Consider the following 56,387-nt stretch of genomic DNA (forward strand, 5'->3'; position numbering starts at 1 on the left):
TACCCCCTTTCAGCAATCAACCTGACCAGCAGATCAAACGCCGCGAATCCGCAACCACTCCGGAACCGCACCCCATTTCAAACACTTAACTCATTGATTTTCAAGGAGTTTTCGTTGTCCGCCGTGGGAGTGGTGCGTATTATAGAGACCTCAGCCACGGCGTCAACACCTATTTTAAAAATTCATTCTGCTTTCAGCGAGATGCGTGCAAACGCTTTTTTCCCCGCCTGGCATACATGACTCTTGCCTAGCTCGAAGACAAACGAACGATCAACCACTTCCCCATCAACACGCACACTGCCTGCTGCCAGAAGATCACGCGCCGCCGCAGCATTCTTGACCAGCCCTGCCTTATTAAGGACAGACGAGATCGGCATAGCCTCAGGCGCAAGCAACTCCACTTCCAGCAAGTCGTCCGGCAGCTCGCCATCCTTCATGCGGTTGCCTGCCGAGCGATGAGCACTGGCTGCTGCCTCTTCCCCATGGAACCGGGCAACAATCTCTTCGGCCAACTTGATCTTGATGTCACGAGGATTAGCGCCCGCCTCGACGTCTCGCTTGAACTGATGGACCTCATCCATGGACCGGAAGCTGAGCAACTCGAAGTAGCGCCACATCAAACTGTCTGGCATCGACACCAGCTTGTTGTACATGACGCCCGGCGCCTCCTGGATACCCACATAGTTACCAAGGGACTTGGACATCTTCTTGACACCATCGAGCCCCTCGAGCAGCGGCATGGTGACGATGCACTGGGATGCCTGCCCGTAGGCACGCTGCAACTCACGCCCCATTAGCAGGTTGAATTTCTGATCGGTACCACCCAACTCGACATCAGCACGGAGCGCAACGGAGTCATAGCCCTGAACCAGCGGATAAAGGAACTCATGGATGGCGATAGGCTGATTGGTAGCATAGCGCTTACTGAAGTCATCCCGCTCAAGCATTCGCGCCACGGTGTACTGAGAAGACAAACGAATGAAATCGGCCGGTGACAGCTGGTCCATCCAGGTGGAATTGAACGCCACTTCGGTGCGTTCAGGGTCCAGGATCTTGAAGACCTGAGCCTTGTAGGTCTCGGCATTCTCCAACACCTGCTCACGGGTCAGTGGAGGACGGGTAGCACTCTTCCCACTAGGGTCCCCAATCATCCCGGTGAAGTCTCCGATCAGGAAGACCACCTGATGCCCCAGCTCCTGGAACTGACGCAGCTTGTTAATCAGAACGGTATGCCCCAAGTGCAGATCAGGCGCCGTCGGATCGAAGCCAGCCTTGATGCGCAGCGGCCGCCCCGTCTTGAGCTTCTCGATCAGCTCCGCTTCGACCAGTACTTCTTCCGCGCCGCGCTTGATAAGCGCCAGCTGCTCCTCAACCGACTTCATGTAAGGCCCCGTGCCACGTAGATACAAAAGGGAACCAAACATACAAGATCGCTGACTAATTACAAGTTTTGCGCCCGCGGCCAGACCGACCGCCGAAAGGTCGGTTCTCAAGGTTGCCTGAGGGCCTATTTGATTATATTTTAGGCAGTTAGATCACTTTCTTAATAACACCACACGCCATGACGCATAACGTTCCCAAAGCGCCGCGCTATCCGAAGAGCCACCTGCTGGCCGCAAGCGGTGTAGCTGCGCTTCTGAGCCTGGCCTTGCTGGTGTTCCCGTCTCGGGAAGTCGAGGCGAAGAAGACCTACATCAATCTGGACATGGACAACAGTGCCGAAGCACTGATTCAGGAGAAGGACGATCTCCGACAGGGCCTATCCAGCGAAGGCGAGGCGATCACTCCCTTTGCCACCATCGCGCCGTCCGCAGATGCCAAGGACAGCGCTGATAACGATTCCAGCACGGACAAGCAGGATGCTTCCACTTCAGCCTCCTTATCGAACGCACCTGTCGACCCTGGTCTGAAGACCGTCAAGGTCGAAAGTGGCGATACACTGTCCACACTGTTCGCCAAAGTCGGCCTGTCCGCGAGCGTGCTGCACGAGATTCTCGACAGCAGCAAGGATGCCAAGACGCTCACCCGCCTCAAGGTCGGTCAGCCCTTCGAGTTCCGGCTGACCCCGGAAGGCGAGCTCCAGAGCCTTCATTCCCGGCTTAGCGATCTGGAATCAGTAACGCTCACCAAGACCGAAAAAGGCTACGACTTCAAGCGCGACATCGCCAAACCCGACATTCATTCCGCTTACGCGCACGGCGTGATCGACAGCTCTCTGTTCCTTTCCGCCAAACGCGCCGGTCTCTCACACAACCTGACGATGGACCTGGCAAACATCTTCGACTACGACATCGACTTTGCCCTTGATATCCGTGAAGGCGACGAGTTCGAAGTCATCTATGAGAAAAAGACCGTCAACGGCAAGGAAGTAGGCTCGGGCGCTATCCTCGCGGCGCGGTTCACCAATCGTGGCAAAACGTACACCGCTGTCCGCTTTGCCAATGCCCAGGGTATCGCCAGCTATTTCCGTGATGACGGCACAGCGATGCGCAAAGCCTTCATCCGCACTCCCGTGGATTTCGCTCGAATCAGTTCTCGCTTCTCGTTGGGCCGCAAGCACCCCATCCTGAACAAGATCCGCGCGCACAAGGGCGTTGACTACGCCGCCCCACGCGGAACACCGATCAAGGCAACGGGTGATGGCAAGGTCATGCTCGCCGGGCGTCGTGGTGGTTACGGCAATGCCGTGATCATCCAGCACAGCGGCAAATACCGCACCCTCTATGGCCACATGCAGGGCTTTGCCAAAGGGATCAAGACCGGCGTAAGTGTCAAACAGGGACAGATCATCGGCTATATCGGCACTACCGGGCTCTCCACTGGCCCACACCTCCACTACGAGTTCCAGGTCAACGGCCAGCACGTCGACCCGCTCAGCGTGAAGCTTCCAATGGCCGACCCACTCATCGCCAGTGAGAAGAAGCGTTTCCTGCAACTGAGCAAACCGCTGATGGCACGCATGGACCAGGAAAAGGCCACCATGCTCGCTCAGAACAAGCAGCAGTAACTGCCGCATGCCGCACTACATCGGGGTCATGTCCGGCACTAGTCTGGACGGGCTGGACATCGCCCTGATCGTGCAGGAAAGCCGCACGCGGCTCCTCGCTTCCCATTACATCCCCATGCCTGCCGACTTGAAGGAGGATCTCCTCAAGCTCTGCACCCCCGGCAATGACGAACTCGCCCGCGCAGCCCTTACCGAGCAGCGCTGGGTCCGGCTCGCTGCACAGGGCATCCAAAAACTCCTGCAACAGACGGGACTCACCCCTGATTCCATTCGAGCCATTGGGAGCCACGGCCAGACGGTACGCCACGAACCCGCCCTCGGCTTCACGATCCAGATCGGCAACTGCGCACTCCTTGCAGAGCTGACCGGCATCACCGCGGTCGGCGACTTCCGTCGTCGGGACATGGCGGCGGGTGGACAAGGTGCGCCCCTGGTGCCCGCCTTCCACGAAGCCCTTTTCGGCAACGATGCCCATCGAGCCGTCCTGAACGTCGGTGGTTTCAGCAACCTCTCGCTGTTGCAGCCGGATCGCCCGGTCTTCGGTTTCGACTGCGGCCCCGGCAATGTCCTGCTGGATGCCTGGATAGCCCGCCATCAAGGCAAACCCTACGATGCGGATGGCGAATGGGCCGCCAGCGGCAAGATCGACGCCGCCTTGCTCCAGGCACTGATGGCAGACGACTTCTTCTCGACTCAAGGCCCCAAAAGCACGGGGAGGGAGCACTTCAACCTGCCGTGGCTGGACCACAAACTGGCACGAATGAGCACACAGCCCGCTGCCAAAGATGTCCAAGCCACTCTGTTGGAGTTCACCGCACGTACCGCCATCGACGCCCTGCTGGTGGCACAAGCGCATACCGACGAACTACTGGTCTGCGGTGGTGGCGCCCGCAATCACACGCTGATGAAGCGATTGGCCGAGTTGCTCCCCTCTTCCCGGGTTTGCAGCACCGATGAGGCGGGCGTACCTGCGGACTGGATGGAAGCCATGGCCTTTGGCTGGCTCGCCCACTGCTGCCTGGAAGGTATTCCTGCCAATCGCCCAAGCGTGACCGGCGCCAAAGGCCCCCGCATCCTCGGCGCGATTTACCCCGCCTGAAACGAAAACGCCGTGCATGAGCACGGCGTTCGACAAACGAGATCCAATCAGATCGAGAAGGATTGCCCGCAACCACAGGTGGTGGCCGCATTCGGATTCTTGATCACGAAGCGCGAGCCCTCCAGGCCTTCCTGGTAATCCACCTCGGCGCCTGCCAGATACTGGAAGCTCATGGGGTCGACTACAAGACTCACGCCGTCACGCTCGACGATGGTGTCGTCGTCGGCCACCTCTTCATCGAAGGTGAAGCCGTACTGGAACCCGGAGCAGCCGCCACCGGTGACGAAAACGCGGAGCTTCAGGCGCGGATTGCCCTCTTCATCGATCAGGTTCTTCACCTTGCTTGCGGCTCCCTGGGTGAACATCAGGGCGGTGGGGGTGAAGGATTCGACACTCATGATGCAACTCTCCCGGCTTGACGCCGCCATACTGCGCTATGGCGGCGCATTATCCGCTTACCCTAGAAAACTGGTCAACTATTAAGCATCGGTCTCATCGACCCGCGACGGCAGCTCAAGCGGCTTGGCCGACTCCTTGATCTGGCCCAGGCGCCCGTCTATCTGCGCTCCCATCGCCATCTCCATCAACCCATACAACACCGTACCCTTGACCCGCGCCCGCGCGCCCAGTTCCAGGTGCTCGCTCGCGTACACATCACCCTGCACTTCCCCATCGATGATTACGTGGGGCGCACGGATCTCACCCTGGACCAGCCCGTCCACGCTGATGCGCACCATGCCCTCAACGGCAGACAGATTGCCCGTAAGGCGCCCATCAACCTGAACCGCGCCCTGGAAGCGCAGGTCGCCCACCAGTTCAGCACCGGTCGCGATGATGCTGGTCTTGCCGCTGTAGCGCTGCAGGTCTGCCTTGGGTTTCTGCTTGTTCCACATAGATTCATGACTCCTCGTCGGTCCAGTCGAACGTGCGCAACAGCGGCTCACGCTGCCCCTCCACCCGCGCACTCACCTCGATGCGACGTGGAACGAAGCCTTCCGGCAACTCCAGTTCGATGAAGCGCCCGGCATCGGGAATGGCCTGGAAATACTTGAATGAAAAAGGCACGCCGCCCTTGGGCAGGTCCTTCGCCAGATCAGCCAGGAGCAAGGCCGTCTCCTTGTTCCCCTGGCGACCCAGGATGCGAATCGATAAAGCCCCAGCGAGGGCACGCTCGTCCTTGCCCACCCGGCTCAGCATCAGGCGCATACGGTAGCGGGACGGCATGTCCGTGCCGTGCACCTCCAGGGCGCGAATACGCAACCCATCCGCCTGGCGGTCGGGAGCCAGCACGCCCTTGTAGACCGCCAGCTCCTGCTGCAAGGCAAAAACCTGCTCCTCCATCATCTTGATAGCCTGCCGACTCTGCTCATTGGCCTGCTGGCCCAAGCGCTCGCCGCTCTCCAGCACCGCCTGGCGCTGACGCAGTTGCTCCAGTTCGCGAGCCTGCTGCTGATTCTCTTGCAACAACTGGTCCCGCTGCTCGACCACGTCGCGGGAACGCTCAGCCTGCTGCCAGCCACCGGCAAAGAAGGAGGCCGGCAACGCCAGAACCAGTGCGCACAGCACCAGCCTCAACAGACGTTCGCGACGCGGATCACTGACACGAACTTCCCAACTGGCCATCAGCGAGCGCAGTCCGCGGATCGAAGCAGGAAGGATGAGAAAAGAGCCATGCGAAACCACCTAGCCAGAGCGGCCCATTGCAAAGGCGCCGATGATAAAGCCCGATCCGCCATGGGCCAACCGTCAGGGTGACGCGCTGCCACCTGTGCCTCTACTATCGGACCGATCTCACACAACGGACATTTTCCATGCTCTACCTCTGGCTAAAGGCCCTGCACATCATCGCCGTCGTCTGCTGGTTCGCCGGCCTCTTCTATCTGCCGCGCCTGTTCGTCTATCACGCTGCGGCGGAAGACCAACCCAGCCGAGAGCGCTTCTGCATCATGGAGCGCAAGCTCTACCGCGGCATCATGGGCCCCTCGATGATTGCCACCCTCCTGCTGGGCGGCGCGATGCTCTACCTCAACCCTGGTTGGTTCAGCCAGGGCTGGCTGCACGCCAAACTCACTCTCGTGGTGCTGCTGATCGGTTACCACCATGCCTGTGGCGCGATGCTCAAGCGCTTCGCCCGTGGCGAGAACGCCCGCAGCCATGTCTTCTACCGCTGGTTCAACGAAGTCCCTGTGCTGTTCCTGCTGGCCATCGTCATTCTGGTCGTGGTCAAGCCCTTCTGATCCCATCCAAGAGGACCGTCGGATGTCACTGCCCGCCCTGCTCGAGAATCGCCTGCGTCTGCCCCTCGTCACCGCTCCGATGTTCCTGGTCTCGGCACCGCCCATGGTCCTGGCCAGTTGCAACGCCGGTGTCGTCGGCAGCTTCCCCGCCCTGAACCAGCGCGAGAGTGCCGGCTTCGCCGCCTGGCTTGATGAAATCGCCGCTGGGCTGGCAGCCGATGCAGCCCCCTACGCCGTCAACCTGATCGTCCACGGCAGCAACCCCCGCCTGCAGGCCGACCTGGCCATCTGTGTGGAAAAAAAGGTCCCCATCGTCATCACCAGCCTTGGCGCCGTGAAGGAAGTGGTGGACGCCGTGCACGACTACGGCGGCCTGGTATTCCATGACGTCACCACCCGGCGCCATGCCGAAAAGGCTGCAGAAGCGGGTGTAGACGGGCTGATCGCCGTCGCAGCAGGCGCCGGTGGGCACGCCGGAACCTGGAGCCCCTTCGCCCTGGTCGCCGAGATCCGCCAGTTCTTCGACAAGACCCTGCTCCTGGCCGGCTGCCTCAACCACGGCCACGAAATCCTAGCAGCCCAGCTCCTCGGGGCGGACCTCGCCTACCTGGGCACTCGCTTCATTGCCACCCGGGAGAGCCAGGCCAGCAACGCCTACAAGCAAATGCTGCTGGACGCACGCGCTGCCGATATCGTCCACACCCCCGCCGTCTCGGGCGTTCCGGCCAGCTTCATGCGCCAGAGCCTGGAGGCCGCCGGATACGACCTCACCCGCCTCAACGACAAGGGGGACGTCAACTACGGTGAAAAACTCAAACCCGTGAGCGACGAAGCCAAGGCCTGGAAGACAGTCTGGTCAGCGGGCCAGGGCGTCGGAGGCATCCACGACCTCCCCTCCATCGATGAGTTGGTGCAGCGCCTCGACAGCGAGTACCGTGCTGCTGTCCAACGCATCTCCCACCTGGCACAGCCTTACCAGGGATGAAGCGTCGCCGTCTGCTCGCCGGCCTCGGAGCGCTGGGCACACTGGGGCTGTGGGCGGCCCGCCCCACCGACCGGGGCGCGCCTCATGCGCCTTACTTCGCCCAGTTGCAGGCCCTGCTGCACCAGCAGGGTGGCGGCGTGCCCCAGCTGGTGATCGACCTTGATCGCCTGGACGCCAACGCGGACCTGTTGAACAGCCGTCTAGGCAGCATGAAACTGCGTCTGGTGAGCAAATCGCTCGCCTCAACGGCTCTGCTCGACTACCTCGCCAAGCGCCTAGGCACTCGGCGTTTCATGGTCTTCCATCAACCCCAGGTTAACCAACTGGCCGAGGCGTTCCCCGACAGCGACCTACTGCTCGGCAAGCCCCTACCGGTCGCCGCAGCCCTGGCCTTCTACCAACAACTTCCCGCGGCTGCAGCATTCAACCCCGACCGGCAGCTCACCTGGTTGATGGACAGCCCGGAGCGCCTGGTGCAGTACCGCGACATGGCACTCGCCCTACAGCGCCCGCTGTCCATTGCCCTGGAAATCGATGTCGGCTTGCGTCGCGGCGGTCACACCTCACCCGAGCAGTTTGCTGCCAGCCTCTCACTGATCGAACATCATCCCGACGTGTTCACGCTGCGTGGGCTGATGGGCTATGACGCCCAGGTCGCCCATGCGCCCTTCTGGAGCAGGGGCGCCCTCGTGCAGGCCAACACCTGCTACCGAGCCTTCCTGGAACAGGCCATGCGCGCAGGCAAGGTCTGGCCAGAAACACCTTTGTTGAATGGCGCCGGCAGCCTCACCTGCATGCAACACCTGTCTGGAGCCAGCCCACTAAACGAAATCGCCGTGGGTTCGGCGCTACTCAAACCTTCGGACTTCGATACCGAAAGCCTCAGCGCCTACCAGGCAGCCTGCTGGATCGCCGCTCCCGTGCTCAAAACGGTCAACGGCGACCTGCCCTACCTTGAGAGCGCCCATGGCCTCATGAGCAGTTGGGACCCGAACCGCGAACAGGCCTTCTATTTATATGGCGGTGGCTGGCAAGCCATCCCGGCCTCACCAGCCGGACTCGCCTACGACCCGCTCTATGGCCGCAGCGCCAATCAGGAGCGGCTGATCGGCTCCGCAGCCAATCGACTGCAACCCGATGACTGGGTGTTTCTCCGTCCACACACAGCCGAAGGACTCCCGGCACGATTCGGCTCCATGAGCCTGTTGCGGCGCGGCCGTCTCGTCGGGCGCTGGAAACCCTTGCCTACACCGTGAAGCCCCCCGCTTTTTCCGGCCTCCACGGCTTGTAAGCCAGGCGCTGCCACCAGTACGCTTGGCCATCCTCAACCCTACAGCCGACAAGGATGCCCGCATGTCCGACGCTCGCTACAAGATCGTATTCGAAGGTGAACTGATGCCCGGTGCGGCACTGGACTCGGTCAAGGAGAACCTCGCCCGCCTGTTCAAGAGCGACGCCGACAAGATCGAAGCCCTGTTCAATGGCCGTCCCGTTGCCCTGAAGCGCGACCTCGAGGACGGCGAAGCGGACAAGTACCTGGCGGCCCTGCAGCGCGCCGGTGCCAACGTCCGCAAGGAGCCCGACATCGCCGCCGGACTGAGCCTGGTGGAGACCGAGGACCACCCCACCCCGGATGCCTCGCCCCAGGCCGAAGAAGACCAACCCAACATGACCTGTCCCAAGTGCGGCCATGAACAGCCCAAGGCAATCGAGTGCAACGCCTGCGGCATCGTCATAGAGAAATTCCTGGCCCGCCAGGCCCAAAAAGCCGAAAGCGCGCCGGCCGTGATGGCGCCGGCAACCGGTGCAGCATCGCCCTATGCCACGCCCCAAGCGCAGGTAGGTGAAGCCCTGCCGGAGTTCGGCGAACTGCGCCCCTTCGGTGTCACCGGTCGAATCGGCAGGATGCGCTACCTCGCCTGGTCGATGGTCCTGATCCTGGCAGCCCTGCCGATCGTGGGCCTCACCGCACTGCTGATGTCCGAGTTCCCGGTGATCGGCGGTATTCTTTTCGCACTCGAAATTATCGCTCTGGTGGTGGTCAACGTTCAGTTCGGTGTCCAGCGCCTGCATGACATCGGCTGGTCGGGCTGGTTGTACCTGCTGAACTTCGTCCCCTTCGTCGGCTCGGTCTTCCCGATTCTGATGATGGTGATTCCCGGCACCCAGGGCCCCAACCGTTATGGCCAGATCCAACCGCCGAACAGCACCTCGGTGCTGGTCATGGCCTGGATTTCCATCGGCAGCGGCATCCTCGCCGTCCTGGCCATCATCGGCGTGCTGATGTTCGCCGGCGCCGGTGCCCTTAGTGCCCTGGACTCCGACTTCTCCGGCAGCAGCTACGAGATGCCGGCCGACGTGGACAGCAGCGATTACGCCGCCCCCCCCGCCGACGAAGCGGAGTACTCGGATGACCAGGGCATGGAAGCCGAAGCACCGGCCGAACAGGACGACTACGAGTCGAACTGAGCAACCTCCCGGGGCCGGCGCTGTCCAACCCGGCCCCACCAGGAGATTAACGATGCCCCGCTATGCCCTCATCACCGGCGCCTCCAGCGGCCTGGGACTGGCCCTCGCAGAGGCCCTGGCTCGCCGGGGTCGCCACCTGATCCTGGTGGCTCGCCAGCGTGATGCGCTCGAGAGCATCGCCTATGAGCTGACCCAACGCTTTGGCGTCGAGGTCCTCTACCGCACCTGTGACCTCGCCGAACCCCTCCAGCTATCCGGCCTGCTGCATGAGCTCAACCAGGGCGGTCGCCAGATCGACCTGCTGGTCAACAACGCCAGCATCGGCAGTGCCGGCCTCTATGTCCAGCAACCGTGGAGCCGTGAACAGGAGCTGATCGAGTTGAACATCCTCGCCCTGGCACGGCTCTGCCATGAGCTCGGTGGCGCCATGGCCGGGCGGGGCGAAGGGCAGATCCTCAATGTCGCCTCCGTTGCCGGGTTCCAGCCCGGCGGCTGGATGAGCAACTACTACGCCAGCAAAGCCTACGTGCTGCACTTCTCCGAAGGCTTGCGCGAAGAGCTGAAGCGCCATGGTGTGAAGGTTTCCGTCCTCTGCCCCGGGCCCGTGCGCACCGCCTTCTTCCGCCATGCCCGCATGGTCGGGGAGAAGCTGGAGAGATCGCCCCTGCTGATGAGTGCGGAAGAGGTGGCGCTGTACACCGTACGCGCCCTGGAAAAGAACCGCGCCATCATCATCCCAGGCTGGCGCAACCGCCTGGCGGCAATGGCATCACGCTTCATGCCGCGCTGGCTGACACGTCGACTCACTGCCCGCATCAACCGCCGATTCGTGGCCGGCTGAACGCGCCCGCTCAGTCCGCGCGCACGCAGCGGCTGGCTGCCCAGCTGCGCAGGGCCGCCAACTCTTCCGACATGATCACCGACAACGGCGCCGTCCCATGCAATTGCTGCAGGAGCAGCGCCTGGCTGACATCGCTTTGCGCTGCCTGGGCGGCGTAGTACATGCCCACGACGGCCTGCTCGATCTCGGCACCGGAAAATCCATCGGACGCCGACGCCAGTGCCGACAGATCGAACAGAGCAAGGTCCATGCCCCGGCGGGACAGGTGGATACGGAAGATCTCCGCGCGGGTCGCCGGGTCCGGCAGGTCGACGAAGAACAGCTCGTCGAAACGCCCCTTGCGCACCAGCTCCGGCGGCAGGCGATGAATGGCGTTGGCGGTGGCGATCATGAAGACCGGCGCCTTGCGCTCGGACATCCAGGTCAGCAGCGTCCCGAGCACACGCTGGCTCACACCCCCGTCATGGTCGCCGCTGGCCAAGCCCTTTTCGATCTCGTCCATCCACAGCACGCACGGCGCCATCTGCTCGGCGAGGCGAAGCGCCTCCCGCAGGTTGCGCTCGGTCTCACCGAAGAACTTGTTGTACAAGCAGGCGAAGTCCAGGCGCAGCAGGGGCAGTCCCCAAAGGCCGGCGACCGCCTTGGCGGCCAGGCTCTTGCCGCCGCCCTGTACCCCCACCAGCAGCATGCCCTTGGGACGGTCCTCGGCCTTGCCATCGATGAAGGCCCCCTGGCGCTCACCGAGCCAGCGCTTGAGGTTGGCCAGGCCACCCACCTCGGCAAAACGTGCCGTGTCGTATTCGAAGCTGAGCACGCCCTCCAGGTCCAGCAGTTGGAACTTGGTCTTGTTCAGTTCCGGCAGGTCTTCCTGGGTGATGGCGCCGTCATCACAGATCACATTGCGGGCCAGGGAGCGCGCCTCACCATGGCTGAGCCCCCGCAGGTTCTTCACAACCTGCAGGAGGGTACGGTTGTCGGTACGCACCCGGGCGCCACGGTTGCGCTCGCTCCAGCGGGTCGCTTCCTCCCGGACGATGGCCAGCAACTCATCCTCGCTGGGCAACGCCAGGGCGAAGCGGGCGCTGTAGCGTTGCACTTCCGGCGGCAGGCGCAGGGCATGGGACACCAGCACCAGGGTCGGGCGCTGGGGCGAGTCGGCCATCGCCACTTCCTTCAGCAAGCGCACCAGCCGGGGGTTGTCCTCCAGGAACGGGTGCAGGTCACACATCACGTACAGGCTGGATTGGAGGTCGCCCTTGATCAGGCGCAGGGCCTTCTCCGGGTCGACCGTCTCCTCGCCCCCCAGAGGCTCGCCGCCGAAGCCGAGACGCTGCAGTCCCTCGGTCACCGACCAGGTGAACAGGCTCATGCCCCGCTTGACCGCAAGGGTAGTAAGGGTCTCCAGCACGCGCTGCTCATCCCAGGACTCGATGACGATGAGCTTGACCTTGGAATCGAGCACCAGGCCCAGGTCGTGGATGTCGTTCTTCACACAGGCTCCTTGTGGGTTTCGCTGCTGGCCGGAGTCGATGGTCCGCCGCTAGACTCGGGCGATTCTTATATCAGCCCGGAGAACCCAGGTGGACTGTCTGTTCTGCAAAATAGTCGCTGCGCAGATCCCGGCACGTACGCTGTACGAAGACGATCACATTGTCGCGCCCCATGGCATCGCCCCACAGGCGCCGGTGCACTTCCTAGTCATCCCCAAGCGACACATCGAGACCCTAAACCACCTAAACCGAGGACGACCGTGAACTGGCCGGGCAGACGGTCTACCACCACATCCACATGCACCTGCTCGGGCAGCGCCAGTTGGACTGGCCCGCAGGCTGGGCCTCGTGTCAGCGACCACAGCGCCGGAATGCGACTGATCCCGATCAAGCCCGGCGGGGAGCAATGGAGTAAACTCTCCGCCAGTTTTCGCCTGTCGAGGTGCCCCATGGCTACCGAACGTCACTACTCTCCCGCCGACCGCCTGCTGCTGCAGGCCGATGCCGCCCTCAAGACCCTCCTGCCGTTCAAAGGCCAGCCTTACCGCCCGTCGCCCGCCAACCTGCAGGACGACGCGCCGATGAGCGAGGACGACACACGCCACGTGGCCGGCCTGATGCGCATCAACCACACCGGCGAGGTCTGTGCCCAGGCGCTTTACCAGGGCCAGGCGCTGACCGCCAAGCTGCCCGAGGTGCGCCAGGCAATGGAACACGCCGCCGAGGAGGAGATCGACCACCTGGTCTGGTGCGAGCAACGCATCCGTGAACTGGGCAGCCGCCCCAGCGTGCTCAACCCGCTGTTCTATGGTTTGTCGTTCGGCGTGGGCGCAATGGCCGGTCTGATCAGCGACCGCGTCAGCCTGGGCTTCGTCGCGGCCACCGAGGACCAGGTCTGCAAGCATCTGGACGAGCACCTGCACCAGATCCCGCCGCAGGATGCCAAAAGCCGAGCCATCCTCGAACAGATGCGGGTCGACGAGGAACACCACTCCACCACCGCCTTGGAAGCCGGCGGCCTGCGCTTCCCCGCCCCGGTGAAGTTCGGCATGACGCTGCTGTCCAAGGTCATGACCAAGAGCACCTACCGGATCTGACCCGGGCACAGCACGTTAAAACAAAAGGGCGCCGTTCGGCGCCCTTTGTCATTCCAGCTCGCAGCCCTCAGCGGGGCATGTTGCGGGCATAGAAGATTTCCAGCATCTCGTGGCGCACGCGCTCTTCCACCTGCTGACGCTGTTCGGCGGTCAGGTTGGAGGCGGCATCGCCGAACAGGTAGTTGTCCAGTTCGAAGTCCTTGAGCAGCATCTTCGTGTGGAACAGGTTCTCCTGGTACACATTCACGTCGGTCATCTGGTACGCGTCGCGGGTGTCGTCGGAGAGGTAGTTCTGGATCGAGTTGATCTCGTGGTCGATGAAGTGCTTGCGCCCTTCCACGTCACGGGTGAAACCACGCACACGGTAGTCGACGGTGACGATGTCGGAGTCGAACTGGTGGATGAGGTAGTTCAGGGCCTTGAGCGGCGAAATCACGCCGCAGGTGGACACGTCAATGTCCACACGGAAGGTCGCAATGCCTTCCACCGGATGGATTTCCGGGTAGGTGTGAACGGTGATGTGGCTCTTGTCCAGGTGAGCCAGGATCGTCTCGGGCAACGGGCCGGGGGATTCCTCGATCTGGCTGTCGGTAGGCGTCACCGGCTGCTCGGAAATGAGGATGGTGACGCTCGCTCCCTGAGGATCGTAATCCTGCCGGGCGATGTTGAGGATATTGGCACCGATGATGTCGACCACGTCGGTGAGGATCTGGGTCAGGCGTTCGGCATCGTACTCTTCGTCGATGTACTGGACGTAGGCCTGCTGGTCCTCGGGGGTTTCCGCGTAGCAGATGTCATAGATGTTGAAGCTCAAGGTCTTTGTCAGGTTATTGAACCCGTGGAGCTTGAGTTTGCTTTTCACCGTTTGTGAACTCTCGTCGTGTGCGGCTCTGCCGCGTGGTTGAGCATGCCCGTCAGAAGCGCACGACACTTCTGCGTAGGACGGTTTACACCTCTTCGCGATGGCGATTGTGGTTATCGGTTCTGGGGCAGAAGACCCCTGGAATTCGAGGGGGCGCATTATGCAGATGACGAAAGCCATCTACCAGAGTTTGCGCCCCCAATATGATGATCGGATGTCGAAGGCTCAGCCGAGTTCAACGATCTCGTAGTCGTGGGTGATCTCGACGCCCGCACGCCCCAGCATGATGGAGGCGGAGCAGTACTTCTCGGCAGACAACTCGACGGCACGCTTGACCTGGGTTTCCTTGAGGCCCCGGCCTTTCACCACGAAATGCACATGGATCTTGGTGAACACCTTCGGGTCCTCTTCAGCGCGCTCGGCTTCGAGGAACGCCTCGCAGCTCTCCACCGGCTGGCGCGACTTCTTGAGGATGCTCACCACGTCGAAGTTGGTGCAGCCCCCCAGCCCCAGCAGGAGCATCTCCATCGGCCGCACGCCGAGGTTGCGGCCACCGCTTTCCGGCGGGCCGTCCATCACCACAGCATGGCCGCTGCCGGACTCGCCGAGGAACAGGGCCTCGCCCGCCCACTGGATACGCGCTTTCATCACCAGACTCCAGGCTCTGAGAAAAAGGGGCGCCAGCTTATCACAGCGCCTGGCGACACCCCGGCGTCACATACGCTGGTCGAATAGTTACCCGGCAGTTGTTATCTGTGTCTCAAAATCGGCTCACCGGTCACGGTGCGTCTGTTAAGCTGACGTCGGATAACTGGCACACTTAGCCAGATAACTAATAAGAATGTGCCTGTTGGACAAGGGCTTATCTATTTATATTTCGGGACTCGGGCATGGTAGCTATTACCCTCACTCCAAAGATCAAGAACCTAGACAAGCTTCTCGCGCATTGTCATCGCCGTCGTTACACCGCCAAGAGCACCATCATCTATGCGGGCGACCGCTGTGAAACGCTCTTCTTCATCATCAAAGGCTCCGTCACCATCCTGATCGAAGACGACGATGGTCGTGAAATGATCATCGCCTACCTCAATGCCGGGGACTTCTTCGGTGAGATGGGCCTGTTCGAAAAGGAAGGCGCCGAGAAAGAGCGCAGCGCCTGGGTCCGTGCCAAGACCGAATGCGAAGTGGCCGAGCTCAGCTATGCCAAGTTCCGTGAACTGACCCAGCAGGACCCGGAAATCCTCTACGCACTGGGCAGTCAGATGGCCGACCGACTGCGTAACACCACCCGCAAGGTGGGCGACCTGGCCTTCCTCGACGTGACCGGCCGTGTTGCCCGTACCCTGCTGGACCTGTGCAAGCAGCCCGATGCCATGACCCACCCCGATGGCATGCAGATCAAGATCACCCGCCAGGAAATCGGCCGGATTGTCGGCTGCTCCCGCGAAATGGTCGGTCGCGTGCTCAAGAGCCTGGAGGAACAGGGCCTGGTGCACGTCAAGGGCAAGACCATGGTGGTCTTCGGGACACGCTGAGACGCGCATATGAAAAAGCCGGCAGGACGCCGGCTTTTCCATGTGCACATCGATCAGTTCGGGTCGGCGCTCAGCTTGACCCGCCCACGCTCCGGGAAGAACAACCGACGCAGTTCGGTCCCAGGCTCCTCGGCACGCATGAACGCCTCGCCAACCAGGAAGGCGTAGACCTCACTCACTTCCATCAGCTCGACATCCGCCCGGTTGAGAATGCCGCTCTCGGTGATGACGATGCGGTCGCGCGGGATGCGCGGCAGCAGGTCCAGTGTGGTCTCCAGACTGACATCGAAGGTGTGCAGGTTGCGGTTGTTGATGCCCACCAGCGGCGTATCGAGGGTCTTCAGTGCCCGCTCCAGCTCATCGCCATCGTGCACTTCCACCAGCACATCCAGCCCCACGTCCTTCGCCGTGGCAGCCAGCTCCGCCATCTGCAGGTCGGACAGCGCCGCAACGATCAGCAGGACACAATCGGCGCCCAATGCACGGGCCTCCACAACCTGATAGGGATCGATGAGGAAGTCCTTGCGGATCACCGGCAGGGAGCAGGCCGCCCGGGCTTCCTTCAGGTACTCATCGGCACCCAGGAAGAAATCCACATCGGTGAGCACCGACAGGCAGGTGGCGCCACCGTCCTGGTAGCTGCGGGCGATCTGTGCGGGCACGAAGTTCTCGCGGATGACGCCCTTGCTCGGGGACGCCTTCTTCACCTCGGCGATGACCGCCGGTTCGCGCAGCGCGACCTTGTCCTGCAAGGCCTGGGCAAACCCGCGTGGTGCATCGGCCGAACGGGCCAGCGCTTCCAGTTGGCTCAGCGACGTGCGAGCACGTCGCTCGGCGACTTCCTCGGCCTTGCGGGCGAGGATCTTTTCTAGGACGGTCGGGACGCTCACGCTTCGTTCTCCACTCGGAACACCGCGGTGAAGGAGGCCAGTTCCTCCAGCTTCTCGCGGGCAAGGCCGGTGTGCAGGGCATCGTGGGCCAATTGCACACCCTCTTTGAAGGTGCTCGCGTGGTCCGCTGCATAAAGCGCAGCGCCGGCGTTGAGCACGATCATCTCTGCGGCCTTCTGGCCGTTCTCGGTCTTGCGACGCCCCAGGGCATCGCGGATCAGTTCAAGGGACTGCTGCGGGCTGTCCACGGTCAGGCCGATCAGGCTCTGGCTCTTGATGCCGAAGTCCTCCGGCTGCACCTGATATTCAGTGACCACACCGTCCTTCAGCTCGGCCACATGGGTCGGTGCCGCCAGGCTCAGCTCGTCGAGGCCATCCTTCGAATGCACCACCAGGATGTGCTGGCTACCCAGTCGCTTGAGCACCTCGGCCAGTGGCCGGCAAAGTGCCTGGCTGAACACCCCCACCACCTGGTGCTTCACACCGGCCGGATTCGTAAGCGGGCCGAGCATGTTGAACAGTGTGCGCAGCCCCAGCTCGCGACGCGGGCCGGCGGCGTACTTCATCGCCTTGTGGTGGACCTGGGCGAACATGAAGCCGACGCCGACATGCTCGATGCAGCGGGCCACCTGCTCGGGTTTCAGGTCCAGGTAGATGCCGGCGGCCTCCAGCACGTCGGCGCTACCGGTCTTGCCGGACACCGCGCGGTTGCCGTGCTTGGCCACCTTGCCCCCTGCGGCCGCGACCACGAAGGTCGCCGCCGAGGACACATTGAAGATGTTGGCGCCATCGCCGCCGGTGCCAACCACGTCCACCACGCGATCCAGGCTCGACAGCTCCACACGGCTGGCCAGCTCGCGCATCACCGACACGGCCCCGACGATCTCGTCGATGGTCTCGCTCTTCATGCGCATACCCATCAGGAAGGCACCGATCTGCGCGTCGGTGCACTGCCCGGTCATGATCTGGCGCATCACCGCCTGCATTTCCTCGGTGGTCAGGTCCAGTTGGTTGACCACGCGGCCGAGGGCTTCCTTGATGTCCATGTCAGCGTACCCCGCCCTGTTGCTTGAGGAAGTTGGCGAACAGCTCGTGCCCCTGCTCGGTGAGTATGGACTCCGGATGGAACTGTACACCCTCGATGTTCAGGGTCTTGTGGCGCAGCCCCATGATCTCGTCCACCGAACCGTCTTCGTGCTGGGTCCAGGCAGTCACCTCCAGGCACTCCGGCAGGGTTTCGCGCTTGACCACCAGCGAGTGGTAGCGGGTCACCGTGAGCGGGTTGTTCAGGCCCTGGAACACACCCTGGTCATGGTGGAAGACCGGGCTGGTCTTGCCGTGCATCGCCTGGCGCGCCCGCACCACATCGCCGCCGAAGGCCTGGCCGATGCTCTGGTGGCCCAGGCACACGCCCAGGATCGGCAGCTTGCCGGCGAAATGCAGGATGGCCTCCAGCGACACCCCCGCCTCGGTGGGGGTGCACGGCCCCGGGGAGACGACGATGCGCTCGGGCTTGAGCGCCTCGATCTGGGCGATGCTCAGCTCGTCATTGCGGATCACATGGACATCGGCACCCAGCTCACCCAGGTACTGCACCACGTTGTAGGTAAAGGAGTCGTAGTTATCGATCATCAGCAACATGGCAGGGTCCTCAGGCGTCAGTCTTGGTGGTCTGCTCGGCGAGCGCCACGGCACGGAACATGGCGCGGCGCTTGTTCAGCGTCTCCTCCCATTCCAGTGCGGGGACCGAGTCGGCAACGATGCCGGCGCCAGCCTGCACGTGCAGTTGCCCATCCTTGATGACCGCCGTGCGGATCGCGATGGCGGTGTCCATGTTGCCGTTCCACGCCAGGTAGCCCACGGCACCGCCGTAGACCCCGCGCTTAACCGGCTCCAGTTGGTCGATGATTTCCATCGCACGGATCTTCGGCGCCCCCGACAGGGTGCCCGCCGGCAGGATCGCCCGCAGCGCATCCATCGCGGAGACGCCGTCCTTCAACTGGCCGGTGACGTTGGAAACGATGTGCATCACGTTGGAATAGCGCTCGATCACCATCTTCTCGGTGACCTTCACCGAACCGGTGGCGGACACGCGCCCCACGTCATTGCGGCCCAGGTCGATCAGCATCAGGTGCTCGGCCAGCTCCTTGGCGTCGGACAGCAGGTCCTCTTCCAAAGCCAGGTCGGCATCCTCGGTGGCGCCACGGGGACGGGTGCCGGCAATGGGGCGCACGGTGACCAGGCCATCCTCGACCCGCACCAGCACCTCCGGCGAACTGCCCACCACATGGAAGTCGCCGAAGTTGAAGAAGTACATGTAGGGGGTCGGGTTGAAGCAGCGCAGCGCCCGGTAGAGGTCGATCGGCGCTGCCTCGAAGGGCACCGACATGCGCTGGGAAATCACCACCTGCATGCAGTCGCCCGCGAGGATGTATTCCTTGATCTCGCCCACTGCCCGCTCGTAGTCCTCGCGGGTGAAGCTGGAGCGGAAGTCGCTCTGCAACTCCACCGGCAGGCTCGGGTCGACACCCAGGCGCGGCACCACCGGCTGGCGGAGTGTCTGCCGCAGCGCATCGAGGCGGGCCTGGCCCTGCTCGAAAGCGTCTGGCTGGCTCGGGTCCACCAGCACGATGGCGTGCAGCTTGCCTGCCAGGTTGTCGAACACGATCACCGCATCCGACACCATCAGCAGGATGTCCGGCGTGCCCAGGGGGTCAGGGTTCGGGCAGTTGGCCAGGCGCTTCTCGACATAGCGCACGCAGTCGTAGCCGAAGTAGCCCACCAGGCCGCCATTGAAGCGCGGCAGGCCGTCGATGGGCGCGACCTGGTAACGCTCCTTGAATGCCTCGACGAAGGCCAGCGGGTCTTCGCTGTCCACGGCCTCCACCACCTGGTCATCGACGCTGACGCTGACCCTCGCGCCATGGGCACGCAGCACCGTGCGACTGGCCAGGCCGATGATGGAGTAACGCCCCCACTTCTCGCCGCCCTGGACCGACTCCAGCAGGTAGGAGTACGGCGCATCGGCCAGCTTCAGGTAGAGGGAAAGCGGGGTGTCGAAGTCCGCCAGGGTTTCGAAGGCGAGCGGGATGCGGTTGTAGCCTTGGGCGGCCAAACGCAGGAATTCATCGCGGGTCATGATCTGCCTCGTGGGGCGAGGAGCCCGGGTGGGCTCCTGGATAAAAGACGTCGGTGTGCAAGCGCGCCGGACCGGTCCGGCCAGAATGGAATCAGGCGCGCCAGCGCCAACGGGCCACGGCCTTGATGATTCGCATGGAGGCTCGTTCGAGCCAGAGCTTGCAGGGAACCAGCACGTTTCTATCTCTTCTATGAGGCAGATGATCTGGGGAGTCGGGCGACATTAGCGCAGCGCCGTGTGCGGCGCAACCGCCAGGCAGCAGCTCGCGCAGGTCGTCCACCACCAGCGCCGGCTCCTCCTCGTCGATGGGCCGACCGTGGTTGTAGCCGTAGCTCAGCGCCACGCACTTGACCCCCGCCGCCTTGGCGGCCAGCACATCGTTGCGCGAGTCGCCGATGAACAGCGCCTCGTTGCGACTGACCCCGGTCATGTGCATCACATGCAGCAGCGCAGCCGGGTCCGGCTTCTGCTGGGGCAGGGTGTCGCCGGCGATGATCAGCGGGAAGTAGCGCCCCAGCTTCATCTGGTCCAGCAACGGCGCCACGAAACGCTCGGGCTTGTTGGTGATCAGCGCCAGCTCGATCTTGCGCTTGCGCAACCACTTCAGGGTTTCCGCCACGCCCGGGTAGACCTCGGTCAGCGCATGGCTGTCGGCATAGGCCTCCAGGAAGATCTCCAGGGCTTTCTCCGCGTCCTCGTCATGCACGGCGCTGTGGTCGATGCCACCAGCCAGGGCCCGGCGCACCAGCACCCGCGCACCGTTGCCGACCCAGTCGCGCACGCGCTCGACCCCGGCGGGTGGACGCCCGAGGCTGACCAGCATGCGGTCCACTGCGGCGGCCAGGTCCGGCACCGAGTCGATCAGGGTGCCGTCCAGGTCGAACATCACCAGACGCGGCAGGCGGCCGTCGAACAGCCGTTGCAGCGCGTTCATCAGGCCTGGGCCAGCTCGGCGCGCATGGCGGCGATGACTTCGGCGTAGTCCGGCGCATTGAAGATGGCCGAGCCGGCGACGAAGGTGTCGGCACCTGCGGCGGCGATCTCGCGGATGTTCTTCACGTTCACCCCACCGTCGATCTCCAGGCGGATGTCGCGGCCCGAGGCCTCGATCAGCGCACGGGCTTCGCGCAGCTTGTCCAGGGTACCGGGGATGAACTTCTGCCCGCCGAAACCGGGGTTCACGCTCATCAGGAGGATCATGTCCACCTTGTCCATCACGTACTTCAGGCTGTCCAGCGGAGTGGCCGGGTTGAACACCAGGCCGGACTTGCAGCCACCGTCGCGGATCAGTTGCAGGGAGCGGTCGATGTGCTGGGTCGCTTCCGGGTGGAAGGTGATGTAGGTGGCGCCGGCTTCGATGAAATCGCCGATGATGCGGTCCACCGGGGAGACCATCAGGTGCACGTCGATGGGCGCGGTCACGCCGTACTTGCGCAGCGCCGAACACACCATCGGGCCGATGGTCAGGTTGGGCACGTAGTGGTTGTCCATCACGTCGAAGTGGACGATGTCGGCGCCGGCAGCGAGCACCTTGTCCACATCCTCGCCCAGGCGTGCGAAATCGGCGGACAGGATCGACGGGGCGATGGCGAAGGGTTGCATGAGAGACCTCGGTGCAGAATCACGGTGGCGCGGATTGTAGCCGCATTCGTTTTTCACCGGTGACAATCGCGACATTCAGTCCTGAATGCGACAGACAGAGGAGCGAAGAATGGGTGCCTATACAACGGTGGCTGGCTGGATCGAACTGGATTACTCACTCACGACTGAAGAAATCGCAGGGTGTATTGAGACCACAGGGGAAGACGTTGCGAGACTGCTGAATGACGACCAGAAAGCGCTTTATCGAGGCGGCTGGATGATTCAACCCGAAGCGATCAACGGCTCTCGATTCGTGTTCTTTGGTGCGCCGATCAGAACGGCAGCCATTCCCTACATCCGATCCCAAGTGATGGCGCTTTCACGTTTGGTAGCGTGCGGCGATGACTACACCATCCACCCAAGCGGCCATTTTCTTCTGACTGAGGACGGCACTCACGGCATCCCGGATATGGAGTGGATCATCGAAGAGGGGCACATCAGCGACAGGCTGAAGTGAGTGCGCGCCTGGGAGCGCGCATGAACGCAGGGCCACGCCCTCGTTGTGAACGAGCACAACGAGGGAGTCGCCCTATATGGAAGTCACTCCGGCATGGAGGTACGCATCTTCTCGCTGCGGCCGCGCAGCCACTCCAGGGTCAGCAGCAGCACCACCGAGAAGCCGATCAGCAGGGTTGCCGCCGCGGCGATGGTGGGGCTGAGGTTCTCGCGGATGCCGCTGAACATCTGCCGGGGCAGGGTCGCCTGCTCGGGGCCGGCGAGGAACAGCGTCACCACCACCTCGTCGAAGGACGTGGCGAAGGCGAACAGCGCCCCGGAGATCACACCCGGTGCGATCAGCGGCAGGGTGACGCGGAAGAACGTGGTCAGCGGCGGCGCCCCCAGGCTGGCGGCGGCACGCACCAGGTTGTGGTTGAAGCCCTGCAGGGTGGCCGACACGGTGATGATCACGAAGGGCACGCCCAGCACGGCGTGGACCATGATCAACGACAGGTAGCTGTTGCCCAGGCCCATCGGCGCGAAGAACAGGTAGCTGGCGACACCGACGATCACCACCGGCACCACCATCGGCGAGATCAGCAGACTCATCACCAGCGCCTTGCCGCGGAACTCGCCCCGGGTCAGGCCGATGGACGCCAAGGTGCCGAAGACCATCGCCAGCAGGGTCGCGGCGGGCGCCACGATCATGCTGTTGGTCAGCGAGCGCATCCACTCGGCCGAGCTGAAGAAGTCGGCGTACCAGCGCAGGGAGAACCCCTGCAGCGGGTACACCAGGAAGGTGCCGGAGTTGAACGACAACGGCACGATCACCAGCACCGGAAGGATCAGGAACAGCAGCACCAGGCCGCAGAGGATGCGCAGGGTGTAGAACCACAGGCGCTCGACCGGGGACATGTAGGGACTCAGCATTTCTTATCTCCTCAACCCAGGCGCAGGCGGCCGGCGCCCACCAGCCAGCTGTAGACGACATAGAGCACCATGGTGGCCAGCAGCAGCATCCCGCCCAGGGCGGTGGCCATGCCCCAGTTGATGGTGGTGTTGGTGAAGAAGGCCACGAAGTAGCTCACCATCTGGTCATTCGGGCTGCCCAGCAGCGCGGGGGTGATGTAGTAGCCGATGGACAGGATGAACACCAGCAGGCAGCCCGCGCCCACGCCGGCCACGGTCTGCGGGAAGTACACCCGCCAGAAGCTGGCGAACGGGTGGCAGCCCAGGGAGATTGCCGCCCGCATGTAGCTGGGGGAGATGCCCTTCATCACGCTGTAGATCGGCAGGATCATGAACGGCAGCATGATGTGCACCATCGCCACGTACACGCCGGTGCGGTTGAACACCAGTTGCAGCGGCTGGTCGATCAGGCCCAGCTTGAGCAGCGCGCCGTTGATCAGGCCGCCGGATTGCAGCAGCACGATCCACGCCGCCACGCGCACCAGGATCGAGGTCCAGAACGGCAGCAGTACCAGGATCATCAGCAGGTTGCTCTTGCGCGTCGGCAGCGTCGCCAGCAGGTAGGCCAGCGGGTAAGCCAGCGCCAGGCAGAGCAGGGTGATCACCGCGCCCATCCAGAAGGTGCGGGCGAAAATGTCCAGATAGATGGCCTGGTCCGGCGTGGTCGGGGCCACCTCGCCGAGGTCGTCGATGCGATGGTCGACCGCCGCCAGCAGGTAATAGGGGGTCAGGTTCGAGACGTTGCGGCGAATGGCCTGCCAGTAGGCCGGGTCGCCCCAGCGCTCGTCGAGCCCCTCCATGGCGTCCTTGTAGGAGCCCGGTTCGTTCTTGAACGGCAGTGCCCGCGCGGTCTTGGCCATCAGGCTGCGGTAGCCGGCCAGCTCCATGTTCAGGCGTTTGGACAGATCACCGATGGTCTGTTTCTTGCGCGCATCGGCCAGGTCCAGGGCCAGCGCCTTGTAGACCGGCTCGGCGGGCAGGGCCTTGCCGTCCCAGGTGCCGATGGCTTCCACGGTACGCGGCAGGGCTGACACCACTTCGGGGTTGCTCACGCTCTTGTAGAGCAGCGCGCCGATAGGCACCAGGAAGGTCAGCAGAAGGAACAGCAGCAAGGGCAGGATCAGCGCCTGGGACTTCAGGCGGTTGACCCGTTCGGCACGCGCGAGGCGCTGCTTCAGGGTTGGGCCGGTGACGACAGTGGCCATGGCGAACTCCGGTGGATCTCTGGGTACTCCCCTCCCCCGCGAGAAGGAGGGGATGTGCTGGGTGGCCGGTTACTTGGCGGCCCAGGAGTTGAAGCGCTGCTCCAGCTGCTCGCCGTAGTCAGCCCAGAAGGTGACGCTCATGGCGACCTGGTCCTTGATGTTCTCCGGGGTGGTCGGCATGTCCTTGAGCAGCGCCTTGTCCAGCAGCGGCACCGCCTGCTTGTTGGCCGGGCCGTAGGCGATGTTCTCGGAGTAGATCTTCTGCTGCTCGGGCTTGACCGAGAAGGCGATGAATTCCAGCGCAGCGTCCTTGTCCTTGGCGCCCTTCGGAATGGCCCAGGCGTCGAAGTCGTAGATGCCACCGGCCCAGACGATCTTCAGGTTGCTTTCCTTCTGCACGGCGGCGATGCGGCCGTTGTAGGCGGAGCTCATGACCACGTCACCGGAGGCGAGGAACTGCGGCGGCTGGGCGCCGGCTTCCCACCACTGGATGCTGGGCTTGATCTGGTCCAGCTTCTTGAAGGCGCGGTCCTGACCCTCTTTGGTGGCCAGTACGGTGTAGACGTCCTTGGGCGGGACGCCGTCGGCCATCAGGGCGAATTCCAGGGTGTACTTGGCACCCTTGCGCAGGCCGCGCTTGCCTGGGAACTTGCTGGTGTCCCAGAAATCGGCCCAGCCGGTGGGGGCGGTCTTCAGCTTGTCGGCGTTGTAGGCCAGCACGGTGGACCAGACGAAGAAGCCGACGCCGCAGGGCTGGATGGCCCCCGGGACGAAGTCTTCTTCCTTGCCGAACTGGGCCGGGTCCAGCTCTTCGAACAACCCCTCGTCGCAGCCACGGGCCAGCTCGGGGGACTCCACTTCCACCAGGTTCCAGGACACGCTGCCGGTGTCCACCATGGCCTTCACCTTGGCCATCTCGCCGTTGTACTCGCCGGCAATGATCGAGTTGCCGGTGGTGGCCTGGAAGGGTTCGTAGAACGCCTTCACCTGGGCATTCTTGTTAGCGCCGCCGAAGGATACGACGGTCAGGTCGGCTGCCATGGCCTGTGCGGCACATGCCAGCCCCAACGCAAGGGCAGTGAGCTTCAAGGATTTGGACATTGTTGTTCTCTCCATAGTGCAAGTGCAGGGTTGGGGTTAAGCCTCGGGCAGGCGTCAGCCGTCCACCGCCGCCGGGTCCAGCGCGCGGACATGCTCCACATGCCAGCCAAGCGGCACCACGTCACCGACGGACAGGGACGGGTCCAGCTCGGCAATGGGCTGCTTGACGAAGAAATCGGAATGACCACAGACCTCCAGGCGAATGCGCACGTGGTCGCCCAGGTAGATGAACTCTTCCACGCGGCCGGAGAAGCGGTTGGCACAGGACTCGCTGGCGCTGTTCAGGCGCACGCGCTCCGGGCGCACCGAGAGGGTCACCGGTTCGCCGGGCTGGCCGACCTTGACCGCCAGGGCCTGGATCTTCTCGCCGCGCGGCAGCACCACCACGCACTGGTCACCGTCACGGCTGAGCAGTTGGCCGTTGATGCGGTTGTTCTCGCCGATGAAGTTGGCCACGAAGGTGTTGCAGGGGAACTCGTACAGTTCGCGCGGCGGGGCGATCTGCTGGATCTCGCCCTGGTGGAACACGGCCACTCGGTCGGACATGGTCAGCGCCTCGCCCTGGTCGTGGGTCACGTACACCACGGTCACGCCCAGGCGCTGGTGGATGTGCTTGATCTCCATCTGCATGTGCTCGCGCAACTGCTTGTCGAGTGCGCCCAGCGGCTCGTCCATCAACACCAGTTGTGGCTCGAACACCAGGGCACGGGCCAGGGCCACGCGCTGCTGCTGGCCGCCGGAAAGCTGGGCGGGGTAGCGGTTGCGGAAGCTGTCGAGCTGGACCATGGACAGCGCACGCTTCACGCGCTCGCTGATATCGGTCTTGTTCATGCCACGCACGGTGAGCGGGAAGGCCAGGTTCTCGGCCACCGTCATGTGCGGGAACAGGGCGTAGTTCTGGAACACCATGCCGATGTCGCGCTTGTGCGGCGGCACGTTGTTGATCGAGCGACCAGCCAGGAGGATCTCGCCATTGGTCGGGGTCTCGAACCCGGCGAGCATCATCAGGCTGGTGGTCTTGCCGGAACCGGAGGGGCCCAGCAGGGTCAGGAATTCGCCTTTGCGAATGTCCAGGTTGAGGTCTTTGACGATGAGGGATTCGCCGTCGTAGCTCTTCTGCACGCCACGGAAGCTGACCAGTACATCGTTCGCCGGAATCGAGGCCATCACCGCACCTTTTTTGATTTTTGTTTATGCCGTGCCGAGAGACTAGAGAAGCCGGCAGGCCACGAAAATCGGGCGCCATGAGACTTTGCTATCAGGGTGGCAGAGGATCGCCTGTAGGGATCGCCCTACAATCCAGAGCGATCCGCTCGGACATTCCCAGGCTGGAACACGGCCGCACCTTCCCTGGCGAAAGCCGCTTCAGAGCAGCTTGTGCTCCACCGCGTACTTCACCAGGTCCGCCACCGAATGCACCGCCATCTTCTGCATCAGGCGGGCCTTGTGGGTGCTCACCGTCTTGCTGCTGACGGCCAGGTGCTGGGCGATCTCGTTTACCCCCTCGCCCCGCACCAGGCGCTCGAACACCGAGAACTCCCGCTCCGAAAGCAGCGCGTGGGGCGGTCGCGAGTCGGTCAGGCCGACTTCGAACACCATGCGGTCGGCCAGGTCCGGGTCGATGTAGCGCCCGCCGGACGCCACCTTGCGGATCGCCGTGAGCAGCAGCGCCGGGTCGCTGTCCTTGGTGGCGTAGCCGGCGGCGCCGATCTTCAGTGCGCGCGCCGCCATCTGTGCCTCATCGTGCATGGACAGCACCAGCACCGCCGGCGGGTTGCTCAGCGCACGGATGCGCGGAATCGCCTCCAGGCCGTTGACCCCGGGCATGGAGATGTCCAGCAGCACCACCTCGCAGGGTGTGTGCCGCAGGGTTTCGAGCAGTTGCTCGCCATTGCTCGCCTCGCCGACCACGGACAGGTCCTTGGCCAGGCCAATGAGCTGCTTGATGCCCTCACGGACGATGGTGTGGTCTTCGGCCACCAGTACTCGGATCACGCGGTCGTCTCCTTCTCCAGGGGAATGCGCACCTCCAGGGTGCTGCCTTCGCCCGACTGGCTGTGGATGGACAGGCTGCCGCCCAGCATCAGCACGCGCTCACGCATGCCCACCAGGCCGAACGATGCCCCCGGACGGCAGGCATCGGGGTCGAAACCTATGCCGTCGTCGCTGATGGAAAGCCGCAGCCAGCCGTCTTCCGGGGCCAGCTCCAGCTCGACGCTCTGCGCGCGGGCGTGGCGCAGCACGTTGGTCAACGCTTCCTGCAGGATGCGGAACAGCCCGATGGCCTTGGCATCGGACAGCGCCGGCGGCGCCTCAGGCACCGTCACCAGGCAGGGGATGCCGCTGCGCGCCTCGAAGCGCCGGGCCTGCCATTCGATGGCCGAGCCGATGCCGGCGTCGAGGATCGGCGGGCGCAGCGCCGTGGCCACGTCGCGCACCAGCTGGAAGAGCTGGGCGATCAGGCGCTTCATGCTGTTCAGGCGCTCGCCCAGGCCGGCATCGCTGCCGCCGTAGGCCAGCTCGCACATGGAGGTTTCCAGCTTGAGCACGGTGAGCACCTGGCCGAGTTCGTCGTGCACTTCTCGGGCGATGCGAGCCTTCTCCTCCTCCCGCACACTTTCCAGATGCGCCGACAGGTCACGCAGTTGCGCCCGCGAGGCGGCCAATTCCAGCTCGATGCGCTTGTTGCCGGTGATGTCCCAGACCACGCCGTCCCACACCGCGCGACCATCCTCGAAGACCCGCGCACTGGCCTTGATATCGGCCCAGCGCTGCTCGCCGTCGCGGGTAAGGATGCGGCCCTGCCAGTGCCAGTCGCGGTCCTCCGCCAGGGCGGCCATCTGGCTGGCCCAGTAGCCGGCCTCGTCATCCGGGTGGACCAGCCCGCGAATGCCGCGCCCGGTGTTCAGCAACTCCTCGGCGCTGTACCCCACCAGCGCCTCGCTGCCGGCGCCGATGAAGGCGAACGCCGCATGGGCGCTGCCACTGGGCCGCTCCAGGCGGAACACCAGCCCGGGTACGTTGGAGGCGATGCCCTTGAGCCGCGCCTCGCTCTCCTCCAGCGCTTCGTGAGCGCGGCGGCGTTCGGTGATGTCGGTGAGGAACACCACCAGGTATTCGGAGGTGCCGAAGCGCAGGAAGCTCAGTGACACGTCCATGGGCACCAGGCGCCCATCCTCGCGCTGGCAGAGGGTCTCGATGTTCTGCGCGCTCTCGTTGCTGTTGCGCGCACGGCGCCAGAGGTTGAGCCAGCGGTCCATCGTGAGATCCGGCTGCAGGGCCGAGAGCGGGCGGTCCACCAGCCCGCCCGGTGCGTAGCCGAGCATCTGCTCCACCGCTCGGTTGGCGTAGCGCACATGGCTGTCCCAGTTGACCCAGAGGATGCCCACGGTGCTGTGGTCGATGGAGAACTGGGTCAGCCGCAGCGCCTCCTCGGCCGCCTCCCGCAACTGGATCGCATGGCGCGCCTCCAGCAGGCGCTTCTCCAGCGCGCGCTGCTGCCGCCGCAGCCAATAGATGATGGCGCCGGCACTGGCCAGCAACAGGCCGAACAGCAGACAGAGGTTCTGCCAGAAGCCCGGGGACTCACTGGCACGCGGGTAGCGGGCCTGCAACCAGCGCTCGTGCAACTGATCCAGGTCCTTCGGCGGGATCGCCCGCAGGGCGACGTCCACCAGGGTGGACAGCTCCGGCCAATCACGCCGCGTGGCGACCCGCAGCAACTGCGGGAAGCCGATGTCCGCCACCACAGCCAGGCCGGTGAACTCCTGCTCGCGGGACAGGCGGCTGAGCTGCGCTTCGTCGATCACGGCGTAGCGCACCTGCTGCTCCAGCACCGCACGCAACGCCTGGCGCTCGCTGGTGACCGGCTGCAGTGCCAGGCCGGAATAGGTGGCCCGCAGGTAGTCGGCCACCGGGCTCGGCGAGCGCAGCGCCACAGGCTCACTCGAGCCGAGCTGCTCGATGTCCACCGCGCCGGTGGTGGTACTGCGCTCGCCCACCATCAGTTGCGGCACCCGCATGTAGGGGTCGGAGAACAACCACAGGCGCAGGCCGGCGGGGGTCTGGATCAGGCCGGGGGCGATGTCCACCTGCCCATTGCGCAGGGCGTGCTCCAGCTCAGCCATCTCGTTGAAACTGCGCCAGACGAGCTGCACGCCGAGTTCCGTGGCCAGGCGCTCCATCAGCTCGACGTTGAGGCCGGAGAGTTGCTGCAAGCGGCGATCCAGTTGCGCATAAGGTGCCTGCAGCATGATGCCGACACGCAGTTCGGCATGATTCTTCAGCCAGGCACGTTGGCCGTCATCAAGGGGCAGCGTCGACGCCGGCTGCGCCAGAGACAGTCCCGGCAGCAGGCAGGCGAACAGGATGGACAGGCACAACGTGCGAATCATGCGACGGGACACCACGACGACCCGGGATCTGGGGCGGACATACCTTACTCCAGCGCCGCCCCTGGAGGCGAAGGCAGGCCTGACAAAAAAACAGCCAACCTATAGGCTTCCGCCAGTTGCCCCACCCGGACGCCTGCCATGCCCCGCCTTCCTTCCATCCTCGCGCCCCTTGCCCTGGTTCTGCTCTGCACTGCCGCCCTGGCCGAAGACCCGCCTGCCGGGAACAGCGATCAGGCCCCGACCGAAGGCAATGAGCAGCCGGCCGAGAAGCCGGTGGAACGGGCGCCACTCGACGAGCGCAGCGAGGAGGATGCCAAGGCCCTTGAGCAGCGCCTGCCACTGAGGGAGCAACAACGGCTGGGCGCAGGCAGCGAGCAGTTCCTCGCTTTGTGGCGGCCCGCCAATGTCGCCGAGCCCTATGGGGTGGTGATCCTGCTACCGGGGGATGGCGAAAATGCGGACTGGCCCCGGGCGATCGCACCACTGCGAACCAGGTTGCCGGACGTGGGCTGGCACACCCTGAGCCTCACCCTGCCCGACCCGGCCGGCGATGAACCCCCACCGCGCCCGGCAGGCACCTCGCTGCCTGCGGCCAGCGAAGGAAGTACGCCTGCAGAGCCGCCGAAGTCCGAAAGTGCAGACCCGGCCGATCCGCCACCACCGACGGAGCAGGCCGGCACCACCGAGCCCAGTGCTGATCCGCCCCCCCCTCAGCCCACCGCCGAAGAGCGACGCAAGGCTCAAACCGAGCGGATCGCCGCACGGATCCAGGCGGCCGTCGACTTTGGCCGCCAGCAACAGGCCACTACTGTCGTCCTGCTAGGGCATGGCACTGGCGCCTGGTGGGCGGCACGTTTTCTGACCGACAACCCATCCAGTGGCATCGAGAACCTGGTGATGGTGGCGGCGGACGTGCCGGCTGGCTACGAGCCCCCGCTTGAGGAGCTGGCCACACGCCTACCCCAGGCAGTGGGGGATCTCTACTACCAGGAAGTCCCCGCCGCTGCCGCAGCGGCCCTCAAGCGTCTGCAGGCCAGCAGGCGGGTCAAGCATCTGGACTATGTACAGGTACCGCTGGCGAACTGGTCCGCCAGCCGCGATGCCAAGCAGGAGCAACTGCTCCGCCGGGTACGTGGCTGGCTGGACAACCACCTAGGGAGAGCCGCACCGAAAAATCCGGTGAGCGGCGGCGCTACGGCGCCCACGCCACCAATAACGCCGCCGACGCCGAGCATCTGATCAGCGGAAGCCGTGACGCTCGCGGATAAGGTTGTAGGCGTTGTGCAGCTCACGGGTCCGCTCGGTGGCCTCGCGCACCCGCTGCGGGGTGGCGCCTGCCCCCGCAAGCTTGTCGGGGTGGTGCTGGCTGATCAGGCGCCGGTAGGCCCGTTTGATGACGGCAGGCTCGCTGTCAGCAGCCACGCCCAGTAACGCCAGCGCCTCCTGATAGGCACCGCCGCGCTGCACCGGCGCACCGCTGGGCCTGTCGAAACCGACGCTGAGCGCTTCCACTTCGTTGGCCGGCCAGTCCAGCCATTGCCCCCATTGCAGGATCAGCTCCCGCTCCTGACGACCGATGTGCCCATCGGCGGCCGCCATCTGCCAGCAGGCGCGCAGCAGGGCTTCGCCCTCCGCGCGCTGATGGCGCAGGCGACGCAGCGGCCGGCGCAGGTCGCCCTCACCGTTCTTGCCACGGGTAAAGGCCTTGATGGCACGACGCTGGGCGGCGTCGTCCAGCCCGAGGCGACGCATTTCGGCACGGGCCTGCTGGATGTGTACTTCGAGCACCCGTCCTCCACTCTTGGCCAGGCGGCCAAGGAGGCGGAACAGCAGCTCATGCTCATCGCGGCGGCGCACCCACTGGACCAGGCGTGACCAGGAATTGAGCTTGAAACGCCGGTCCGCCACCTGGCCCAGCAAACCGCCGAGCAAGGCACCGGGGATGCTGGCGATGAACATGCCGGCGACGGCACCCAGGAGGGTCATGGGCCAGAACATCTCAGCGGCCCGCCTCGACCAGACGCTCGACTTCAGCCAGGCGCTCCAGGGTGCCCACATCCACCCAGTGGCCCGGGTGATGCTCACCACTCACCTGGTCGTGTGCCATCGCGTCACGCAACAACGGGGCGAGCTTGAAGGCGCCGGCGTGGCAACCGTCGAACAGGCGCGGGTCGAGCACGGCGATGCCGCTGTAGGTCAGCCCTGGCTTGCCAGGCACGCCATCGCTGACGCGCCCTTGGTGGAGTTGGAAATCGCCACCCGGGTGATGGGCCGGGTTGTCCACCAGGACCAGGTGGGCCAGGCCGTCGAGCGGTGCGCGCAAACGGGCGAAGTCGTAGTCGGTCCAGATGTCGCCGTTGACCACCAGGAAGGGCTCGTCGCCCAGCAGCGGCAGTGCTCGATGGATGCCGCCGCCGGTCTCCAGCGGCTCGCCCTCGGGGGAGTAGCGGATGTGCAGACCGAACCGCGCGCCGTCGCCGAGGTGGTCCTCGATCTGCTGGCCGAGCCAGGCGTGGTTGATCACCACGTCGACGAACCCGGCTACAGCCAGGGCCTTGAGGTGGTACTCGATCAGCGGAACGCCGGCCGCACGGACCAAGGGCTTGGGCGTGTGCAGGGTGAGCGGCCGCATGCGCTCGCCCTTGCCGGCGGCAAGGATCATCGCCTTCATGCGGGCACCGCCGTATGGCTAGGCAGGCTGGCCAGCAGCTCGGCCAGGGGCGCGAGTTCGGGCCGGCGCGCCAGCACGGCATCTATATAGGAGAAGAAGCGCGGGACATCGCCCAGGTAGCGGGGCTTGCCGTCACGGTGGCAGATGCGGGCGAAGATGCCGATGACCTTGAGGTGGCGCTGCACGCCCATCAGGTCGCTGGCGCGGAGGAAGTCATCGAGCTGCGGCTGCACCGGGATGCCGGCCTCGCGAGCGAGGTTCCAGTAGCGCTCCAACCAACCGCGCACCCGCGCCTCGGGCCAACTGAGGAAGGCATCCTTGAACAGGCTGGTGACGTCGTAGGTGACCGGGCCGTAGACCGCGTCCTGGAAATCCAGCACGCCGGGGTTGGGCGTACTGAGCATGAGGTTGCGCGGCATGTAGTCGCGGTGGACCAGCACGCGGGGCTGTGCCAGGGCACTGTCGACCAGCAGGGCGCAGGTCTTCGACCAGAGCGCCTGCTGGGTGGCGTCCAGGGTCACTTCGAGATGGCGCTGCAGATACCAGTCGGGGAACAGCTGCAGCTCACGACGCAGCAGGGCGTCGTCGTAGCAGGGCATCGGCACATCGAGGCTGCGTCGCTGCAGAGCAATCAGGGCCTGGAGGGCATCCTCGAACAGGGCCTCGGCGTTGTCGGTATCGATCACTTCCAGGTAGGTCTGGCGCCCCAGATCGTCCAGCAGCAGGAAGCCCTGCTCAAGGTCGGCCGCGAGGATGCGTGGCACATGCAGGCCGGCTTCGGCCAGCATGCCAGCGACCTTGACGAAGGGGCGGCAGTCTTCCTGAGGCGGCGGAGCATCCATCACGATCAGCGTGCGGGCCTCGCTTTGCCAGCGGAAATAGCGGCGGAAGCTGGCGTCGCTGCTGGCCGGAGCCAGGCTCGCCGTGGGCACTTCGCCCCAGCCCTCACGCTGGAAAAGAACGGGGAGCTGCTGCTCCAGCCAAACGCTAAGTTGTTGAAGCCGTACATCTTGGTGGGGCATCGAGAGGTCTCCGACGGCGCTAGCCGTTGCGCGGGTCATGCTTTATTATCCAGCATCTTTTTCAGCCCATCGAGAGGCGTGCGGCCCCCGCGGGCCGATGGCGCGCAGGAAGCCCGGACTAACAAGATGGCAGTAAAATCTCCCGCGTTTCGTAAAAAATTCCCCTTGCTGGTCACCGGCGGTCTGCTGGCCCTGCAACCTGTAGCCACTCCATTCGTTGTCGCCGCTGATCAGTTTGACTGCCAGGCGTCCACCACGGGCGGCTGGGCCTGCACCCCCAAGGCTTCCGCGTCGAACCTCCCGCCCCGGCCGATCCACAGCGAGAGCGCCGTCAGCTCCACCGTGGGTGTCGCCAGTGCACAGGCAGGCAGCGACGGCCAGGTAGCCCGCGGCGAAGAAGCCAAGCCGACGCTGGTCACCGAATCCGGTGGTCGCGCCCTGGCTTCCCGCAGTGCCGACTACAGCCACCTCGACTGGGTCCCGCGTGAAAAGCTCACCGCCGCACAACTGGCCGAGGCCGGCCCGTACTGCGCAGGCGCCTACATCGAACCGACCCGCCCGGGTATGAACGACAAGACGCCCAAGGCGGATGCGCCCACCTATATCTCTGCCAAGGCTTCGCGCTACGAGCAGGAGCAGCAGGTGGCTACCCTCGCCGGTGACGTGGTGATGCGCCAGGGCAGCATGCAGGTCGAGGCCGACGAGGCCAACCTGCGCCAGGCCGAGAACCGTGGCGAGCTGGTCGGGAACGTTCGCCTGCGTGACAACGGTGCACTGGTAGTAGGCGACCGGGCCGAGCTGCAACTGGACAACGGCGAGGCAAAGATCGACAACGCCGAGTACGTCCTGCACAAGGCACACGTACGCGGCAGCGCCCTGTACGCCAAGCGCCAGGACGACGCGATCATCCGCCTGAAGGACGGCACCTACACCCGCTGCGAACCAGGTGACAACGCCTGGAACCTGAAGGGCAACAACATCAAGCTGAACCCGGCCACCGGTTTCGGCACCGCGACCAACGTCACCCTGCGGGTCAAGGATGTGCCGGTGTTCTACACCCCCTACATCTACTTCCCGATCGACGACCGTCGCCAGTCCGGTTTCCTCCCACCGAGTATCGGCAGCGGCAGCGACACCGGCTTCACCCTGTTGACCCCCTACTACTTCAACCTCGCCCCCAACTACGACGCGACGCTTTACCCGCGCTACATGGCCAAGCGAGGTCTGATGATGGGCGGCGAATTCCGCTACCTCACCAAGAGCAGCGAAGGCCAGGTCAGCGGCGCCTACCTGAACGACGAGAACGACGACCGCAAGCTGCAGTCGGAGTACAAGGACAAGCGCTGGCTATACAGCTGGCAACACACCGGCGGTCTGAACTCCCGCCTGCTGGCCGAGGTGGACTACACCGACATCAGCGACCCCTACTACTTCCAGGACCTGCCCACTGACCTTGACGTACAGCGCAACACCTACGTCAACCAGCGCGGCACCCTGACGTGGCGCGGCGACAGCTATACCGCGCGCCTGAACGCCCATGCCTATGAAATGGCGACCGTCACCGACATCACCCCCTACAACCGCCTGCCCCAGCTCACCCTGGATGGCACGTTGCCGGTAGACGCAGGCGGCCTGAAGTTCGACTACTCGACCGAGTTCGTACGCTTCGAGCGCAGCCTGCGCAACGGCAACTTCATCGACGAAAACGGCCAGTCCAATCCGTGGAACGACACACGCATCCAAGGTCTGGCGCGCGCCGACGGCAACCGTATCCATGTCGAGCCGGGCGTCAGCCTGCCGCTGGACTGGAGCTACGGTTTCCTCAAGCCCTCGGTGAAGTACCTCTACACCCAGTACGACATCGACCTGGACAGCCAAGGCAAGTCGACGTTGCTCGCCGGGCAGACCTTCAAGAGCAGCCAGGACCGCACCGTACCGATCTTCAGCGTGGACAGCGGCCTGTATTTCGACCGCAACGCCACCCTGTTCGGCAACAACTACCGCCAGACCCTCGAGCCACGCCTGTTCTACCTCTACGTTCCCGAGGAGAAGCAGAGCGACATCCCGGTCTTCGACACCGGCGAAAGCAGCTTCAACTATGCCGCGCTGTTCCGCGAAAACCGCTTCACCGGACGTGACCGCATCGGTGATGCCAACCAGGTTTCCCTGGGCGTGACCAACCGCTGGATCCAGCCCAACGGTTTCGAACGCCAGCGCTTCAGCATCGGCCAGGCCTTCTATTTCGAAGACCGCAAGGTCCAGCTACCCGGTATCGACTACCGCTTGCGCGACTCCGCCCAGGCCAGCAGCTCGCCCTACGCGATGGAATACCTGTATCGCTTCAACCGCGACTGGCGCCTGAGCTCCGAGTACAACTGGGATCCTGACGCTGGCCAGACCCGCTCCGGCAACCTGATGTTCCACTACCAGCCGGAAGACGAAGTCAACAAGGTCGTCAACTTCGGTTACCGCTACCGCAACGACGCCGTGGTCTACAACCAGACTACCGGCCAATGGCAGGAAGGCGGCGACTATGTCGACCCTGTCACTCGCAACGTGATCAAGGACTACTACAAGATCCAGCAGCACGACGCCTCGGTCATCTGGCCGATCGTGCCGCAGTGGGCCGCCATCGCACGCTGGCAGTACGACTACAACCGCAACCGCACACTGGAAGCCTTCGGTGGCTTCGAGTACGACAGCTGCTGCTGGAAGCTGCGCCTGATCAACCGCTACTGGGTCAGCTACGACGAAACCACCCTTTCGCCCGACCTGAACGAAAAAGCCGACCGTGGCATCTTCCTGCAGATCGTCCTGAAGGGCCTCGGCGGGATCATGGGCAACAAGGTTGAAAGTTTCCTCGACACCGGCATCCAAGGTTACCGTGAACGTGAAGACCAAGCTTTCTGATTGTCTGCGCCCGCTGATGCTGGGCGCCCTGCTCCTCGGGACCGGTGCGCAGGCCGAGGTTCAGACCCTCGACCGCGTAGTGGCGATCGTCGACAACGACGTGGTCATGCAGAGCCAGCTGGACCAGCGCGTCCACGAGGTCCAGCAGACCATTTCCAAGCGCGGCGCCGCACTCCCCCCGGAGCACGTCCTGCAGCAACAAGTGCTCGAACGCCTGATCATCGAGAACATCCAGCTGCAGATCGGCGACCGCTCCGGCATCCGCATCACCGATGAGGAACTGAACCAGGCCATCGAATCCATCGCCCAGCGCAATGGCATGAGCGTGGATCAGTTCCGTTCGGCACTGGCCCGTGATGGCCTGTCCTACCAGGACGCCCGCGACCAGGTCCGTCGCGAGATGGTCATCAGCCGAGTGCGCCAACGCCGCGTGGCCGAGCGCATCCAGGTCACCGACCAGGAAGTGCAGAACTTCCTGGCCTCCGACCTGGGCAAGCTGCAGCTGTCCGAAGAGTTCCACCTGGCCAACATCCTGATCCCGGTTCCGGACGGCTCGTCCCCGGACACCATCCAGGCTGCCGAGCGCCAGGCCCGCGACCTCTACCAGCAACTGCGTCAGGGCGCCGACTTCGCCCAGCTGGCCATCTCCCGCTCTGCCGGTGAAACCGCCCTGGAAGGCGGCGAGATCGGCTGGCGCAAGGCTGCCCAGTTGCCCCCGCCCTTCGATGCCATGATCAGCGCCCTGTCGCCGGGCGAGGTCACCGAGCCGGTACGCACTCCGAGCGGTTTCATGATCCTCAAGCTGTTGGACAAACGTGGTGGCAGCAGCCAGGTTCGCGACGAAGTGCATGTGCGTCACATCCTGCTCAAGCCCAGCGAGATCCGCAGCGAAGCCGACACCAAGCGTCTGGCCGAGCGTCTCTACGAGCGCATCCAGTCCGGGGAAGACTTTGCCGAACTGGCGAAGAATTTCTCCGAAGACCCGGGTTCGGCCCTCAACGGTGGCGACCTCAACTGGATTGACCCCAATGCTCTGGTGCCCGAGTTCCGCGAGGTGATGGAGAACACGCCGGCCGGCAAGCTCTCCCGTCCGTTCAAGAGCCCCTACGGCTGGCACGTGCTCGAAGTACTCGGCCGTCGCGCCACGGACAGCAGCGACCAGATGCGCGAGCAGCAGGCCATCAACGTCCTGCGCAACCGCAAGTACGACGAAGAGCTGCAAGCTTGGCTGCGTCAGATCCGCGACGAAGCCTACGTCGAAACCAAGCTCTGACCCGCTTCACCGGCGAGGACTCGCCAGCGCTAGAATGAGCGCCCGAGTTCCCCGCCGGAGCCCTCCTGATGCCCCCCCTGCGTTTTGCCCTCACCCCCGGTGAGCCTGCCGGTATCGGTCCCGACCTGTGCCTGCTCCTTTCTCGCGAAGCCCAACCCCATCCGCTGATTGCCATCGCCAGCCGGCAACTGCTTGAGCAGCGCGCCCGCACCTTGGGCGTCGATATCAACCTCATCGACGTCACAGCCGAGCGATTGCCCACCGTCCCCGCTGCCGCAGGAGCGCTCTACGTCTGGGATACCCCCTTGGGGGCAGAAGCCACCGCCGGACAGCTCGACACCGCCAACGCGGCCTATGTCCTGCAGACGCTCACTCGCGCCGGCCAGGGCTGCCTGGATGGATTGTTCGACGGCATGATCACCGCCCCGGTGCACAAGGGCGTGATCAACGACGCCGGCATCGCCTTCTCCGGCCATACCGAATTCCTCGCCGACCTCACCCGCACCCAGCAGGTGGTGATGATGCTCGCGACTCGGGGGCTGCGCGTCGCCCTGGTCACCACTCACCTGCCGCTGAAGGATGTCGCCGCCGCCATCACGACGGAGCGCCTGGAACGGGTCACGCGCATCCTCCACGCCGACCTGGTGGACAAGTTCGGCCTCAGCCAGCCGCGCATCCTCGTCTGCGGCCTCAACCCCCACGCCGGGGAAAGTGGCCACCTGGGACGGGAAGAGATCGAGGTGATCGAGCCCTCCCTGCAGCGCCTGCGCGCCGAGGGCATGGACCTGGTCGGCCCGCTGCCGGCCGACACCCTGTTCACCCCCAAGCACCTGGAGCACTGCGACGCTGTCCTGGCCATGTACCACGACCAGGGCTTGCCCGTGCTCAAGTACAAGGGCTTCGGTGCCGCCGTGAATATCACCCTGGGCCTGCCGATCATCCGCACCTCGGTGGACCATGGCACAGCCCTGGACCTCGCCGGCACCGGCCGCATCGACGGTGGCAGCCTGCAGGTGGCGCTGGAGACCGCCTACCAGATGGCCACCAGCCGCCAACGCACCGTTTGATGGCCACCGGCCGCTGCCCGGATTGCCACCGGGCAGCGGCGAGCAGCACCTCAGCGCCGCTTTTGCCTTAAACTACGCGACCTCGTTTTTTCGCTTTGTGCTCTTGCTTGATGCTTGCAGCTTGAAGCCTGGAGCCGCCTCTCTATGTCCGAATACCAACACCGCGCCCGCAAACGCTTTGGCCAGAACTTCCTGCACGACGCCGGCGTCATCCACCGCATCCTGCGTGCGATCCACGCCAAGCCTGGCGAGCACCTGCTGGAGATCGGCCCCGGCCAGGGCGCGCTGACCGAAGGCCTGCTGGGCAGTGGCGCGCGACTGGACGTCATCGAACTGGACCTGGACCTGATCCCGATCCTCAACGCCAAGTTCGGCGCCGAGCCACGCTTTCGCCTGAACCAGGGCGATGCCCTGAAGTTCGACTTCCACCAGTTGGGCGCCGAGCCCCGCTCCCTGCGAGTCGTGGGCAACCTGCCGTACAACATTTCCACCCCGCTGATCTTCCACCTGCTGGACAACGCACCGCTGATCCGTGACATGCACTTCATGCTGCAAAAGGAAGTGGTGGAGCGCCTCGCGGCCGAACCCGGCGGTGGCGACTGGGGCCGCCTGTCGATCATGGTCCAGTACCACTGCCGCGTGGAGCACCTGTTCAACGTCGGCCCGGGCGCCTTCAACCCGCCGCCGAAGGTGGACTCCGCCATCGTCCGCCTGGTCCCCCACGAGACCCTGCCGCATCCGGCCAAGGATCACCGCCTGCTGGAACGCATCGTTCGCGAAGCCTTCAACCAGCGCCGCAAGACCTTGCGCAACACCCTGAAGGCCCTGCTGGACGCTGAAGCCATCGAAGCCGCCGGCGTGGATGGCAGCCTGCGCCCCGAGCAACTGGACCTGGGCGCGTTCGTCCGTCTGGCCGACCAGCTTGCCGCCAAGACAGGCACCGCCTGAGCTCCTAGACTTTTTTCATCGCGCGAGAGAGCCCACCCAGTGTCCGAACCCCGCTACCAGATCGACGTCAGCGTCACCACTCGCTACCTGCCTGAGCAGTCGCAGCCGGACGACAGCCGCTACGCCTTCTCCTACACCATCACCATCGCCAACAGCGGCGATGTGGCCGCCCGGCTGATCTCCCGTCACTGGGTCATCACCGATGGCGACGGTCAGGTGCAGGAAGTGCGCGGAGCCGGCGTGGTGGGGCAGCAGCCGCTGATCGAGCCGGGCGCGCAGCACGTCTACACCAGCGGTACGGTCATGACCACCCGCGTGGGCGCCATGCAGGGCAGTTATCAGATGCTGGCCGAGGATGGCCACCACTTCGACGCCCCCATCGCCCCCTTCCGCCTGGCCGTACCCGGCGCACTGCACTGAGGCCCGCCATGACGACCTATGCCGTTGGCGACCTGCAGGGCTGCCTGGATCCCCTGAAGTGCCTGCTCGACCAGGTCGCCTTCGATCCCGCCCGGGACCGTCTCTGGCTGGTGGGCGATCTGGTCAACCGCGGCCCGAAGTCCCTGGAGACCCTGCGCTTCCTGTTTGCCATGCGCGACTCGGTCACCTGCGTGCTCGGCAACCACGACCTGCACCTGCTGGCCGTGGCTCACAATGTCGAGCGGCTGAAGAAGTCCGACACCCTGCGGGAAATCCTCGAAGCCCCCGACGCCGGGGTGCTGCTGGACTGGCTGCGCCGGCAGAAGCTCGTCCACTACGACGAGGCCCGTGACCTCGCCATGGTGCACGCCGGCATCCCGCCCATGTGGACGCTGGCCAAGGCCCTCAAACGGGCTGCCGAGGTGGAGGAGGCGCTGCTCGACGACACGCGCCTGCCGCTGTTCCTCGAGGGCATGTACGGCAACGATCCCGCCTGCTGGGACAGCGACCTGCACGGCATCACCCGCCTGCGAGTGATCACCAACTACTTCACCCGTATGCGCTTCTGCATGGCGGACGGTACCCTCGACCTGAAAAGCAAGGAGGGCGTGGACACCGCCCCGCCAGGCTACCGCCCCTGGTTCGCCCACCCGACTCGCAAGACCCGCGGACAGAAGATCATCTTCGGCCACTGGGCAGCCCTCGAGGGCAAATGCAGCGAACCCAACCTGCATGCTCTCGACACCGGCTGTGTCTGGGGCGGCACCATGACCCTGCTGAACATCGACAACGGCCAGCGCATCAGCTGCGACTGCAAGGAGCACCGACATGAGTGAATTCCAGCGAATCCCGCCGGAGCGGGCCCAAGCCCTGCGCGAACAAGGCGCCGTGGTGGTCGACATCCGCGACCCGCAGAGCTTCGCCCTCGGCCACATCAGCGGCTCGCGCCACCTGGACAACTACTCCCTGGCCGACTTCATCGCCCAGGCCGACCTCGACGCACCACTGATCGTCACCTGCTACCACGGCAATTCCAGCCAGGGCGCCGCCGCCTATCTGGTGGGCCAGGGCTTCTCCGAGGTCTACAGCCTTGATGGCGGCTTCGAGCTGTGGCGCGCCACCTATCCCGGCCACATAGCACATGGTGGCGAAGAGTAAAAAAACTGCGAATGGCGCAAACCCGCGCCGTTCGCAGCCTTGCGCCCTCTCCTGACGAACGGCAACACGCTGTTATCACTCCGTCATCCTTGACCTCGCCGATTCCGAACTACTCTTAGCTCAGGCCATCCAAAAAGGAGAGCCGGCACACCGGTTCCGGGCCATCGGCAGCGACCATTTGGTGTACTGGGGGATTCTCTTCGGCCGACTCGTCGGACGACTGCCCACCCGCGTGACCGATCCCGCCGGCTCCCGTATCCAGCGAGGTGACGCAATGAGCATTTTCAGCCACTTCCAACAGCGCTTCGAAGCCACTCGCCAGGAAGAGTATTCCCTGCAGGAGTACCTGGACCTCTGCAAACAGGACAGGAGCGCATACGCCACCGCTGCGGAGCGCATGCTCATGGCGATCGGCGAGCCCGAGCTGTTGGATACCTCTTCCGATCCACGCCTGTCGCGGATCTTCTCCAACAAGGTGATCCGCCGCTATCCGGCCTTTGCCGACTTCCATGGCATGGAAGAGTGCATCGACCAGATCGTCGCGTACTTCCGCCATGCCGCGCAGGGCCTGGAAGAGAAGAAACAGATCCTCTACCTCCTGGGCCCGGTGGGCGGCGGCAAGTCGTCCCTGGCCGAGAAGCTCAAGCAATTGATGGAGAAGGTGCCCTTCTACGCCATCAAGGGCTCTCCGGTATTCGAGTCCCCGCTGGGCCTGTTCAACGCCGCCGAGGATGGCGCGATCCTCGAAGAGGACTACGGCATCCCGCGCCGCTACCTCTCCAGCATCATGTCGCCCTGGGCCACCAAGCGCCTGCAGGAGTTCGGTGGCGACATCAGCCAGTTCCGCGTGGTGAAGCTCTACCCCTCGATCCTCAACCAGATTGCCGTGGCCAAGACCGAGCCGGGTGACGAGAACAACCAGGACATCTCCGCCCTCGTCGGCAAGGTCGACATCCGCAAGCTGGAGGAGTACCCGCAGAACGACGCGGACGCCTACAGCTACTCTGGCGCCCTGTGCCGCGCCAACCAGGGCCTGATGGAATTCGTCGAGATGTTCAAGGCACCCATCAAGGTCCTGCACCCGTTGCTCACCGCCACCCAGGAGGGCAACTACAACAGCACCGAAGGCCTGGGGGCGATTCCGTACAGCGGCATCCTGCTGGCCCACTCCAACGAATCCGAATGGCACAGCTTCCGCAACAACAAGAACAACGAGGCCTTCATCGACCGGATCTACATCGTCAAGGTGCCCTACTGCCTGCGCGTCACCGACGAGATTCGCATCTACGACAAGCTGCTCATCAACAGCTCGCTGGCCAAGGCCCACTGCGCGCCCGACACCCTGCGCATGCTCGCCCAGTTCTCCGTCCTCTCGCGCCTGAAGGAGCCGGAGAACTCCAACATCTACTCCAAGATGCGCGTCTACGACGGCGAAAACCTCAAGGACACCGATCCCAAGGCCAAGTCGATCCAGGAGTACCGCGACTCGGCAGGCGTCGACGAAGGCATGAACGGCCTGTCCACCCGCTTCGCCTTCAAGATCCTCTCCAAGGTCTTCAACTTCGACCCTCACGAAATCGCCGCCAACCCGGTGCACCTGCTCTACGTGCTGGAGCAGCAGATCGAGCAGGAACAGTTCCCCGCCGAAGTGCGCGAACGCTACCTGCGCTACATCAAGGAGTACCTGGCACCGCGCTACATCGAATTCATCGGCAAGGAAATCCAGACCGCTTACCTGGAGTCCTACAGCGAGTACGGCCAGAACATCTTCGACCGCTACGTGCTGTACGCGGACTTCTGGATCCAGGACCAGGAATACCGCGACCCGGAAACCGGCGAGATCCTCAACCGCGTCGCCCTCAACGAGGAACTGGAGAAGATCGAGAAACCCGCCGGCATCAGCAACCCGAAGGATTTCCGCAACGAGATCGTCAACTTCGTGCTGCGGGCCCGGGCCAACAACAACGGCAAGAACCCCAGCTGGCTCAGCTACGAGAAGCTGCGGGTGGTCATCGAGAAGAAGATGTTCTCCAACACCGAGGACCTCCTGCCGGTCATCAGCTTCAACGCCAAAGGCAGCAAAGAGGAGCAGCAAAAGCACAACGACTTCGTCAAGCGCATGGTCGAGCGCGGCTACACCGAGAAGCAGGTCCGCCTGCTGTCCGAGTGGTACCTGCGGGTACGCAAGTCGCAATAACAGCAGCCGCAAGTCATCAACTGCACACTGCGCGCGGGGCTCCCCGCCGCAGCCTGCGGTTGGCAGCCTGACGCTGCCCCGGAGGGGCATCTATGAGCTATGTGATCGACCGTCGCCTGAACGGCAAGAACAAGAGCACCGTGAACCGCCAGCGGTTCCTGCGGCGCTACCGCGAGCACATCAAGAAGGCCGTGGAGGAGGCCGTCAGCCGGCGCTCCATCACCGACATGGAGCACGGCGAGCAGATCAGCATCCCCGGTCGCGACATCGACGAGCCCGTGCTGCACCACGGCCGTGGCGGCCGACAGACCATCGTCCACCCGGGCAACAAGGAATTCACCGCCGGTGAACGCATCCCTCGTCCCCAGGGCGGAGGCGGCGGACGCGGCAGTGGCAAGGCCAGCAATCAGGGCGACGGGATGGACGAATTCGTCTTCCAGATCACCCAGGAAGAGTTCCTCGACTTCATGTTCGAAGACCTCGAACTGCCCAACCTGGTGAAACGCCACCTGACCGGTTCCGATACCTTCAAGACCGTGCGCGCCGGCATCAGCAACGAGGGCAACCCCTCGCGCATCAACATCGTCCGTACCTTGCGTTCCGCACACGCCCGGCGCATTGCCCTGTCCGGCTCCAGTCGCGCCAAGCTGCGGGAAGCAAAAGAGGAACTCGCGCGCCTCAAGCGGGAGGAGCCGGACAACTTCGGCGACATCCAGGAGCTGGAAACCGAGATCGCCCGGCTGCGCGCCCGCATCGAGCGTGTGCCCTTCCTCGACACCTTCGACCTCAAGTACAACCTGCTGGTCAAACAGCCCAATCCCAGCTCCAAGGCCGTCATGTTCTGCCTGATGGACGTCTCCGGCTCCATGACCCAGGCGACCAAGGATATCGCCAAGCGCTTTTTCATCCTCCTGTACCTGTTCCTCAAGCGGAACTACGACAAGATCGAAGTGGTGTTCATCCGCCACCACACCAGCGCCAAGGAAGTGGACGAAGAGGAGTTCTTCTACTCCCGCGAAACCGGCGGCACCATCGTCTCCAGCGCGCTCAAGATGATGCAGGAGATCATGGCCGAGCGTTACCCCGTCAACGAATGGAACATCTACGCCGCCCAAGCCTCGGACGGCGACAACTGGAACGACGACTCACCCATCTGCCGCGACATCCTGATCAAGCAGATCATGCCGTTCGTCCAGTACTACACCTACGTCGAGATCACCCCGCGCGAGCACCAGGCGCTGTGGTTCGAGTATGAGCAGGTGTGCGAGACGTTCGCCGACACATTCGCCCAACAGCAGATCGTATCGGCGTCCGACATCTATCCGGTGTTCCGCGAACTCTTCCAGCGCCGGCTGGTTACCTGAGGGCTGCGCCATGACCGCGAAAGAGAAGAAAAGGCAGCCGATCTCCACGGGATCGGAGTGGACCTTCGACCTCATCCGTGCCTATGACCGCGAGATCGGCCGCCTGGCCGAACGCTATGCACTCGATACCTACCCCAACCAGATCGAGATCATCACTGCCGAACAGATGATGGATGCCTACGCCTCCGTGGGCATGCCCCTGGGCTACCACCACTGGTCCTACGGCAAGCACTTCCTCAGCACCGAGAAGTCATACACCCGCGGCCAGATGGGCCTTGCCTACGAGATCGTGATCAACTCCGACCCCTGCATCGCCTACCTGATGGAAGAGAACACCATCACCATGCAGGCGCTGGTGATCGCCCACGCCTGCTATGGCCACAACAGCTTCTTCAAGGGCAACTACCTGTTCCGCACCTGGACTGACGCCAGCTCGATCATCGACTACCTGGTATTCGCCAAGCAGTACATCAACCAGTGCGAAGAACGGCACGGGATCGATGCCGTGGAAAACCTGCTGGACTCCTGCCACGCCCTGATGAACTACGGTGTGGACCGCTACAAGCGTCCCTACCCCATCTCCGCCGAAGAGGAGCGGCGCCGGCAGAAGGAACGCGAAGAGCACCTGCAACGGCAGATCAACGACCTCTGGCGCACCATTCCCAAGGGCCACGGCAAATCCGGCGACAAGGACAAGGGCCGCTTCCCGGCCGAACCCCAGGAGAACATCCTCTACTTCATCGAAAAGCACGCCCCGCTGCTGGAGCCCTGGCAGCGCGAGATCGTGCGCATCGTGCGCAAGATCGCTCAGTACTTCTACCCACAGCGCCAGACCCAGGTGATGAACGAAGGCTGGGCCACCTTCTGGCACTACACCCTGATGAACGACCTGTACGACGAAGGCCTGGTTACCGACGGCTTCATGATGGAGTTCCTCCAGTCCCACACCAGCGTGGTCTACCAGCCCAGCTTCGACAGCCCCTACTACAGCGGCATCAACCCCTACGCCCTGGGCTTCGCCATGTACCGCGACATCCGCCGCATCTGCGAGGAGCCCACCGAGGAAGACAAGCACTGGTTCCCCGACATCGCCGGCAGCGACTGGCTCTCCACCATCAAGTTCGCCATGAAGAGCTTCAAGGACGAGAGCTTCATCCTGCAATTCCTCTCGCCCAAGGTGATCCGCGACTTCAAACTGTTCAGCATCCTCGACGACGACCAGAAGGACGAACTGCTGGTCCCGGCCATCCACGACGAACCCGGCTACCGGATCATCCGCGAAACCCTCGCCGCCCAGTACAACCTCGGCAACCGCGAGCCCAACGTGCAGATCTGGAGCGTCGACCGCCGGGGGGACCGCTCGCTCACGCTGCGCCACCAGCAGCACGATCGCAAACCGCTCGGCGAATCCACCGAAGAGGTGATGCGCCACCTGCACCGCCTGTGGGGGTTCGACATCCACCTGGAAACACTCAACGGCGACAACATCACGGGGACCTTCCACATGCCCCCAAAGGGTGAACGGGGCGAGGACGGCGAGTACCCGCGCCTGGATCTGGTCATCCCGCCCATTTGATCGGTTGACCGCCTGCCCGGGTGCGCCCGAGCATGCGGTCCATCGCCCATGGAGAGCGTCGATGCGCCTGTTCCTCGTCCTGCTGCTGTGCCTGGCACTGGCCACCTGTTCCAGCCACATCCCCGGCATCCAGGTCACCCAGCCGGCCAGCCCCTCCCTGGTCGGACACGCCAGCTTCGAACTCATCGCCCCCGAGCAGGCCCTGCAGGACGAAGCCCCCTACCGCGCCCGCTACCGGCAGCTCGCCCCGTTGCTGCGCCAGCAACTGGCCGAGCGCGGCTACCACGAAAGCCAGCAGCCGGAACTTCGCGTCTACTACTGGCTGGCCCTGCAGGATGCGCCGCTGGAGTTCCGTGTCGACGAGGCACCGCCCGCCCCCCTCGGTTCCTACCAGGCCATCCACCGCCTGCGCGACGCCACCGGCACCCTGCGTCTACGCATTACCGACCTGGCAGGCCAGGTGCTCTGGGAGGGTACCGCCAGCACCGGCCTAAGCCCCGCCTGGGACAGTGCCGAACTGCTGCAAACCGCCGTCGAGGCACTGGTCCGGCAGATACCGGTCGCCACGGCCGGCCAGGCTGCTATCCTCCGCAGCCTCGGAGGAAATGAGCATGCAGATATACAAGGTGGGCGGCGCCGTACGTGACCGTCTTTTGGGCAGACCGGTCACTGAAAACGACTGGGTCGTGGTGGGGGCAAGCGCCGAACAGATGCTGGCGCTCGGCTACAAACCGGTGGGTGCCGACTTCCCGGTATTTCTCCACCCCGATACCGGCGAGGAGTACGCCCTGGCCCGCACCGAGCGCAAGAGCGGGCGCGGCTACGGCGGCTTCACCTTCTACGCCAGCCCGGACGTGACCCTCGAAGACGATCTGATCCGCCGCGACCTTACCGTCAACGCCATCGCCGAGGACGCCGACGGCCGTCTGATCGACCCCTACGGTGGCCAGCACGACCTGGAACAACGCATCCTCCGCCACGTCTCCCCAGCCTTCGCCGAAGACCCACTGCGTGTCCTTCGGGTCGCCCGTTTCGCCGCCCGCTACGCACCACTGGGTTTCCGCGTCGCCGAGGAAACCCTCAGGCTCATGGGCGAGATCGCCGCATCCGGCGAACTCGATGCGCTGACAGCCGAACGCACCTGGAAGGAAGTCTCACGTGCCCTGATGGAGCCCCGACCCGATGTATTCATCGAGGTCCTGCACAACTGCGGTGCCCTGAGGGCCTGGATGCCGGAGCTGGATGCCCTGTTCGGCGTGCCCCAGCCGCCCGCCCATCACCCCGAAGTCGACACCGGCCTTCACGTCCTCGCGGTCCTGCGTCAGTGCGCCGAGCACCAGCAGCCACTCACCGTGCGCTGGGCCTGCCTGCTGCACGACCTGGGCAAGGGCCTGACCCCGCCGGAAGAGTGGCCGCGCCACCTCCAGCACGAGCAACGGGGCCTGGCACCGATCAAGGCGGTGAACGAGCGCTGCAAGGCACCGCGCGACTGCCAGGAGCTGGCGTTGCTGGTAGGCGAGTACCACACCCACGCCCACCGCGCCCAGGAGCTGCGTCCAGGTACTCTGGCCACGCTGATGCAGGCTTTCGATGTCTATCGCCGTCCGCAGCGCTTCGACGAATTCATCGCCGCCTGCGAGATGGACGCCCGAGGCCGCACCGGCATGGAAGACCGTGACTATCCCCAGGCCGCTTACCTGCGTGGTGCCGCCGCTGCCGCACGAGCCGTCGGCGTGAAAGAACTCATGGCCAAGGGGCTCAGCGGCGCGGTGCTCGGCGAAGCGCTGTCACGCGAGCGAATCGCGGCACTTGCCGCCTACCGTTCAGCCCAGCCCGCTGCTAGCCAGTAGCCACACTTGCTTGTCCTTGATAGGCTGCCAAATATTTGGCCCATCTAGACTTTTGAGACATCAAACGGATGTTGGCGCCGTATTTTTGGCGAATGCTCTCGCGCATTGCGAGAGCCCTGGAGGCTGCAGGTGCTCTCATGGAACCTTCGTCCCTGGCAGCTGGGCCTGCTGCTGGGGCTGCTGGCGCTCAGCGCAACGGCCCAGGAGCCGACACCGAACCCGGCCGAGGTCCGTGGTGAGCGGGTACGCCAGGCAGTAGAAGGCATCCTGGCCTACAGCCGCTGGCCGCAACCCAAGGACCAGATCGCCCTGTGCATCACCGGCCCGACCCAATACGCGGACAGGCTGCTTGCCGGCGTGAGTCGCGACTACGAAATACCCGTTTCCGGTCGACGCCTGCTCCAGGACTCTGCAGACCTGGAAACCACGTGCGACGCTCTCTACATCGGCATTCTCGACCCAGGGTCGCGACGCCGGCTGCTGGGCCGCCTGGCCGACAAACCCGTGCTGACCATCAGCGAAAGCGCCGATGCCTGCAGTGATGGCAGCCTGTTCTGCCTGGATATCGAGAATACCCACGTCAGCTTCGCGGTTAATCTGGATGCCGTCGCGCGCAGCGGTCTGCGCATCCATCCCCAGGTCCTGCAACTGGGGCGTCGCAACAGGGCTCAGCCATGAACCGCCGGCGCCAAGTCACCCGCCCTCACGCCTACACCCTCAGCCGACTGCTGTGGCGCACTCAACTACGCGGCATCCTGCTGGCCATGAGCCTGACCGCACTCTCACTGACCCTGCTGGGCGTGTTTGCACTTCGCAACTACGCCGAGTACCAATTGCAACTGCTGGCCCGCTCCCTGGGCTACACACTCGAAGCCGCCGTGATCTTCCGTGATGCAGTGGCCATACAGGAAAGCCTTGAGCTGATCGCCGCCCCCGAGGACCTCGCCGAAGTACGCGTGCTCGACGGCCAGCGATCCCTGCTGGTGGACTGGCAACGCCCCACCACCCATGGCTGGAGTGGGCTTGAACGCGGCCTGGCCGACCTGCTGCTCAACCAGCCCCTGCGCTACCCCATCCAGTACCAGGGGCGCACCGTCGGCGAGCTGCAACTGAGCAGCCAAGGCAGCAACCTGAGCCGCTTCCTGCGGAATGGAGCGCTTGCACTCCTGCTTTGCCTGGCCCTCGGCAGCCTGGTCGCCAACCTCTATTCGCGCCGCACCCAGCGCGAGCTGATGGCACCGCTGCGGGCTTTCTCGGCCGTGGCCCGCACCATCGCCCGGGAGCGCACCTTCGCCCGCCGCGTGCCCTCGTCCCCAATTGCCGAGCTTCACGAGTTGGGGGAGGACTTCAACCAACTGCTGGATGAGATCGAGGCCTGGCAGAACCAGTTGCAACGCGAGAATGCCTCGCTCGCCCACCAGGCCAGCCACGACCCACTGACCGGCCTGCCGAACCGCAGCCAATTCGAACCAGCGCTCACCCGGGCCATGCGACAGGCCAAACTGACTGGCGGGCGCTTTGCCCTCCTGTTCCTCGACTGCAACCGCTTCAAGGCCATCAACGACGAACTGGGGCACGGAGCAGGCGACCAGGTCCTGATCAGCATCGCCGAACGCCTGCGCAGCCAATTGCGCGAGGAGGACCTCGTGGCCCGCTTGGGCGGGGACGAGTTCGCTGTACTGCTCTCACCGCTGCATGACCTCGAAGACGCCCAGCACATCGCCGACAAGATCCTCGCCAGCATGCTGCCCCCCATTCCTCTGCCAGGCAGCGGCGAGATCGTCGCCTCGCTCAGCATCGGTATCGCCATCTATCCCCAAGACGCCAGCTCCCTCGACGAACTGCTCCAGCAGGCGGACACCGCCATGTACAGAGCCAAGAGGAACCAGAGCGGTCGGCAGGCCGCCTCTCTGCGTTAACGCTGTCTTTCACCCCCCCGCTTTTCAGGAGAACCACCATGAAAATCCACCCGAGCCTCCACCTAACCTGGCTGCTGATCGCCTTCCTGTGGATAACCGGGTGCCAGAGTGCACCACCCCAGCAAGGCCTGAGCGAAGAGCAGGTGGCCATGCTCAAGGCCAAGGGCTTCAAGCTGACGGACGAGGGCTGGGCCTTCGGCCTCTCCGGCAAGGTGCTGTTCGACAACAACTCGGAGCGCATCTCCGACACCAGCCGCCAGACCATCGCGGACATCACCCACTCCCTGCTGAAAGTGGGCATCACCGGCGTGATCCTCGAAGGCCACACCGACAACTACGGCGCGCCGGACTACAACCGGCAACTCTCCGAGCGCCGGGCTGGCAGCGTGGGGGCGGTGATGGAGGAAAACGGCATGCAGAAGCACGCCATCCAGCTACGAGGCATGGGGCAGACCCGCCCAATCGCCGACAACGCCACCTCGGCAGGCCGCAAGGAGAACCGCAGGGTGGTGATCATCGTCGTCGCGGACTGAGGGTCAGGCAGGCGCCGGGTAGCCCTGGAGCAGCTCGCCCGGCGTCAAGGCCAGGCCTCGCCAACGGAAGGGGGCAGGCCACAGCGCCTGGCCGATGGACGCCTCCAGCCAGAGGTCGGCAAACGGGCGCTGCACGCCGGGGTGTGACAGTTCCGGCGCCAGCAGCGCCAGGGGCCAGAGCACAAAAGCATTCTTCAGGACTTCCGCACGCGGCAGCACCAGGCCATCGAAGTCACCCACCAGATCGCCGTACAGCAGCACGTCGATGTCCAGGGGCAACCCCTTGCGTCCGGGCGCATAGCGGCCGTTGTCCGCCTCGATCTCCTTGAGCCGGCGATCCAGGTCATGCAACGGCAGATCGGTGCGTGCCTCGACCACCAAATTGAAGAAATTCCCACTGCGAATCCCCACCGGCAGGCTCTCGAAAACCGGCGAGCAACGCATGTCCTGCAGGAAGCCGGAAAGGGCTTCGAGCCCCGCCACGAGATGGTGCTCCCGGTCGATGTTGCTGCCCAGGCCCAGGTAGATCGTGGTCAGCGGCATCCGCGTTCGATCTCCACGCCAACACTGCTGGCAGCGGGCACCGCGCCGGGCTTGTGCAGCCGCAGGCGGATCCACGGAATGCCGAACTCGCTCATCAGCAGCGCCACCAGACGCTCGGCAAAGGTTTCCACCAATTCGAAAGTCGCCTCGGCAGCGAAAGCCTGGATGCGCTGGGAAACAGCGGCGTAATCGAGCGCCTTGCTCAGATCGTCGCCTTCGGCAGCAGGGCGGTTGTCCCAAGCCATGCTGAGGTCCAGGCGCAGGCACTGCCGGATACTGCGCTCCCAGTCATACGCCCCGATAACGGTATCGACTTCCAAGCCTTCGATGAAAACCGTGTCCACGTCAGTGTTGCCCCGCTAGAATCAGGGCTTCCTCGCCCTGGAATGGATACCAATGTTCTGGCTGCTGGCGATCCTCGCCTACCTGCTCGGCTCGCTGTCCTTCGCCATCCTGCTCAGTCGCGTGTTCGGCACTGCCGACCCACGCGCCGAAGGCTCGGGCAATCCCGGGGCCACCAACATGCTGCGGGTGGCCGGCAAGCGCCTCGCCATCCTTACCCTGCTGGGCGACCTGCTCAAAGGGCTGCTGCCCATACTGGTCGCCCGCCTGCTTGGCCTCGACCTGCAGGAGCAGGCCTGGATCGGCCTGACTGCCGTGCTTGGGCATCTCTACCCGCTGTACTTCAACTTCCGTGGCGGCAAAGGCGTCGCCACCGCCGCCGGCATGCTCCTGGGGCTCTACCCGCCGGCGGCACTGCTGGCACTGTCGGCGTGGGTACTGACCTTCTACCTGACCCGCACCAGCTCGCTCGCCTCACTCATCGCCACGCCGCTCACCCTGCCCTTGCTGGCCTGGCAGCAGCCGGCGGCACTGCTGCCGATGTCCGCGCTGTGCGGGCTCATCGTCTGGCGGCACCGGGGCAATCTACGCGACCTTTTCGCAGGACGCGAACGACATTTCTGAAAATCGGAGTGGATGCCCGGAAGCCTCCGGGCAGCCCGGCCTCAGATGGCCGGGAGACTCTCCATCGGCCAACGTGCCTGCACGCCAATGGCCGGACCATCCTTCTGACCAGCCAGCAGCCGCTGGCAACCGGCATAGGCGATCATCGCGCCGTTGTCGGTGCAGAAGCGCGGGCGAGCATAGAAGACCTCGCCGCCCAGTTCACCCAGCATCGCCCCGAGTGACTCGCGCAGGGATTGGTTGGCGCTGACGCCACCGGCGATGACCAGGCGCTTGAGGCCGGACTGCTTGAGCGCACGCTTGCACTTGATCACCAGCGTCTCGACCACCGCCTGCTGGAAGGCCAACGCGATGTCGCAGCGCGTCTGCTCGCCGGCATCACCCGCGTCGCGGCACTGCTGCCATGTGTTCAGTGCGAAGGTCTTGAGGCCGCTGAAGCTGAAATCCAGCCCGGGCCGATCGGTCATCGGCCGGGGGAAGGTGAAACGCCCCGGCGTGCCGGACTGCGCCAGTCGGGCGATCTCGGGGCCGCCCGGGTAGCCCAGACCGATGAGTTTGGCGGTCTTGTCGAACGCCTCACCGGCTGCGTCGTCCACCGACTCGCCGAGCACCTGGTAGCGGCCAATACCATCCACCCGCACCAGTTGGGTATGCCCGCCGGAAACCAGCAACGCAATAAAAGGAAAGGCGGGAGGCTGCTCCTCCAGCATCGGGGCCAGCAGGTGCCCTTCCATGTGGTGGACGCCCAGCGCCGGCACGCCCCAGGCGAACGCCAGGGCCTGGGCGCAGGATGCGCCGACCAGCAGAGCCCCCACCAGACCGGGGCCGGAGGTGTAGGCGATGCCATCGATGTCCTGCGGACTGCGGCCGGCCGTCGCCAACACCTCGCGAATCAGCGGCAGCATGCGCTTCACGTGGTCGCGGGAGGCAAGCTCCGGCACCACGCCACCGTAAACGCGATGGAGATCGATCTGACTGAACAGCGCATCGGCCAACAGGCCCTGCTCACTGTCGTAAAGAGCGACGCCGGTCTCGTCGCAAGAGGTCTCCAGACCCAGCACCAGCATGAGGATCGAACCTTGAAGGACTAGCCAATGAAGAAGGCGCGCATCATAATCGTCGCCCCCCTCCCCGGCCAGCGCTTTTCGACTGAAGGCTTTGCATTCCAGGGGGCAAGGGGTTAATATCCGCAACCCTTGAAAACCGACGTTCTCCCGCACTCTAAGCCAGGAGCACGTTCACCCCCGGTAATTAGTGAAGGTACGACCTGGATGCCAGCCGTCAAAGTTAAAGAGAACGAACCCTTCGACGTAGCCCTGCGTCGCTTCAAGCGCTCCTGCGAGAAAGCCGGTGTACTGGCCGAAGTCCGCAGCCGTGAGTTCTACGAGAAGCCCACTGCCGAGCGTAAGCGCAAAGCCGCTGCCGCCGTTAAGCGCCACGCCAAGAAAGTGCAGCGCGAACAGCGTCGCCGCGAGCGCCTGTACTGAGTTAACAGGCTTCGCCGCACGCTCAAGCATCGCCCGGCCTCGGCCGGGCGAGTGCATTAATGGGGCACCGCAATCCACTCCGCTTCGTCTTGCGAAGATCGGAGTTTTTGTTTTTACAGCCCGGGTCCACCCGACGTCGCAGTGATTGCGACAAGGGCCTATGCTTTGAGCCTTTTCGTCTCCTGAGCACCCTATGGCCGGCCTGATCCCGCAAGGATTCATCGATGACCTGCTGAACCGCACCGACATCGTCGAGGTGGTGGCATCGCGCATCCAGCTAAAAAAGGCCGGGAAGAACTACAGCGCCCTCTGTCCGTTCCACAACGAGAAGAGCCCCTCCTTCAGCGTCAGCCCCGACAAGCAGTTCTACTACTGCTTCGGCTGCGGCGCTGGCGGCAACGCGCTGGGCTTCATCATGGATCACGACAACCTGGACTTTCCCCAGGCTGTCGAAGAGCTGGCCCGCAAGGCCGGCATGGAAGTGCCGCGCGAGGAAGGCAGTCGCAGCAATCGCCCGCGCCAGCCGACCGATTCCCCGCTGTACGCCCTGCTCAACGCGGCCTCCGACTACTACCGGAGCGCTCTGAAAAACCACCCGACCCGCAAGGCGGCCGTCGAGTACCTCAAGGGGCGCGGCCTCTCCGGCGAGATCGCCCGCGACTTCGGTCTGGGCTTCGCCCCCCCCGGCTGGGACAACCTGCTCAAGCACATGGGCGCCGATGCTCTGCAGCAGAAGCACATGATCGACGCCGGCCTGCTGATCGAGAACAGCGAGACCGGCAAGCGCTACGACCGCTTCCGCGACCGGGTCATGTTCCCCATCCGCGACAGCCGCGGACGCATCATCGCCTTCGGCGGCCGAGTACTGGGGGATGACAAGCCCAAGTACCTCAACTCGCCGGAAACACCCGTCTTCCACAAGGGGCAGGAACTCTACGGGCTCTACGAAGCGCGCAAGAGCAACCGCAACCTCGACGAGATCATGGTCGTCGAGGGCTACATGGACGTGATCGCCCTCGCCCAACAGGGCTTGCGCAACGCCGTGGCCACCCTTGGCACGTCCACCAGCGAAGAGCACGTCCGCCGCCTGTTCCGCCTCGTACCCAGCATCCTGTTCTGCTTCGATGGCGACCAGGCCGGGCGCAAGGCCGCCTGGCGCGCTCTGGAAGCCACCCTGCCGAGCCTGGAAGACGGGCGCCGCGCGCGCTTCCTGTTCCTCCCGGAAGGCGAAGACCCGGACAGCCTGGTCCGAACTGAAGGCACCGACGCCTTCCGCGCCCGCATCACCCAACACGCCCACTCACTGGCGGACTACTTCTTCCACCAACTGCAGGAAGAGGCAGACCCGCGCTCCCTGGAAGGCAAGGCGCACCTGGTGACACTCGCCTCACCGCTGATCGAAAAAGTGCCCGGCGCCAACCTGCGTACCCTGATGCGCCAGCGATTGGCCGAGATCACGGGTCTCAGCGGCGACGCAATCGGCCAGATGGCACAGGCAGCCCCCGTCAGCGAACACATGCCGTACACGGAGGATTACGCCTACGAAGCCGCCCCCGCCTACGACGCGTATGGCGACTCCATGCGGGAGATGAGCTACGAACCACCCGTCGCCCAACCGAAGCGCGAGTGGAAAAAGGACGGCTGGAAGAAGGATGGCCGCAAGTGGGATCGCAAGGGCGAACCGCGCCGCCCACCGCGCACCGAAGTGCATGTCGAATCCCCCACGCTGACCGCCCTGCGCACGCTGCTGCACCACCCGCAACTCGCGCAGAAAGTAGAGAATGCCAGCCACTTCGCCGCAGAAGACGACAGCTACGCCCAGCTCATGGTGTCGCTGCTGGAAGCCGTACAGAAAAACCCCCGGCTGCGCTCCCTGCAACTGATCGCCCGCTGGCACGGCACCGAGCAGGGCCGCCTGCTGCAGGCACTGGCGGAAAAGGAATGGCTGATTTCCAGCGACAACCTTGAACAACAGTTTTTCGACACTATAACTAGGTTGTCGGCCCGCCAACGCGAGCGCAGCCTTGAGCAATTGCTACGCAAAGCCAAGCAAAGCGAACTCAGCGCAGAAGAGAAAGACCAACTGCGTGACCTTCTCAGCCGTAGTCCATCCTCAGCCCCCTCCCGCCCAACTGGCGCGTGAGGCCCCGGTTCTGGTATAATCCTCGGCTTGTTTTCAGCCCGCCAAGACCTTCAGTGGATAGGGTGTTATGTCCGGAAAAGCGCAACAGCAGTCTCGCCTCAAAGAGTTGATCGCCCGTGGTCGTGAGCAGGGTTACCTGACTTACGCGGAGGTCAACGACCACCTGCCGGAGGATATTTCCGATCCGGAACAGGTGGAAGACATCATCCGCATGATCAATGACATGGGGATCAACGTATTCGAGAGTGCTCCGGATGCGGATGCCCTGTTGCTGGCCGAAGCCGACACCGACGAAGCCGCAGCGGAAGAAGCCGCAGCCGCTCTCGCCGCGGTGGAGACCGACATCGGCCGCACCACCGACCCGGTCCGCATGTACATGCGCGAAATGGGCACGGTCGAGCTGCTCACCCGCGAAGGCGAGATCGAAATCGCCAAGCGCATCGAGGAAGGCATCCGCGAAGTGATGAGCGCCATCGCCCACTTCCCGGGCGCCGTGGACAGCATCCTCGCCGAATACCAGCGCGTCACCACCGAAGGTGGCCGCCTCTCCGACGTCCTCAGTGGCTACATCGACCCCGACGACGGTAGCCTGCCGGCCGAGGAAGTCGAGCCTGTCGAACTGAAAAACGACAAGGCCGCCAAAGCCAAGGATGACGACGAAGAAGACGAAGAAAGCGAATCCGACGACGCCGAGGAAGAAGGCGACGGCGGTCCGGACCCGGAAGAGGCCCTGCGCCGCTTCACCGCGGTATCCGACCAGCTCGAGAAGGCCCGCAAGGCCCTCAAGAAGCACGGCCGTGGCAGCAAGCAGGCCACCGAGGAGCTGCAAGCCCTCGCCGAACTGTTCATGCCGATCAAGCTCGTGCCCAAGCAGTTCGACGCACTGGTCGAGCGCGTCCGTGGCGCCCTGGACCGTGTCCGCGGCCAGGAACGCGCCATCA

General features: G+C 64.3%; 55 protein-coding genes and 1 pseudogene (1 of these 56 running past the window's edge). 31 read left to right on the top strand and 25 right to left on the bottom strand.

The genetic code is table 11. The annotated features are described in order from the left end of the window. Positions 1-182: 182 nt before the first annotated feature. Positions 183-1,382: a tyrosine--tRNA ligase gene (gene tyrS, locus A9G05_RS19250; protein WP_069562483.1), complete on the bottom strand. Its 1,200-nt coding sequence runs from the start codon at positions 1,380-1,382 to the stop codon at positions 183-185. Between the two features lie 179 nt (positions 1,383-1,561). Here tyrS and A9G05_RS19255 point away from each other — a divergent pair, with 179 nt between their 5' ends. Both A9G05_RS19255 and A9G05_RS19260 read left to right on the top strand, forming a co-directional pair. Further along, positions 1,562-3,007 (top strand): peptidoglycan DD-metalloendopeptidase family protein, encoded by a 1,446-nt coding sequence (locus A9G05_RS19255; protein ID WP_069562484.1) that lies wholly within the window; start codon positions 1,562-1,564, stop codon positions 3,005-3,007. Between the two features lie 7 nt (positions 3,008-3,014). Beyond that, positions 3,015-4,106 (top strand): anhydro-N-acetylmuramic acid kinase, encoded by a 1,092-nt coding sequence (locus A9G05_RS19260; RefSeq protein ID WP_069562485.1) that lies wholly within the window; start codon positions 3,015-3,017, stop codon positions 4,104-4,106. 47 nt (positions 4,107-4,153) lie between these two features. Here the strand turns inward: A9G05_RS19260 and erpA are convergent, their stop codons facing one another. The 3 genes from erpA to A9G05_RS19275 all read right to left on the bottom strand — a co-directional run bounded on the left by erpA (position 4,154) and on the right by A9G05_RS19275 (position 5,729). Then, the gene (erpA, locus tag A9G05_RS19265) at positions 4,154-4,504 is read right to left on the bottom strand and encodes an iron-sulfur cluster insertion protein ErpA (RefSeq protein WP_069562486.1); all 351 of its coding nucleotides are present in this window, start codon (positions 4,502-4,504) and stop codon (positions 4,154-4,156) included. 81 nt (positions 4,505-4,585) lie between these two features. After that, complete coding sequence (locus A9G05_RS19270) at positions 4,586-4,999, bottom strand: polymer-forming cytoskeletal protein (protein WP_069562487.1); 414 nt, start codon at positions 4,997-4,999, stop codon at positions 4,586-4,588. Between the two features lie 4 nt (positions 5,000-5,003). Beyond that, on the bottom strand, positions 5,004-5,729 hold the full coding sequence (locus A9G05_RS19275) for a DUF6776 family protein (protein WP_069562488.1): 726 nt from the start codon (positions 5,727-5,729) through the stop codon (positions 5,004-5,006). 188 nt (positions 5,730-5,917) lie between these two features. On the opposite strand from A9G05_RS19275, the gene hemJ reads away from it, so the two are divergent. The 5 genes from hemJ (at position 5,918) to A9G05_RS19300 (ending at position 10,638) form a co-directional block, all read left to right on the top strand. Next, on the top strand, positions 5,918-6,343 hold the full coding sequence (gene hemJ / locus A9G05_RS19280; protein WP_069562489.1) for a protoporphyrinogen oxidase HemJ: 426 nt from the start codon (positions 5,918-5,920) through the stop codon (positions 6,341-6,343). A gap of 22 nt (positions 6,344-6,365) precedes the next feature. Further along, positions 6,366-7,328: a nitronate monooxygenase family protein gene (locus A9G05_RS19285; RefSeq protein ID WP_069562490.1), complete on the top strand. Its 963-nt coding sequence runs from the start codon at positions 6,366-6,368 to the stop codon at positions 7,326-7,328. 137 nt (positions 7,329-7,465) lie between these two features. Further along, the gene (locus A9G05_RS19290) at positions 7,466-8,584 is read left to right on the top strand and encodes an alanine racemase (RefSeq protein ID WP_256548468.1); all 1,119 of its coding nucleotides are present in this window, start codon (positions 7,466-7,468) and stop codon (positions 8,582-8,584) included. 97 nt (positions 8,585-8,681) lie between these two features. After that, the gene (locus tag A9G05_RS19295) at positions 8,682-9,797 is read left to right on the top strand and encodes a DUF805 domain-containing protein (protein ID WP_069562492.1); all 1,116 of its coding nucleotides are present in this window, start codon (positions 8,682-8,684) and stop codon (positions 9,795-9,797) included. Positions 9,798-9,849: 52 nt separating this feature from the next. Next, complete coding sequence (locus A9G05_RS19300; RefSeq protein WP_069562493.1) at positions 9,850-10,638, top strand: SDR family oxidoreductase; 789 nt, start codon at positions 9,850-9,852, stop codon at positions 10,636-10,638. A gap of 10 nt (positions 10,639-10,648) precedes the next feature. Here A9G05_RS19300 and A9G05_RS19305 read toward each other — a convergent pair whose 3' ends face one another. After that, positions 10,649-12,130 carry an AAA family ATPase gene (locus tag A9G05_RS19305; protein WP_069562494.1) on the bottom strand — a complete coding sequence of 494 codons (1,482 nt, stop codon included), beginning with the start codon at positions 12,128-12,130 and terminating at the stop codon, positions 10,649-10,651. An 88-nt stretch (positions 12,131-12,218) separates the two neighbouring features. On the opposite strand from A9G05_RS19305, the pseudogene A9G05_RS26735 reads away from it, so the two are divergent. After that, positions 12,219-12,468 (top strand): annotated as a pseudogene (locus A9G05_RS26735) (HIT domain-containing protein); the annotation flags it as partial. A gap of 109 nt (positions 12,469-12,577) precedes the next feature. Continuing rightward, the gene (gene coq7 / locus A9G05_RS19310; protein WP_069562495.1) at positions 12,578-13,225 is read left to right on the top strand and encodes a 2-polyprenyl-3-methyl-6-methoxy-1,4-benzoquinone monooxygenase; all 648 of its coding nucleotides are present in this window, start codon (positions 12,578-12,580) and stop codon (positions 13,223-13,225) included. Between the two features lie 67 nt (positions 13,226-13,292). Here the strand turns inward: coq7 and speD are convergent, their stop codons facing one another. Together speD and A9G05_RS19320 are read right to left on the bottom strand one after the other, a co-directional pair. Next, positions 13,293-14,087: an adenosylmethionine decarboxylase gene (speD, locus tag A9G05_RS19315; protein WP_069562496.1), complete on the bottom strand. Its 795-nt coding sequence runs from the start codon at positions 14,085-14,087 to the stop codon at positions 13,293-13,295. 225 nt (positions 14,088-14,312) lie between these two features. Continuing rightward, positions 14,313-14,735, bottom strand: coding sequence for an OsmC family protein (locus tag A9G05_RS19320; protein WP_069562497.1), 423 nt, complete (start codon positions 14,733-14,735; stop codon positions 14,313-14,315). Between the two features lie 242 nt (positions 14,736-14,977). On the opposite strand from A9G05_RS19320, the gene crp reads away from it, so the two are divergent. Beyond that, entirely contained in the window at positions 14,978-15,622 is a 645-nt protein-coding gene (gene crp, locus A9G05_RS19325; protein WP_044405715.1) for a cAMP-activated global transcriptional regulator CRP, read from the top strand. Between the two features lie 53 nt (positions 15,623-15,675). Here the strand turns inward: crp and trpC are convergent, their stop codons facing one another. The 6 genes from trpC to rpe all read right to left on the bottom strand — a co-directional run bounded on the left by trpC (position 15,676) and on the right by rpe (position 21,253). Continuing rightward, positions 15,676-16,512: an indole-3-glycerol phosphate synthase TrpC gene (gene trpC, locus A9G05_RS19330; protein WP_069562498.1), complete on the bottom strand. Its 837-nt coding sequence runs from the start codon at positions 16,510-16,512 to the stop codon at positions 15,676-15,678. Further along, positions 16,509-17,558 carry an anthranilate phosphoribosyltransferase gene (gene trpD / locus A9G05_RS19335; RefSeq protein WP_044405711.1) on the bottom strand — a complete coding sequence of 350 codons (1,050 nt, stop codon included), beginning with the start codon at positions 17,556-17,558 and terminating at the stop codon, positions 16,509-16,511. The genes trpC and trpD overlap by 4 nt, the downstream gene beginning before the upstream one ends. Position 17,559: 1 nt before the next feature. Next, complete coding sequence (locus A9G05_RS19340) at positions 17,560-18,153, bottom strand: aminodeoxychorismate/anthranilate synthase component II (RefSeq protein ID WP_069562499.1); 594 nt, start codon at positions 18,151-18,153, stop codon at positions 17,560-17,562. Between the two features lie 10 nt (positions 18,154-18,163). Beyond that, entirely contained in the window at positions 18,164-19,651 is a 1,488-nt protein-coding gene (trpE, locus tag A9G05_RS19345; protein WP_069562500.1) for an anthranilate synthase component I, read from the bottom strand. 91 nt (positions 19,652-19,742) lie between these two features. Then, complete coding sequence (locus A9G05_RS19350; RefSeq protein ID WP_044405707.1) at positions 19,743-20,585, bottom strand: phosphoglycolate phosphatase; 843 nt, start codon at positions 20,583-20,585, stop codon at positions 19,743-19,745. Beyond that, a complete protein-coding gene (gene rpe, locus A9G05_RS19355) occupies positions 20,585-21,253 on the bottom strand; it encodes a ribulose-phosphate 3-epimerase (RefSeq protein WP_044405705.1) in 669 nt (222 codons plus the stop codon). The genes A9G05_RS19350 and rpe overlap by 1 nt, the downstream gene beginning before the upstream one ends. 109 nt (positions 21,254-21,362) lie before the next feature. Between rpe and A9G05_RS19360 the strand changes: the two genes are divergently transcribed. Further along, positions 21,363-21,749 (top strand): hypothetical protein, encoded by a 387-nt coding sequence (locus A9G05_RS19360; protein WP_069562501.1) that lies wholly within the window; start codon positions 21,363-21,365, stop codon positions 21,747-21,749. 83 nt (positions 21,750-21,832) lie between these two features. On the opposite strand, the gene A9G05_RS19365 is transcribed toward A9G05_RS19360, so the two are convergent. The 6 genes from A9G05_RS19365 to A9G05_RS19390 all read right to left on the bottom strand — a co-directional run bounded on the left by A9G05_RS19365 (position 21,833) and on the right by A9G05_RS19390 (position 29,399). After that, on the bottom strand, positions 21,833-22,660 hold the full coding sequence (locus A9G05_RS19365) for an ABC transporter permease (protein WP_044405701.1): 828 nt from the start codon (positions 22,658-22,660) through the stop codon (positions 21,833-21,835). Between the two features lie 11 nt (positions 22,661-22,671). After that, positions 22,672-23,904 carry an ABC transporter permease gene (locus A9G05_RS19370; RefSeq protein WP_069562502.1) on the bottom strand — a complete coding sequence of 411 codons (1,233 nt, stop codon included), beginning with the start codon at positions 23,902-23,904 and terminating at the stop codon, positions 22,672-22,674. 69 nt (positions 23,905-23,973) lie between these two features. After that, positions 23,974-25,005, bottom strand: coding sequence for an ABC transporter substrate-binding protein (locus A9G05_RS19375; protein ID WP_069562503.1), 1,032 nt, complete (start codon positions 25,003-25,005; stop codon positions 23,974-23,976). Between the two features lie 54 nt (positions 25,006-25,059). After that, positions 25,060-26,172, bottom strand: coding sequence for an ABC transporter ATP-binding protein (locus A9G05_RS19380; RefSeq protein WP_069562504.1), 1,113 nt, complete (start codon positions 26,170-26,172; stop codon positions 25,060-25,062). 198 nt (positions 26,173-26,370) lie between these two features. Next, complete coding sequence (locus tag A9G05_RS19385; RefSeq protein ID WP_069562505.1) at positions 26,371-27,000, bottom strand: response regulator transcription factor; 630 nt, start codon at positions 26,998-27,000, stop codon at positions 26,371-26,373. Beyond that, positions 26,997-29,399: a PAS domain S-box protein gene (locus tag A9G05_RS19390; protein ID WP_069562506.1), complete on the bottom strand. Its 2,403-nt coding sequence runs from the start codon at positions 29,397-29,399 to the stop codon at positions 26,997-26,999. The genes A9G05_RS19385 and A9G05_RS19390 overlap by 4 nt, the downstream gene beginning before the upstream one ends. 138 nt (positions 29,400-29,537) lie before the next feature. Here A9G05_RS19390 and A9G05_RS19395 point away from each other — a divergent pair, with 138 nt between their 5' ends. After that, positions 29,538-30,638 (top strand): alpha/beta hydrolase family protein, encoded by a 1,101-nt coding sequence (locus tag A9G05_RS19395; protein ID WP_069562507.1) that lies wholly within the window; start codon positions 29,538-29,540, stop codon positions 30,636-30,638. Here A9G05_RS19395 and A9G05_RS19400 read toward each other — a convergent pair whose 3' ends face one another. The 3 genes from A9G05_RS19400 to A9G05_RS19410 are packed head-to-tail and all read right to left on the bottom strand — an operon-like array spanning position 30,639 to position 33,092. Continuing rightward, the gene (locus A9G05_RS19400; RefSeq protein WP_069562508.1) at positions 30,639-31,397 is read right to left on the bottom strand and encodes a TerB family tellurite resistance protein; all 759 of its coding nucleotides are present in this window, start codon (positions 31,395-31,397) and stop codon (positions 30,639-30,641) included. A gap of 1 nt (position 31,398) precedes the next feature. Continuing rightward, entirely contained in the window at positions 31,399-32,070 is a 672-nt protein-coding gene (gene murU / locus A9G05_RS19405) for an N-acetylmuramate alpha-1-phosphate uridylyltransferase MurU (protein WP_069562509.1), read from the bottom strand. Continuing rightward, positions 32,067-33,092 carry an aminoglycoside phosphotransferase family protein gene (locus A9G05_RS19410; protein WP_069562510.1) on the bottom strand — a complete coding sequence of 342 codons (1,026 nt, stop codon included), beginning with the start codon at positions 33,090-33,092 and terminating at the stop codon, positions 32,067-32,069. The genes murU and A9G05_RS19410 overlap by 4 nt, the downstream gene beginning before the upstream one ends. Before the next feature lie 126 nt (positions 33,093-33,218). Between A9G05_RS19410 and A9G05_RS19415 the strand changes: the two genes are divergently transcribed. The 15 genes from A9G05_RS19415 (at position 33,219) to A9G05_RS19485 (ending at position 50,307) form a co-directional block, all read left to right on the top strand. Next, positions 33,219-36,002, top strand: coding sequence for an LPS-assembly protein LptD (locus tag A9G05_RS19415; protein ID WP_069562511.1), 2,784 nt, complete (start codon positions 33,219-33,221; stop codon positions 36,000-36,002). Beyond that, positions 35,983-37,275 (top strand): peptidylprolyl isomerase SurA, encoded by a 1,293-nt coding sequence (gene surA, locus A9G05_RS19420; RefSeq protein WP_160479485.1) that lies wholly within the window; start codon positions 35,983-35,985, stop codon positions 37,273-37,275. The genes A9G05_RS19415 and surA overlap by 20 nt, the downstream gene beginning before the upstream one ends. Positions 37,276-37,343: 68 nt before the next feature. Next, on the top strand, positions 37,344-38,342 hold the full coding sequence (pdxA, locus tag A9G05_RS19425) for a 4-hydroxythreonine-4-phosphate dehydrogenase PdxA (RefSeq protein WP_069562512.1): 999 nt from the start codon (positions 37,344-37,346) through the stop codon (positions 38,340-38,342). 144 nt (positions 38,343-38,486) lie between these two features. After that, complete coding sequence (rsmA, locus tag A9G05_RS19430; RefSeq protein WP_069562513.1) at positions 38,487-39,290, top strand: 16S rRNA (adenine(1518)-N(6)/adenine(1519)-N(6))-dimethyltransferase RsmA; 804 nt, start codon at positions 38,487-38,489, stop codon at positions 39,288-39,290. 39 nt (positions 39,291-39,329) lie between these two features. Further along, positions 39,330-39,710 carry a Co2+/Mg2+ efflux protein ApaG gene (gene apaG / locus A9G05_RS19435; protein WP_044405679.1) on the top strand — a complete coding sequence of 127 codons (381 nt, stop codon included), beginning with the start codon at positions 39,330-39,332 and terminating at the stop codon, positions 39,708-39,710. An 8-nt stretch (positions 39,711-39,718) separates the two neighbouring features. After that, a complete protein-coding gene (locus A9G05_RS19440) occupies positions 39,719-40,546 on the top strand; it encodes a symmetrical bis(5'-nucleosyl)-tetraphosphatase (RefSeq protein ID WP_069562514.1) in 828 nt (275 codons plus the stop codon). After that, on the top strand, positions 40,539-40,868 hold the full coding sequence (glpE, locus tag A9G05_RS19445) for a thiosulfate sulfurtransferase GlpE (protein WP_069562515.1): 330 nt from the start codon (positions 40,539-40,541) through the stop codon (positions 40,866-40,868). The genes A9G05_RS19440 and glpE overlap by 8 nt, the downstream gene beginning before the upstream one ends. A gap of 274 nt (positions 40,869-41,142) precedes the next feature. After that, positions 41,143-43,065 (top strand): PrkA family serine protein kinase, encoded by a 1,923-nt coding sequence (locus A9G05_RS19450; protein WP_044405674.1) that lies wholly within the window; start codon positions 41,143-41,145, stop codon positions 43,063-43,065. 92 nt (positions 43,066-43,157) lie between these two features. Then, complete coding sequence (locus A9G05_RS19455) at positions 43,158-44,429, top strand: YeaH/YhbH family protein (RefSeq protein WP_069562516.1); 1,272 nt, start codon at positions 43,158-43,160, stop codon at positions 44,427-44,429. A 10-nt stretch (positions 44,430-44,439) separates the two neighbouring features. After that, positions 44,440-46,005: a SpoVR family protein gene (locus A9G05_RS19460; RefSeq protein ID WP_069562517.1), complete on the top strand. Its 1,566-nt coding sequence runs from the start codon at positions 44,440-44,442 to the stop codon at positions 46,003-46,005. Positions 46,006-46,066: 61 nt separating this feature from the next. Then, positions 46,067-46,651, top strand: coding sequence for a DUF4136 domain-containing protein (locus tag A9G05_RS19465; RefSeq protein ID WP_069562518.1), 585 nt, complete (start codon positions 46,067-46,069; stop codon positions 46,649-46,651). Further along, positions 46,617-47,855, top strand: coding sequence for a multifunctional CCA addition/repair protein (locus tag A9G05_RS19470; protein ID WP_069562519.1), 1,239 nt, complete (start codon positions 46,617-46,619; stop codon positions 47,853-47,855). The genes A9G05_RS19465 and A9G05_RS19470 overlap by 35 nt, the downstream gene beginning before the upstream one ends. A gap of 129 nt (positions 47,856-47,984) precedes the next feature. Continuing rightward, positions 47,985-48,533 (top strand): YfiR family protein, encoded by a 549-nt coding sequence (locus tag A9G05_RS19475; RefSeq protein ID WP_240919537.1) that lies wholly within the window; start codon positions 47,985-47,987, stop codon positions 48,531-48,533. Then, the gene (locus A9G05_RS19480) at positions 48,530-49,774 is read left to right on the top strand and encodes a diguanylate cyclase domain-containing protein (protein ID WP_069562520.1); all 1,245 of its coding nucleotides are present in this window, start codon (positions 48,530-48,532) and stop codon (positions 49,772-49,774) included. Before A9G05_RS19475 ends, A9G05_RS19480 begins: the two co-directional genes overlap by 4 nt. 38 nt (positions 49,775-49,812) lie before the next feature. Further along, positions 49,813-50,307: an OmpA family protein gene (locus tag A9G05_RS19485; protein ID WP_069562521.1), complete on the top strand. Its 495-nt coding sequence runs from the start codon at positions 49,813-49,815 to the stop codon at positions 50,305-50,307. 3 nt (positions 50,308-50,310) lie between these two features. Here A9G05_RS19485 and folK read toward each other — a convergent pair whose 3' ends face one another. After that, the gene (folK, locus tag A9G05_RS19490; protein WP_069562522.1) at positions 50,311-50,850 is read right to left on the bottom strand and encodes a 2-amino-4-hydroxy-6-hydroxymethyldihydropteridine diphosphokinase; all 540 of its coding nucleotides are present in this window, start codon (positions 50,848-50,850) and stop codon (positions 50,311-50,313) included. Next, positions 50,841-51,194 (bottom strand): dihydroneopterin aldolase, encoded by a 354-nt coding sequence (gene folB, locus A9G05_RS19495; protein WP_069562523.1) that lies wholly within the window; start codon positions 51,192-51,194, stop codon positions 50,841-50,843. Before folB ends, folK begins: the two co-directional genes overlap by 10 nt. 52 nt (positions 51,195-51,246) lie before the next feature. Between folB and plsY the strand changes: the two genes are divergently transcribed. Next, positions 51,247-51,816 carry a glycerol-3-phosphate 1-O-acyltransferase PlsY gene (gene plsY / locus A9G05_RS19500; protein ID WP_069562524.1) on the top strand — a complete coding sequence of 190 codons (570 nt, stop codon included), beginning with the start codon at positions 51,247-51,249 and terminating at the stop codon, positions 51,814-51,816. A gap of 41 nt (positions 51,817-51,857) precedes the next feature. On the opposite strand, the gene tsaD is transcribed toward plsY, so the two are convergent. After that, the gene (gene tsaD / locus A9G05_RS19505; RefSeq protein ID WP_069562525.1) at positions 51,858-52,883 is read right to left on the bottom strand and encodes a tRNA (adenosine(37)-N6)-threonylcarbamoyltransferase complex transferase subunit TsaD; all 1,026 of its coding nucleotides are present in this window, start codon (positions 52,881-52,883) and stop codon (positions 51,858-51,860) included. A 204-nt stretch (positions 52,884-53,087) separates the two neighbouring features. On the opposite strand from tsaD, the gene rpsU reads away from it, so the two are divergent. The 3 genes from rpsU to rpoD form a co-directional block, all read left to right on the top strand. Next, on the top strand, positions 53,088-53,303 hold the full coding sequence (gene rpsU, locus A9G05_RS19510; protein ID WP_003085057.1) for a 30S ribosomal protein S21: 216 nt from the start codon (positions 53,088-53,090) through the stop codon (positions 53,301-53,303). A gap of 193 nt (positions 53,304-53,496) precedes the next feature. After that, complete coding sequence (gene dnaG / locus A9G05_RS19515; RefSeq protein WP_069562526.1) at positions 53,497-55,446, top strand: DNA primase; 1,950 nt, start codon at positions 53,497-53,499, stop codon at positions 55,444-55,446. Between the two features lie 67 nt (positions 55,447-55,513). Continuing rightward, positions 55,514-56,387: the 5' end (the start) of an RNA polymerase sigma factor RpoD gene (rpoD, locus tag A9G05_RS19520; RefSeq protein WP_069562527.1), read on the top strand. The gene runs 980 nt beyond the window's last position; only the first 874 of its 1,854 coding nucleotides appear in the window; it begins with the start codon at positions 55,514-55,516; its stop codon lies off the right edge, out of view.

This window comes from Pseudomonas sp. ENNP23, from assembly GCF_001728945.1.
In the GTDB taxonomy this organism is placed as follows: domain Bacteria; phylum Pseudomonadota; class Gammaproteobacteria; order Pseudomonadales; family Pseudomonadaceae; genus Metapseudomonas; species Metapseudomonas otitidis.

Bases quoted from the DNA above. Each gene is read 5' to 3' on its own strand.
- tsaD (WP_069562525.1), bottom strand. From the start codon at position 52,883: ATGCTGGTGCTGGGTCTGGAGACCTCTTGCGACGAGACCGGCGTCGCT.
- A9G05_RS19360 (WP_069562501.1), top strand. From the start codon at position 21,363: ATGGGTGCCTATACAACGGTGGCTGGCTGGATCGAACTGGATTACTCA.
- A9G05_RS19465 (WP_069562518.1), top strand. From the start codon at position 46,067: ATGCGCCTGTTCCTCGTCCTGCTGCTGTGCCTGGCACTGGCCACCTGT.
- dnaG (WP_069562526.1), top strand. From the start codon at position 53,497: ATGGCCGGCCTGATCCCGCAAGGATTCATCGATGACCTGCTGAACCGC.
- A9G05_RS19390 (WP_069562506.1), bottom strand. From the start codon at position 29,399: ATGATTCGCACGTTGTGCCTGTCCATCCTGTTCGCCTGCCTGCTGCCG.
- A9G05_RS19400 (WP_069562508.1), bottom strand. From the start codon at position 31,397: ATGTTCTGGCCCATGACCCTCCTGGGTGCCGTCGCCGGCATGTTCATC.
- A9G05_RS19440 (WP_069562514.1), top strand. From the start codon at position 39,719: ATGACGACCTATGCCGTTGGCGACCTGCAGGGCTGCCTGGATCCCCTG.
- A9G05_RS19275 (WP_069562488.1), bottom strand. From the start codon at position 5,729: ATGGCCAGTTGGGAAGTTCGTGTCAGTGATCCGCGTCGCGAACGTCTG.
- plsY (WP_069562524.1), top strand. From the start codon at position 51,247: ATGTTCTGGCTGCTGGCGATCCTCGCCTACCTGCTCGGCTCGCTGTCC.
- trpD (WP_044405711.1), bottom strand. From the start codon at position 17,558: ATGGACATCAAGGAAGCCCTCGGCCGCGTGGTCAACCAACTGGACCTG.
- coq7 (WP_069562495.1), top strand. From the start codon at position 12,578: ATGGCTACCGAACGTCACTACTCTCCCGCCGACCGCCTGCTGCTGCAG.
- A9G05_RS19370 (WP_069562502.1), bottom strand. From the start codon at position 23,904: ATGGCCACTGTCGTCACCGGCCCAACCCTGAAGCAGCGCCTCGCGCGT.
- A9G05_RS19350 (WP_044405707.1), bottom strand. From the start codon at position 20,585: ATGAACGCGCTGCAACGGCTGTTCGACGGCCGCCTGCCGCGTCTGGTG.
- crp (WP_044405715.1), top strand. From the start codon at position 14,978: ATGGTAGCTATTACCCTCACTCCAAAGATCAAGAACCTAGACAAGCTT.
- A9G05_RS19260 (WP_069562485.1), top strand. From the start codon at position 3,015: ATGCCGCACTACATCGGGGTCATGTCCGGCACTAGTCTGGACGGGCTG.
- erpA (WP_069562486.1), bottom strand. From the start codon at position 4,504: ATGAGTGTCGAATCCTTCACCCCCACCGCCCTGATGTTCACCCAGGGA.
- glpE (WP_069562515.1), top strand. From the start codon at position 40,539: ATGAGTGAATTCCAGCGAATCCCGCCGGAGCGGGCCCAAGCCCTGCGC.
- A9G05_RS19295 (WP_069562492.1), top strand. From the start codon at position 8,682: ATGTCCGACGCTCGCTACAAGATCGTATTCGAAGGTGAACTGATGCCC.
- A9G05_RS19485 (WP_069562521.1), top strand. From the start codon at position 49,813: ATGAAAATCCACCCGAGCCTCCACCTAACCTGGCTGCTGATCGCCTTC.
- A9G05_RS19395 (WP_069562507.1), top strand. From the start codon at position 29,538: ATGCCCCGCCTTCCTTCCATCCTCGCGCCCCTTGCCCTGGTTCTGCTC.
- A9G05_RS19410 (WP_069562510.1), bottom strand. From the start codon at position 33,092: ATGCCCCACCAAGATGTACGGCTTCAACAACTTAGCGTTTGGCTGGAG.
- pdxA (WP_069562512.1), top strand. From the start codon at position 37,344: ATGCCCCCCCTGCGTTTTGCCCTCACCCCCGGTGAGCCTGCCGGTATC.
- A9G05_RS19450 (WP_044405674.1), top strand. From the start codon at position 41,143: ATGAGCATTTTCAGCCACTTCCAACAGCGCTTCGAAGCCACTCGCCAG.
- A9G05_RS19320 (WP_069562497.1), bottom strand. From the start codon at position 14,735: ATGAAAGCGCGTATCCAGTGGGCGGGCGAGGCCCTGTTCCTCGGCGAG.
- A9G05_RS19380 (WP_069562504.1), bottom strand. From the start codon at position 26,172: ATGGCCTCGATTCCGGCGAACGATGTACTGGTCAGCTTCCGTGGCGTG.
- trpE (WP_069562500.1), bottom strand. From the start codon at position 19,651: ATGACCCGCGATGAATTCCTGCGTTTGGCCGCCCAAGGCTACAACCGC.
- hemJ (WP_069562489.1), top strand. From the start codon at position 5,918: ATGCTCTACCTCTGGCTAAAGGCCCTGCACATCATCGCCGTCGTCTGC.
- A9G05_RS19415 (WP_069562511.1), top strand. From the start codon at position 33,219: ATGGCAGTAAAATCTCCCGCGTTTCGTAAAAAATTCCCCTTGCTGGTC.
- A9G05_RS19340 (WP_069562499.1), bottom strand. From the start codon at position 18,153: ATGTTGCTGATGATCGATAACTACGACTCCTTTACCTACAACGTGGTG.
- A9G05_RS19455 (WP_069562516.1), top strand. From the start codon at position 43,158: ATGAGCTATGTGATCGACCGTCGCCTGAACGGCAAGAACAAGAGCACC.
- A9G05_RS19480 (WP_069562520.1), top strand. From the start codon at position 48,530: ATGAACCGCCGGCGCCAAGTCACCCGCCCTCACGCCTACACCCTCAGC.
- rpe (WP_044405705.1), bottom strand. From the start codon at position 21,253: ATGCAACCCTTCGCCATCGCCCCGTCGATCCTGTCCGCCGATTTCGCA.
- A9G05_RS19285 (WP_069562490.1), top strand. From the start codon at position 6,366: ATGTCACTGCCCGCCCTGCTCGAGAATCGCCTGCGTCTGCCCCTCGTC.
- rpsU (WP_003085057.1), top strand. From the start codon at position 53,088: ATGCCAGCCGTCAAAGTTAAAGAGAACGAACCCTTCGACGTAGCCCTG.
- A9G05_RS19460 (WP_069562517.1), top strand. From the start codon at position 44,440: ATGACCGCGAAAGAGAAGAAAAGGCAGCCGATCTCCACGGGATCGGAG.
- A9G05_RS19470 (WP_069562519.1), top strand. From the start codon at position 46,617: ATGCAGATATACAAGGTGGGCGGCGCCGTACGTGACCGTCTTTTGGGC.
- murU (WP_069562509.1), bottom strand. From the start codon at position 32,070: ATGAAGGCGATGATCCTTGCCGCCGGCAAGGGCGAGCGCATGCGGCCG.
- A9G05_RS19270 (WP_069562487.1), bottom strand. From the start codon at position 4,999: ATGTGGAACAAGCAGAAACCCAAGGCAGACCTGCAGCGCTACAGCGGC.
- tyrS (WP_069562483.1), bottom strand. From the start codon at position 1,382: ATGAAGTCGGTTGAGGAGCAGCTGGCGCTTATCAAGCGCGGCGCGGAA.
- A9G05_RS19375 (WP_069562503.1), bottom strand. From the start codon at position 25,005: ATGTCCAAATCCTTGAAGCTCACTGCCCTTGCGTTGGGGCTGGCATGT.
- rsmA (WP_069562513.1), top strand. From the start codon at position 38,487: ATGTCCGAATACCAACACCGCGCCCGCAAACGCTTTGGCCAGAACTTC.
- A9G05_RS19255 (WP_069562484.1), top strand. From the start codon at position 1,562: ATGACGCATAACGTTCCCAAAGCGCCGCGCTATCCGAAGAGCCACCTG.
- A9G05_RS19365 (WP_044405701.1), bottom strand. From the start codon at position 22,660: ATGCTGAGTCCCTACATGTCCCCGGTCGAGCGCCTGTGGTTCTACACC.
- folK (WP_069562522.1), bottom strand. From the start codon at position 50,850: ATGCCGCTGACCACGATCTACCTGGGCCTGGGCAGCAACATCGACCGG.
- A9G05_RS19300 (WP_069562493.1), top strand. From the start codon at position 9,850: ATGCCCCGCTATGCCCTCATCACCGGCGCCTCCAGCGGCCTGGGACTG.